The 57,671-nt window shown below is 42.0% G+C and carries 45 protein-coding genes and 1 other annotated feature (1 of these 46 running past the window's edge); of the genes, 39 read left to right on the plus strand and 6 right to left on the minus strand.

What is annotated here, in order from left to right:
- Positions 1–117 precede the first annotated feature (117 nt).
- The 7 genes from BLS20_RS04360 to BLS20_RS04390 all read left to right on the plus strand — a co-directional run bounded on the left by BLS20_RS04360 (position 118) and on the right by BLS20_RS04390 (position 5,908).
- On the plus strand, positions 118–687 hold the full coding sequence (locus tag BLS20_RS04360; protein ID WP_090172630.1) for a DJ-1/PfpI family protein: 570 nt from the start codon (positions 118–120) through the stop codon (positions 685–687).
- 131 nt (positions 688–818) lie between these two features.
- Complete coding sequence (gene rbr, locus BLS20_RS04365) at positions 819–1,475, plus strand: rubrerythrin (RefSeq protein ID WP_090172632.1); 657 nt, start codon at positions 819–821, stop codon at positions 1,473–1,475.
- An 18-nt stretch (positions 1,476–1,493) separates the two neighbouring features.
- A complete protein-coding gene (locus BLS20_RS04370) occupies positions 1,494–1,865 on the plus strand; it encodes a desulfoferrodoxin family protein (RefSeq protein ID WP_090172634.1) in 372 nt (123 codons plus the stop codon).
- A gap of 79 nt (positions 1,866–1,944) precedes the next feature.
- Positions 1,945–2,592, plus strand: a complete 648-nt coding sequence (locus BLS20_RS04375) for a YczE/YyaS/YitT family protein (protein ID WP_143010222.1) — start codon at positions 1,945–1,947, stop codon at positions 2,590–2,592.
- 285 nt (positions 2,593–2,877) lie between these two features.
- Positions 2,878–4,053 carry a 2-deoxy-scyllo-inosose synthase gene (locus BLS20_RS04380; RefSeq protein WP_176762283.1) on the plus strand — a complete coding sequence of 392 codons (1,176 nt, stop codon included), beginning with the start codon at positions 2,878–2,880 and terminating at the stop codon, positions 4,051–4,053.
- Positions 4,047–4,886 (plus strand): sugar phosphate isomerase/epimerase family protein, encoded by an 840-nt coding sequence (locus BLS20_RS04385; RefSeq protein ID WP_090172640.1) that lies wholly within the window; start codon positions 4,047–4,049, stop codon positions 4,884–4,886. Before BLS20_RS04380 ends, BLS20_RS04385 begins: the two co-directional genes overlap by 7 nt.
- The gene (locus BLS20_RS04390) at positions 4,886–5,908 is read left to right on the plus strand and encodes a zinc-dependent alcohol dehydrogenase (protein ID WP_176762284.1); all 1,023 of its coding nucleotides are present in this window, start codon (positions 4,886–4,888) and stop codon (positions 5,906–5,908) included. The genes BLS20_RS04385 and BLS20_RS04390 overlap by 1 nt, the downstream gene beginning before the upstream one ends.
- Positions 5,909–6,010: 102 nt before the next feature.
- On the opposite strand, the gene BLS20_RS04395 is transcribed toward BLS20_RS04390, so the two are convergent.
- Positions 6,011–7,381: a TrpB-like pyridoxal phosphate-dependent enzyme gene (locus BLS20_RS04395; protein ID WP_090172644.1), complete on the minus strand. Its 1,371-nt coding sequence runs from the start codon at positions 7,379–7,381 to the stop codon at positions 6,011–6,013.
- A gap of 551 nt (positions 7,382–7,932) precedes the next feature.
- Between BLS20_RS04395 and BLS20_RS04400 the strand changes: the two genes are divergently transcribed.
- The 6 genes from BLS20_RS04400 to BLS20_RS04425 all read left to right on the plus strand — a co-directional run bounded on the left by BLS20_RS04400 (position 7,933) and on the right by BLS20_RS04425 (position 13,229).
- Positions 7,933–9,639 carry a GH3 auxin-responsive promoter family protein gene (locus tag BLS20_RS04400; protein ID WP_090172646.1) on the plus strand — a complete coding sequence of 569 codons (1,707 nt, stop codon included), beginning with the start codon at positions 7,933–7,935 and terminating at the stop codon, positions 9,637–9,639.
- A gap of 27 nt (positions 9,640–9,666) precedes the next feature.
- Positions 9,667–10,812, plus strand: coding sequence for a carcinine hydrolase/isopenicillin-N N-acyltransferase family protein (locus tag BLS20_RS04405; protein WP_090172648.1), 1,146 nt, complete (start codon positions 9,667–9,669; stop codon positions 10,810–10,812).
- An 84-nt stretch (positions 10,813–10,896) separates the two neighbouring features.
- On the plus strand, positions 10,897–11,151 hold the full coding sequence (locus BLS20_RS04410; RefSeq protein WP_090172650.1) for a hypothetical protein: 255 nt from the start codon (positions 10,897–10,899) through the stop codon (positions 11,149–11,151).
- A 12-nt stretch (positions 11,152–11,163) separates the two neighbouring features.
- Complete coding sequence (locus BLS20_RS04415; RefSeq protein ID WP_090172652.1) at positions 11,164–11,973, plus strand: DUF6734 family protein; 810 nt, start codon at positions 11,164–11,166, stop codon at positions 11,971–11,973.
- A gap of 20 nt (positions 11,974–11,993) precedes the next feature.
- Positions 11,994–12,416, plus strand: coding sequence for a hypothetical protein (locus tag BLS20_RS04420; RefSeq protein ID WP_090172654.1), 423 nt, complete (start codon positions 11,994–11,996; stop codon positions 12,414–12,416).
- A gap of 93 nt (positions 12,417–12,509) precedes the next feature.
- Complete coding sequence (locus BLS20_RS04425) at positions 12,510–13,229, plus strand: tRNA threonylcarbamoyladenosine dehydratase (protein ID WP_090172656.1); 720 nt, start codon at positions 12,510–12,512, stop codon at positions 13,227–13,229.
- Between the two features lie 4 nt (positions 13,230–13,233).
- On the opposite strand, the gene BLS20_RS04430 is transcribed toward BLS20_RS04425, so the two are convergent.
- Positions 13,234–15,459 carry a fructose-specific PTS transporter subunit EIIC gene (locus tag BLS20_RS04430; RefSeq protein WP_176762285.1) on the minus strand — a complete coding sequence of 742 codons (2,226 nt, stop codon included), beginning with the start codon at positions 15,457–15,459 and terminating at the stop codon, positions 13,234–13,236.
- Between the two features lie 64 nt (positions 15,460–15,523).
- On the opposite strand from BLS20_RS04430, the gene BLS20_RS13675 reads away from it, so the two are divergent.
- From BLS20_RS13675 to aat, 10 genes are all read left to right on the plus strand, one after another.
- On the plus strand, positions 15,524–15,664 hold the full coding sequence (locus tag BLS20_RS13675; RefSeq protein ID WP_176762286.1) for a hypothetical protein: 141 nt from the start codon (positions 15,524–15,526) through the stop codon (positions 15,662–15,664).
- Between the two features lie 69 nt (positions 15,665–15,733).
- Positions 15,734–16,462, plus strand: coding sequence for an ABC transporter ATP-binding protein (locus BLS20_RS04435; protein WP_090172660.1), 729 nt, complete (start codon positions 15,734–15,736; stop codon positions 16,460–16,462).
- A gap of 11 nt (positions 16,463–16,473) precedes the next feature.
- A complete protein-coding gene (locus tag BLS20_RS04440; RefSeq protein ID WP_090172662.1) occupies positions 16,474–17,391 on the plus strand; it encodes a SufB/SufD family protein in 918 nt (305 codons plus the stop codon).
- A gap of 179 nt (positions 17,392–17,570) precedes the next feature.
- On the plus strand, positions 17,571–21,395 hold the full coding sequence (locus BLS20_RS04445; protein ID WP_176762288.1) for a two-component regulator propeller domain-containing protein: 3,825 nt from the start codon (positions 17,571–17,573) through the stop codon (positions 21,393–21,395).
- Positions 21,370–23,478, plus strand: coding sequence for an HD-GYP domain-containing protein (locus BLS20_RS04450; protein ID WP_090172666.1), 2,109 nt, complete (start codon positions 21,370–21,372; stop codon positions 23,476–23,478). Before BLS20_RS04445 ends, BLS20_RS04450 begins: the two co-directional genes overlap by 26 nt.
- A gap of 204 nt (positions 23,479–23,682) precedes the next feature.
- Entirely contained in the window at positions 23,683–25,056 is a 1,374-nt protein-coding gene (locus BLS20_RS04455) for an NAD(P)/FAD-dependent oxidoreductase (RefSeq protein WP_090172668.1), read from the plus strand.
- Positions 25,057–25,141: 85 nt separating this feature from the next.
- Positions 25,142–26,575, plus strand: a complete 1,434-nt coding sequence (locus tag BLS20_RS04460; RefSeq protein ID WP_090172670.1) for an amidophosphoribosyltransferase — start codon at positions 25,142–25,144, stop codon at positions 26,573–26,575.
- 141 nt (positions 26,576–26,716) lie between these two features.
- Positions 26,717–27,016, plus strand: coding sequence for an ATP-dependent Clp protease adaptor ClpS (locus BLS20_RS04465; RefSeq protein ID WP_090172673.1), 300 nt, complete (start codon positions 26,717–26,719; stop codon positions 27,014–27,016).
- Positions 27,017–29,254, plus strand: a complete 2,238-nt coding sequence (locus BLS20_RS04470; RefSeq protein WP_090172675.1) for an AAA family ATPase — start codon at positions 27,017–27,019, stop codon at positions 29,252–29,254. It abuts the gene before it with no gap.
- Positions 29,255–29,911, plus strand: a complete 657-nt coding sequence (aat, locus tag BLS20_RS04475) for a leucyl/phenylalanyl-tRNA--protein transferase (RefSeq protein ID WP_090172677.1) — start codon at positions 29,255–29,257, stop codon at positions 29,909–29,911.
- A gap of 974 nt (positions 29,912–30,885) precedes the next feature.
- Here aat and BLS20_RS04480 read toward each other — a convergent pair.
- Positions 30,886–32,373 carry a radical SAM/SPASM domain-containing protein gene (locus tag BLS20_RS04480; protein WP_090172679.1) on the minus strand — a complete coding sequence of 496 codons (1,488 nt, stop codon included), beginning with the start codon at positions 32,371–32,373 and terminating at the stop codon, positions 30,886–30,888.
- A gap of 239 nt (positions 32,374–32,612) precedes the next feature.
- On the opposite strand from BLS20_RS04480, the gene BLS20_RS04485 reads away from it, so the two are divergent.
- The 4 genes from BLS20_RS04485 (at position 32,613) to BLS20_RS04500 (ending at position 37,057) form a co-directional block, all read left to right on the plus strand.
- Complete coding sequence (locus BLS20_RS04485; RefSeq protein WP_090172681.1) at positions 32,613–33,197, plus strand: TetR/AcrR family transcriptional regulator; 585 nt, start codon at positions 32,613–32,615, stop codon at positions 33,195–33,197.
- Between the two features lie 158 nt (positions 33,198–33,355).
- Positions 33,356–34,225, plus strand: a complete 870-nt coding sequence (locus BLS20_RS04490) for a PAS domain-containing protein (protein WP_090172683.1) — start codon at positions 33,356–33,358, stop codon at positions 34,223–34,225.
- Between the two features lie 213 nt (positions 34,226–34,438).
- On the plus strand, positions 34,439–35,281 hold the full coding sequence (locus BLS20_RS04495) for a DUF6033 family protein (protein ID WP_090172685.1): 843 nt from the start codon (positions 34,439–34,441) through the stop codon (positions 35,279–35,281).
- A gap of 444 nt (positions 35,282–35,725) precedes the next feature.
- Positions 35,726–37,057, plus strand: a complete 1,332-nt coding sequence (locus BLS20_RS04500; protein WP_090172687.1) for a GntP family permease — start codon at positions 35,726–35,728, stop codon at positions 37,055–37,057.
- Positions 37,058–37,124: 67 nt separating this feature from the next.
- Here BLS20_RS04500 and BLS20_RS04505 read toward each other — a convergent pair whose 3' ends face one another.
- Together BLS20_RS04505 and BLS20_RS04510 are read right to left on the minus strand one after the other, a co-directional pair.
- The gene (locus BLS20_RS04505) at positions 37,125–39,017 is read right to left on the minus strand and encodes a threonine--tRNA ligase (protein ID WP_090172689.1); all 1,893 of its coding nucleotides are present in this window, start codon (positions 39,015–39,017) and stop codon (positions 37,125–37,127) included.
- Positions 39,018–39,069: 52 nt separating this feature from the next.
- Positions 39,070–39,263 (minus strand) — a binding site (T-box leader).
- A gap of 98 nt (positions 39,264–39,361) precedes the next feature.
- Entirely contained in the window at positions 39,362–39,991 is a 630-nt protein-coding gene (locus BLS20_RS04510) for a chemotaxis protein CheC (protein ID WP_090172691.1), read from the minus strand.
- Between the two features lie 223 nt (positions 39,992–40,214).
- Between BLS20_RS04510 and BLS20_RS04515 the strand changes: the two genes are divergently transcribed.
- The 7 genes from BLS20_RS04515 to clpX all read left to right on the plus strand — a co-directional run bounded on the left by BLS20_RS04515 (position 40,215) and on the right by clpX (position 50,270).
- Positions 40,215–42,866, plus strand: coding sequence for a valine--tRNA ligase (locus tag BLS20_RS04515; RefSeq protein ID WP_090172693.1), 2,652 nt, complete (start codon positions 40,215–40,217; stop codon positions 42,864–42,866).
- Between the two features lie 334 nt (positions 42,867–43,200).
- Positions 43,201–44,532 carry an aspartate--tRNA(Asn) ligase gene (gene aspS, locus BLS20_RS04520; RefSeq protein WP_090172695.1) on the plus strand — a complete coding sequence of 444 codons (1,332 nt, stop codon included), beginning with the start codon at positions 43,201–43,203 and terminating at the stop codon, positions 44,530–44,532.
- Positions 44,533–44,566: 34 nt separating this feature from the next.
- Positions 44,567–45,517, plus strand: a complete 951-nt coding sequence (locus BLS20_RS04525) for a hypothetical protein (protein ID WP_090172698.1) — start codon at positions 44,567–44,569, stop codon at positions 45,515–45,517.
- 12 nt (positions 45,518–45,529) lie between these two features.
- Positions 45,530–45,823: an Asp-tRNA(Asn)/Glu-tRNA(Gln) amidotransferase subunit GatC gene (gene gatC, locus BLS20_RS04530; protein ID WP_090172700.1), complete on the plus strand. Its 294-nt coding sequence runs from the start codon at positions 45,530–45,532 to the stop codon at positions 45,821–45,823.
- 12 nt (positions 45,824–45,835) lie between these two features.
- Positions 45,836–47,311: an Asp-tRNA(Asn)/Glu-tRNA(Gln) amidotransferase subunit GatA gene (gene gatA / locus BLS20_RS04535; protein ID WP_090172703.1), complete on the plus strand. Its 1,476-nt coding sequence runs from the start codon at positions 45,836–45,838 to the stop codon at positions 47,309–47,311.
- A gap of 2 nt (positions 47,312–47,313) precedes the next feature.
- The gene (gatB, locus tag BLS20_RS04540) at positions 47,314–48,744 is read left to right on the plus strand and encodes an Asp-tRNA(Asn)/Glu-tRNA(Gln) amidotransferase subunit GatB (protein WP_090172705.1); all 1,431 of its coding nucleotides are present in this window, start codon (positions 47,314–47,316) and stop codon (positions 48,742–48,744) included.
- A 35-nt stretch (positions 48,745–48,779) separates the two neighbouring features.
- Positions 48,780–50,270 carry an ATP-dependent Clp protease ATP-binding subunit ClpX gene (gene clpX, locus BLS20_RS04545; RefSeq protein ID WP_090172707.1) on the plus strand — a complete coding sequence of 497 codons (1,491 nt, stop codon included), beginning with the start codon at positions 48,780–48,782 and terminating at the stop codon, positions 50,268–50,270.
- Between the two features lie 84 nt (positions 50,271–50,354).
- Here clpX and BLS20_RS04550 read toward each other — a convergent pair whose 3' ends face one another.
- The gene (locus BLS20_RS04550) at positions 50,355–51,278 is read right to left on the minus strand and encodes an AEC family transporter (RefSeq protein WP_090172709.1); all 924 of its coding nucleotides are present in this window, start codon (positions 51,276–51,278) and stop codon (positions 50,355–50,357) included.
- Positions 51,279–51,753: 475 nt separating this feature from the next.
- Between BLS20_RS04550 and BLS20_RS04555 the strand changes: the two genes are divergently transcribed.
- The 5 genes from BLS20_RS04555 to BLS20_RS04575 all read left to right on the plus strand — a co-directional run.
- Complete coding sequence (locus tag BLS20_RS04555; protein WP_090172711.1) at positions 51,754–53,982, plus strand: alpha/beta hydrolase fold domain-containing protein; 2,229 nt, start codon at positions 51,754–51,756, stop codon at positions 53,980–53,982.
- A 240-nt stretch (positions 53,983–54,222) separates the two neighbouring features.
- A complete protein-coding gene (locus tag BLS20_RS04560) occupies positions 54,223–54,699 on the plus strand; it encodes a hypothetical protein (RefSeq protein WP_090172713.1) in 477 nt (158 codons plus the stop codon).
- Between the two features lie 89 nt (positions 54,700–54,788).
- Positions 54,789–55,904: a radical SAM protein gene (locus BLS20_RS04565; protein WP_090172715.1), complete on the plus strand. Its 1,116-nt coding sequence runs from the start codon at positions 54,789–54,791 to the stop codon at positions 55,902–55,904.
- Positions 55,901–56,758 carry a hypothetical protein gene (locus BLS20_RS04570; protein ID WP_090172716.1) on the plus strand — a complete coding sequence of 286 codons (858 nt, stop codon included), beginning with the start codon at positions 55,901–55,903 and terminating at the stop codon, positions 56,756–56,758. The genes BLS20_RS04565 and BLS20_RS04570 overlap by 4 nt, the downstream gene beginning before the upstream one ends.
- Positions 56,759–56,769: 11 nt before the next feature.
- Positions 56,770–57,671 carry the 5' portion of a hypothetical protein gene (locus tag BLS20_RS04575; protein WP_090172718.1) on the plus strand. Its footprint extends 514 nt past the window's final position, so 902 of the gene's 1,416 nt are visible here — the first part of the coding sequence; its start codon is at positions 56,770–56,772; its stop codon lies off the right edge, out of view.

A 57,671-nucleotide genomic window follows, 5' to 3' on the forward strand; every position in this document is an offset into this window, starting at 1 on the left:
AAACGCTCCGCGAGGATGCGCACGGATTCGGACAGGAATTTGTCTGCTGAAGCAGACCCGAATCCGGCGCGCAAGACTCGCGAGCGAGTCTTGACTAAAGAGTAGAGAGGTAATGCCATGAAAAGAATATTAATGCTTTTGGGAGACTATGCAGAAGATTATGAGGTGATGGTGCCCTATCAAATATTAAGATTTGCTTGTTTTGAAGTGGATTGCGTTGCTCCGGATAAAAGAACAGGAGATAAAATAAAAACAGCGATTCATGACTTTGTTGGAGATGCAACCTATAAGGAAACGGAGGGACATCAATTCGAACTCAATAAAGATTTTGATGATGTAAAACCGGATGAGTATGATGGCCTATATATTACAGGTGGCAGGGCTCCGGAATATCTTCGTACAGATGAGCGGGTAATGAATCTTGTAAAGCAATTTGCGGCAAGCAACAAGCCGATGGCGGTGATCTGCCATGGAGTTCAGATTCTTACTGCGGCAGATCTGGTAAGAGGGCGTAAACTTACCTGTTATCCGGCAGTTGGCCCGGAGGTAAATATGGCTGGTGGAGAGTATGTTGAGATAGCATTTGATGAGGCAGTGAAAGATGGAAATCTTGTTACAGCGCCGGCTTGGCCGGGAATTTATGCGCTTATGCAACAGTTTGCTTCTCTTCTGTTGTCTGACAGTTAGCCGCATGAAACGGTTGGTTCAGAATATAAAAAAAAGTATGAAAAATATAAAGACAAAAGCAAAGAAAACATGGTACAATGACGTTAACTCACAAACGAGTTTAGACATCAAAAGGGGAAAGGAGAAGAACTATGTCGAAATGGAAATGTACCATCTGTGGATATGAACATGAGGGGGAACAGCCACCGCAGGAGTGCCCTTTGTGTAAACAGCCGGCAGAAAAGTTTGAAAAAGTGGAGGAAGTAAAGAACCGTAATCCGTATGCAGGAACAAAGACAGAGAAGAATCTGTGGGAGGCATTTGCAGGAGAATCGCAGGCGAGAAATAAATATACATATTTTGCTTCAGTAGCAAAGAAAGCCGGTTATGAGCAGATTGCTGCATTGTTTTTACAGACAGCGGAAAATGAAAAGGAACATGCAAAGCTTTGGTTTAAGGCGCTTGGTGAACTAGGTGATACGAAAGAGAATCTGCTTCATGCAGCAGAAGGTGAGAATTTTGAATGGACCGATATGTATGAACGAATGGCAAAAGAAGCGGAAGAAGAAGGCTTTACGGAATTAGCAGAGCAGTTTAGAGGTGTTGGCGCTATTGAGAAGATGCATGAAGAAAGATATCGTGCACTTTTGCATAATGTTGAGACGATGGAAGTGTTTAAAAAGAGTGGTGTAACCATGTGGGAATGCCGAAACTGTGGTCATGTGGTTGTAGGAACCGAGGCGCCGCAAGTCTGTCCGGTTTGTAATCATCCGCAGGCCTACTTTGAAGTTCGAAACGAAAATTATTAATCACATGGAGGGATTGCTATGAAATTTTATGTATGTGGGAAATGTGGTAATCTTGTAGGAATGGTTAAGGAATCGGGAGTTGCGATGATGTGCTGTGGAGAGAAGATGACGGAGCTGATTCCGGGAACATCTGATGGTGCAGCTGAAAAGCATGTACCGGAATTTAAGGTGGACGGAAATAAGGTTACGGTAAATGTGGGCTCTGTAGATCATCCGATGGTCGAAGAACATTTTATCGAGTGGATTGCTATTGAGACAAAGAAGGGCGCCCAAAGAAAGGTACTAAGTGCCGGCGACAAACCATGTGTGGAATTTGCTTTGACGCAGGACGATGCAGTCGTTGCAGTTTATGCATATTGCAATCTTCATGGACTTTGGAAAGCACAGTAAACAGGTGATTGGATAACGCAGTGTCCGAAAGGAGACTGCGTTCTTTGTTGATGAAATGTTTTCTGCTATAATAGGTTTCATGAAAAAAGAAATAATGATAGAATGGGTAAAAATTGTAATAGGTCTTTTTATATTTGCTTTTGGTGTGCACCTCACTATTTTTGCAAATATCGGACTGTCACCGTGGGATTGTTTGGGAATGGGAATTTCCATGCATACGCCTTTGAATTACGGTGTTTCCGTAACGATGGTCTCGCTTGTGGTGTTGGTGATTGATATTTTGTTAAAGGAAAAGATTGGGTTTGGAACAGTTATTGATGCGCTTATTACCGGTAATTTTGTGCAGTTGTTTAATAGCTTTAACCCATTTGAACTCAACACACACCTGTGGTCGGGAATTGGAATCATGGTTGTAGGATTTGTATTTATGGCATTGGGAATGGCTCTATACATGAAAAGCGAGCAGGGGTGTGGACCGAGAGATTCTTTGCTGGTTGGGTTAGGGAGACGATTGCCCCGCGTACCGATTGGCATTGTAGAAGTGTTGCTGTGGGCAGTTGTGCTTTTTTTAGGCTGGCTTCTGGGAGGACCTGTTGGAATCGGGACACTGATTGGCACCGTGGGAACCGGAATTGTGATGCAGATTGTATATGCTTTGATTCGCTTTGAACCAAGAAAACTGCATCAGCGAGGAATCGCTGAGATGGTGCGGTATATGAGAGAATAAAAAGAACGTTACAGAGGTTATTTTCTTGAACAACAAGGAAATAACCTCTTTTTTTGTCCGCGAATATGCAATGTGCACGAAAAAATAGGAGACAAGGTGCAAATGGTATACAATGTGCATGTGGTTTGTGCATTGTGTATATTCAGGGTGGGTACTTTTATACATAATATGCAATAATGATATGGGTTTATGGATAATGATTACCAATAGACGTGTGTTACGATGAATTCGAAAAAGATTTGGGGCGTAACTATTTTAAATTTTTTATCCAGGAGGAGGAACAACATGGAACAGGTAACATTTACAGAAGGAAAGATGATTCATTTCAACACATATTTAAAGCCGGACCCAACATACTACTTTGGGTATAACATTATCGGTGAGCTGGGGAAACTGATTAATGAATACTCCTATGATAAGGTGTTTTTGGTAACAAATGAGGTACTGCACAACCTGTATGGGGATAAGGTAGAGCAGTCTTTAAAGGATGAGAATATTAACTATGAAGTTATAGTGATAGCGGATACAGAGCATGATAAGACATTTACAAGATTGGAAGAACTTTGCGAGTTGCTCGTGAAAAAGGGGATTACAAAAGGTTCGATCATAGTTGGAGTAGGCGGAGGATGTCTGACCAATATTGTAGGTCTTGCATCGGCAATGATTTACAGAGGAATTCGATATATCGAAATGCCGACGACATTTATGGGTGTGACAGACAGCTGCCTGAGCAATAAGCAGGCTGTTAATGGAAAGCAGGGAAAGAATCAGTATGGCGTATATTATGCACCAATATTTATATTTTCGGATACACAGTTTTTGGCAACGGAAAGTATGACAGGAAGAAAGTCTGCTTTTGCGGAAGGAATCAAAAATGCATTTATTAATGATGAGAGTCTTTTGAATTATTATGAAGGCGTACTTGCGACAGAAATCTTTGAGGATATGGATATATTGCGAGTAACACAGACAGCATATTGCGTCATCCAATCCAAGCTTGAGATTTTAAAACAAGATCCATCAGAAAAATTATTTGCAATGGCACTGGAATATGGACATACATTCGGTCATGCAATGGAATTTTATTCAGGTGGAAAGATTCCGCATGGTATCGCGGTTGCAAAAGGAATGGCGATTGCAGCAGAACTGTCACACGAGCTGGGATATTTGACACAAGAAGAGGTGGATAAGCATTATCGTCTGTTTGGAGAATGCTTAGGACTTGATCTTCGTATCCCGCAGGGAATCAGTGTTGAAAATATTATGCACACAATTCTTGCCGATAACAAAAAGACAGTCAAGGGTGTTAAGTATGTATTGTTAAAGAAAATCGGGGAATGCCTGAATCCGGATGGAGACTTCCAGGTAAAAGTAGATGAAGCAACTGTGAAAAAGATTTTGGTAAAGCACAATTCCGTAATTGACCAGAAATTAGGGAAGGGAAGTGAGATTGCATGCTAAAGCTATGTTTCAATGCGACAACGTTGCGTTATATGGACATCTATAAAGCCTTAAAAGAAATAAAGGATGCAGGTTATGAAGCAGTGGAGATTGCGCTGAACGATACACATTTACATCCTTATTTAAGTAGCGATGAGAAGATACAAAGTGTTCGCAGATACTGTGATGAATTAGGACTTGTGCTTGCAAGTGTGGCAGCCGGTGGTCCAACCTATTTGACGCAAGAGGCTTATGAACCATCTATGATTTGCGAGAGTGAAAAAGGACGACGTCTTCGTCTTGACGCTTACAAAGCTGCGATTGAATTAGGAGAAAAGATAGGTTCGCCGCTTGTTAATGTCAATTCCGGAATTTTAAAAGAACAAAGCGCCGAAAAGGCGGATGAGTATTTTCGAAAAGGGATGGAAGAACTCATTAAGGAATGCGACCGGACGACGCTTGTGTTAGAGCAAGAACCTGGATTTTATGTAGGAACTACGGATATGGCAATCAAATACATTCAAGAAATAAATAGTCCTAAACTGAAATTCAATCTGGACATCGGACATGTGTTTTGCTGTGAGCCGGAAGAAGAATGTTATGATAATGTGCGAAAATCACTTCCGTATGCAGCGCATATTCATATTGAAGATATTAAAAACCGGATTCATTTTCATGAAATTCCGGGAGAAGGAGATATTGATTTTGAGCGAATTGTGGGCATGATTGAGGAGTCTGTTTTTGATGGCTATGTATGTGTGGAACTTCACAATCATGATCAGCAATGGGAAAGAGCATTAAGTCAGAGCCGGGACTATCTTCTTTCTTTGATGCAGGGAAAGGGAGTGGCGTAATGATGAAGAATCAGGCACTTGTGATTACAAAGCCAAAAGATATTGCAATAAGAGAGTGTGAGATGCCAAATGCAGACGGAAAGGTTTTGATAGAAGTTATGTACGTGGCGGTGTGTGGTTCCGATGTGAAATTATATGCCGGAACTTATACGGCGCCGCATAGCTATCCGATTGTGATTGGACATGAATGGCTAGGAAAGGTTATAGAGGCACCGCAGGGGGCGAAGGTAAAAGCCGGAGATTACTGCGTTGGAGATTGTTCGGTTTACTGCGGGGAGTGCTATTACTGCGGTTTCAATAAAAATCACTGTGAACACATCGAAAAGCGGGGGATTACTATAGATGGCGGTGCAGAAAAATATATTGCGGTAGATGCAATGCATGTGAACAAATGCATCGCAATGGACAATAAAAAGCTGCTGACCTTAACAGAACCAATCTCAGTGGCGGTAAATGGTATTGTCAATCGTGTTCCGAAGGAAGTATATGGACGTTGTCGCCGCGCTCTTGTTCTTGGGTGTGGTGGTATCGGTCTGGCATCGATATTTACCTTAAGGAAGATGGGCGTAAAAGATATTACAGCTATTGATATTGCAAAAGGAAAAGTAGATCGGGTAAATGAATTTGGACTAGATGGTTTAAGAGCGGTGTGCACAGACGCACAGGCGCTTTCCAAAGAAGCATCGAATCAATATGACTTGATTGTGGAGGCAACCGGAAATGCACAGTCCTTAGTGCAGACGACGAATCTTGCAGCACCATGTGCACATATTGTTTGTCTGGGACATCAAAAAGAAATCAGTTATGATTTTGGAACGGTGGTAAAAAAATCACTGACCATACATGCAAGTAATGGAAGTACGGGTGGTTTTATGGAAGCGATGGAGATTATAAAGGAGAATGAAGAATATATCTCCAAGATGATTACCGAGATTGTGCCGTTTGAAGAAGCGCCGAGGTATTTTGAAGAAAGTATTCTTACGAAAGATAACATTAAGGTGTTAATTGATCTGACGAAGTAGTTGTCATAAATATGCTGGGCTGGGGATGATGCATAAATGCTCCCTGTTCTTCCTCTTGTTTGAGAGGAAGGACCGGGAGCATTTTTTGTGGTCTGAATGTAATTATATCTGAGGTAAGGTTGCAATAGATGCTGCGATTTCTTCATCGGTAGGAATGTAATCGGTCATCTTACCATCATTAAATCTTTCGTAAGCAAACATATCAAAGTAACCGGTACCTGTAAGACCAAATACGATGGTTTTTTCTTCGCCGGTTTCTTTGCATTTCATTGCTTCATCGATAGCGACTTTGATAGCGTGTGAGCTTTCCGGTGCAGGAAGGATACCTTCAACTCGAGCGAACTGCTCAGCAGCTTCAAATACTTCAGTCTGCTCAACGCTGACCGCTTCCATAAGCTTGTCGTCATACAGCTGAGAAAGCGTAGAACTCATACCATGGAAACGAAGTCCTCCGGCGTGATTTGGAGAAGGAATAAATCCGCTGCCTAAGGTATACATTTTAGCGAGAGGGCAAATCATACCGGTGTCACAGAAGTCGTAAGCATACGTACCACGAGTGAAACTTGGGCAAGAAGCAGGCTCTACGGCAATGATGCGATAGTCTGCATTACCTTTGATTTTTTCTCCCATAAATGGTGCAATCAATCCGCCAAGGTTAGAACCGCCTCCGGCGCAACCAATGATGATATCCGGTTTGATACCGTATTTATCAAGTGCTGTTTTGGTTTCGAGACCGATTACAGACTGGTGAAGCATAACCTGGTTTAATACGCTTCCAAGTACATATCGATATCCCGGATTTTTCGTAGCAACTTCAACAGCTTCCGAGATTGCACAGCCAAGGCTTCCTGTGGTGCCGGGATGATCGGCAAGAATTTTCTTTCCGATTTCGGTTGTTTCAGAAGGAGAAGGAACGACAGAAGCGCCATAAGTTCTCATAACTTCTCTTCGAAACGGCTTTTGTTCATAAGATACTTTAACCATGTAAACTTTACAGTCGAGATCAAAGTAAGAGCAAGCCATAGAAAGTGCTGTTCCCCATTGTCCGGCTCCGGTTTCTGTGGTAACACCTTTTAGACCCTGCTTTTTGGCGTAATAAGCCTGCGCAATTGCAGAGTTTAATTTGTGGCTTCCACTTGTATTGTTTCCCTCGAATTTGTAATAAATCTTGGCCGGAGTTTGCAGTTTCTTCTCTAGGCAGTAAGCTCTGACAAGTGGAGAAGGACGATACATCTTGTAGAATTCTCGAATCTCATCAGGAATCGGAATAAATGGTGTTGTCTCGTCGAGCTCTTGCGCAATTAGTTCATCGCAAAAGACAGGAGCGAGATCTTCCGCTGTCATAGGCTGTTTGGTAGCCGGATTAAGTAATGGAGCCGGCTTGTTAATCATATCAGCTCTTAAGTTGTACCATGCTTTAGGCATTTCTTCTTCTTCTAAATAAATTTTGTAAGGGATTGTCTTTTCTTGCATTTTGAATTCTCCTTTTGTGTGTAATCCCGGGACAGGAATATATCGTTTTTATACATAAAAAAACCTGTCCCTACAGTAGTTACTGCTGGGACAGGTATAAAAATCAACCTGCGGTGCCACCCGGCTTGGTGAAATGATCACCCTCTTAGCGCATACCTATCATATGCCGGAATTTGGTAACGAAGTTCCTATACTACGTCTCGTCTACTCTGCATAAAGCATTTCAAGTCGCCCTCTGGAGTCCATTCGGAAAAACACTTATCGCTACAATCTCACCATCTGCAACTCTCTCATGATAAGGAGGATTCTCTTACTTACTCTCCGTCATTGGTTATGCAATATGCTATCATGAAAAATCAGCTTTTGTCAAGTAAGCGATTCTCTTTGAAAAGAGTAAAATGATTAAACATAGTACTAATGTAATAGACTTGGAGAGAAAAATAGCATATAATGACTATATGTTTAGCGCTAAGAGGATAGATTTTATGAAAACCGGATTTGCATAAAATCAAAAAGAGTCTCGTAACAGAAGGTGAAAGGAGTCCAAAGAAATGATAGTAGATAAGATTACCAACCATGTTTTTTGTTCGACATTAAAGAAAAGAGGAGCAAATTCAATCAAACATCTTGATGCGGCAAGTCGTGATGCAATTGCAATCAGTGAAAAGCTTATTTTGGATATTGTTCAGGATAATAAAGACACGGAATATGGAAAAAAGTACGGATTTGCGGATATTAAAAGTATCGAAGATTACAAGAAAAAGGTTCCATTTTCCACCTATGATGATTACTATCCGTATATCAAGAGAATGATTGAAAATGATGAAGAGGATTTGATTACGGTTTATCCGATCAGACATTATGCTCTTTCCTCAGGAAGCGTGGGAGTGCCAAAACACATACCGGTATCGCAAAAGACGCTGGATTCGTATAGCATCTATGCAGCGAATATGGCATTTGGTGTGCTCGATGAATTCTACAAAACCACAACCGGAAAGACGTTTGAAGATGGAATGTGTTTAAATACATTAGAAGCACCGCCTATGTGGACGGAAAATGGTGTGACAAAGGGCGCAATCTCCGGAACAATGTTGCGACCATTGGCAGATCGACTGAAATACTTTATGACTTCGCCTTCAGAATTGATTTTCCCGGAAGGTGTGATGGATTTAAAATATCTAAAGATTCGATTTGCTTTGGAAGAGAGAAATGTTATGTGCATGGTATCCGCATTTATGACAGGTCTTGTGGATCTTATGACATATATGGAAAATAATTGGGAATCCTTATGCGATGATATTGAGCAAGGTTGTATCAGTAAGGAGATTAACATTTCAGATGAATTAAGAGATAAGTTTAACAGTATGCTCAAGCCGAACAAGGAGCGTGCACAGGAACTTCGAGCAGAATTCGAGAAGGGATTTGATACGCCGATTGTTCCAAGAATCTGGAAAAATATGCGCTGGGTAGCGGCAATTGGAACCGGCGGATTTGCGCAGTATACACAAAAGATGCGTCAATATACCGGAAAGAATATTCCATATTCTATGGCCAATTATGCAGCGAGTGAGTCTATGATGGCAGTAGCAAGACGCGCGGGAGATGAGAGCTTTGTGCTCTTGCCGGATGGTGGATTTTATGAATTCATTCCGATGGATTCCGATGATGAAGAAACGACGCTTACGATAGACCAGCTTGAAAAGGGAAAGGATTATGAAATTGTCGTAACGAATCTGTCTGGTTTTTATCGCTATAAAATCAAAGATGTTATTCGTGTAACGGGATTTTATAATGAAGCTCCTATGATTCAATTTATTTATCGAAAGAATCAGATGATTTCGATTGCAGGTGAAAAGACGAACGAAGAGGCACTTCGCTGGGCGATGCAAAAGTTCCAGGATGATACCAACATTCTTCTTCGTGATTATAGTATCTTTGCAGATACAGAGACCAAGCCGGGACGTTATATAATTTTGATTGAGCCGGATAAGGAACTGGATAAATCGCGTTATGAAGAGTGCCGTGATATTATTGAAAAACGTTTAGGAGAGGCCAATCCTTCATTTGGAAGTAAGATTGCGACAAATGTATTAGGAAGAACCAAGCTATGCGTTACCCAGTCAGAAACGTATATGCTTTATCGTGATATGATGCTGATGAAGGGCGTTTCGCAAAATCAGTTAAAGCCGGTACGTGTGATTGATACACCGATGAAGGAGAAATTCTTCTTCAATCTGTTAGAAGGTGAAGTGGAATAAACAGATTACGGGGGATAACGATTGCCTATGGATAATAAAAAGTTGATAAAGACAATCGCGACCATTGGAGCAGGAGCTGCTGCCACAGCTATGGCAGTAGCTGCAACCATATACCGTCATGAAATACGTTCGATGCTTTCTATGAGAAAAATGCAGCCTGCGAATCCGCAGCATCGGGATGGAGTAGTCTATTCGATTCGAATTAGCGGGGATTATGGATTTGACGAGTATCTTGCACAAGGTGGTGCGGATAGTGATGAGAAGCTTAATGCCTATGTGGAAAAACAGCTGACAAAAGGACTGTTTAAGTTGAAAATCAACACGAAATCCGTGGCGGGATGCTCGTCTTTTACTGCGCGTAATCTGAAAGGGGAACGGCTCTATGCGAGAAACTATGACCTTCGGGAAAGTGCGATCTGTATCGTGCATACCAATCCGGGCAACGCAAGGCATAAAGCGGTATCTACAGCGGATTTGAAATTCCTGGGAATTGAGCCTTGCGGCGTACAGTCGATTCCGGAACGTTTGAAATGTGTGGCGGCTCCTTATGCAGCACTTGATGGAATGAATGATGCGGGAGTGGCATGTGCAATTCATATGTCTCATCAAAATGGTTATACGCATCAAAGGACTGGAAAGCCGGGATTGAATGCAAGCACAATGATTCGTATGATTTTGGATTATGCGGATGACGTAGAACATGCAATTGAACTTATACGGCAATATGACTATCATGATTCGAATCAGGTTCCGTTTCATCTGATTATCGCGGATAAAAGCGGGAAAAGTGCGGTTTTGGAATGGGTTAACGGAAAGAATGCTACGGATATCGACGGTCACGGCCGGAAACTTGTGGTCACGTATAATGAAAAACCATACCAGTGTTTGACGAATTTTATTATTGTGCCGGACTATTATGAGCAAGGGGCGCGAAAGGAAGGCCTGGATAGATACGAAATCATAGAACGCAAATTAAAGGAGTGTAAAGGGACGCTTGTCGATGAAAAGGAAGCAATGGAGCTTTTAAAAGCGACAGCTAAGCGGCATTTGTATGGAGATGACGTAAAGATTACACTCTATAGCATTGTATATAATCTTACGAATCTTACTGCGACATGGGTTGGAAATGAACATTTTGAGGAAGAAGCATATAGGGTAAAACTTTCTTTATGATAAGTGGTAAGTCATGACTTGTTTATGAGCTCTAAGATATGTTACACTTTTAGATAGTGATTGCATATAGGAGAGGAGCTTAACGTGCAAAAGACAATGGCAGATCGTAAGAACGGGGGATGGAGATTAGAAAATCAGCCATGGTGGCAAGAATATAGTAAGACAGTGCATCATGAGGAAGATACACAGGGGCTGAAAGAAGCGTTATGGCAGATGCCGACCTGCGGATCATTTAGCAGCTCGCAGATGTCTTTGATGAGAAGCGGACTGAGCTATCTTAGCGTAGGAAGCTGTGATGGCGGTGTGTTTTTGTTAGGATACGGATTGCATCTGATATAGGGGGTGAAAGTTATGGAGGCATTTCACTCCTTTTGGTCGAAACCGAACAAGAATCGTAATGACGGTAAAATCGTGATGGAGGATTATGAAATTCTAGTCATGGTTTTATCCGCTTTAGAGTGGAAAAAGCATAATGGAAGGATTCGTATGGTGACGGATAGTGACGGTGCAAAATACTTCCGAGAAAAGGGCTTGTACGATGTATGGGATGAAGTGGATACAACGCTTGATCGTATGGACGCATCCACAGACCCTTTTTTGTTTTGGGCAGCGGGAAAACTGATGGCATTGAAATACAGTCGGTTGCCGCTTGTTATGCTGGATACGGATTTGATTATCTGGAAGAATTTGGATTTGTTGCTGGAAGGAAAGACTCTTATGACGGCGCATGCAGAACCGCTGCATTCGGACGTATATCCCGCACGAACGCATTTTAAATTAAAGGACGGGTATACATTTGACGAGAATTGGGACTGGGCGACACCGGCTTCAAATACAGCATTTTTGTATATCGCCTCGGAAGAACTTCGAGATTCCTATGTAAGTCAGGCGGAACGCTTCTTTGCAAATGTATGTTTAGACGGACTGAATCCTGTTACAGCGATGTGTTTTGCGGAACAGAGAATCTTGCCGATGGAAGCAAAAGCATTAGGTTACAGGATGGCTTATTTGTTAGAATTTGATAAGATGAATGAGCAGTCATTGGCGACACATTTGTGGGGAGCAAAGCAATATCTAAAAGAACATCCTGCGCAGCAGAGCGCGTTTTGTGAGAGATGTTTAAAAAGAATAAAAGAAGATTTTGGTGATGAGATTTGGTAGAGAAAAAGGAGGCCAAAGGAATGGCGTTAGACTTTAAGTACGTACGTATACAGGGGAAAGAACTTGCGAGAAATACAATGCATGCCAAGGGCGTCTTTAGTATGTGTTGGCAGTTAATTCAAAATGATGTGATGGACGAAGAAGATAGTGACTTATACAAGGAAATTGACTCCTGGTTTGCGGAGGTGCTTCCGTTTCCGCCGCAGTGTAAGAGACAAGAATCTGTAGTATGTTGGTTTAAAACTGAAAATTCGGATGAGATGATGAAGATGATTCGTCCGGCACTTTGGCTGTTAGAGCGATACAATCATCCGTACTATGTGGTTTATACCAATACGCCGGGAGAGATTGTATATGAAGATCAATACCAGATTGTGGCGAAGGCAGATGGGTATTTGCAGATTGATGATTTGCAGGAATCCTGGTCTCCAGAGGATGAGTAACAAGGGGACTTTTGTAACTTAGTCGGAGAAATCCCCCACCTCTAAGCGTTAGCGTAGTTGGGGGTTATGACAAAAATAAAAAGGAAGAACGAGATGGTAGAGCAGTTTTCAAGAACCGCATTGCTGCTTGGAGAAGAAGCGATAAAGAGGCTTGGACAAAAGAAGGTTGCAATATTTGGAGTCGGCGGTGTTGGTGGATATGTATGTGAAGCTTTAGTAAGAAGCGGAGTAGGACAATTTGAGTTGATTGATAAGGATACGGTATCTCTTACGAATCTGAACCGGCAGATTATCGCACTTCATAGCACAATTGGAAAAGACAAAGTTGAAGTGATGAAAGAAAGGATGCTAGATATCAATCCGGATGCAGAAATTGTTTTGCATAAATGTTTTTTTGTGCCGGAAAACGCACAGGATTTTCCGTTTGAAGAGTATGATTATGTGGTTGATGCGGTTGATACCGTAACGGCAAAGATAGAAATTATAATGAGATGTCAAAGCCTTGGCGTTCCCGTAATCAGTTGTATGGGAGCAGGAAATAAGTTAGATCCGAGCCGATTTCAGGTGGCGGATATTTATGATACAAGTATGTGTCCGCTGGCTAAAGTGATGAGACGGGAATTGAAAAAACGAGGTGTAAAGAAATTAAAAGTAGTCTATTCGGATGAAAAGCCAATTGCACCGGCTGCATCAAAAGAGAAACCAGAAGAAGGAAGAAGAGCGCTGCCGGGTTCGACAGCGTATACACCGGCTGTTGCCGGTCTTATAATAGCAAGTGAAGTGATTAAAGATTTGAAAAACCTGCCGTGCTAAATAGTTAGCGTGGCAGGTTTTCTTTTACCTGCTTTTTCCATCGACCTAGTATCAAAGCGGTAACAAATGATCCAATCGTAAGAGCGAGGATATAAAGTAGCGGATGATTGGATAAAATAAATACAAAGATGCCTCCATGCGGAGCCGGAATCGTGCATCCAAATAGGGAAGAACAAAATCCGGCGGTGGCGGCACCGGCCATGCAGGATAAGATAACTTTGCGGATGTCGGTGAGAACAAATGGAAGAACACTTTCTGTAATAAAGGAAAGCCCCATAAAAAAGACTCCGGAAAGTTGTCCTTTTTGGTCGTTGGTATATTTGTTTTTGAATAGTAGCATCGAAATTGAAATTCCAATCGGAGGCACCATACCGCCGAGCATCACAGCTGCCATAATTCCCGAAGTGCCACTTGAAAGGGAAGCGGTTGCGTAATTATAGGCTGCTTTATTTAATAGACCACCCATATCAATTGCCATTAAAGTAGAGGCAAAAGTACCGGAAATAACCTCATTGTAAGATGCAAGATAGTCTAGCAAAGAGGTCAGATAGCTATGAATTGCCGATGTAGCCGGGGTGAGTAAAAATCGTGAGAATAAAAACATAAGCAATAGTGTCATAATCGGATAAATAATAATCATGGCGGCGGAACGCATATAATTTGGCAGATGACCGGTAAATTGCTTTAGATGGTGAGTGATGTAGCATGCAACTAAGGCTGCGCACATTGCACCGATAAAACCGGAATTGGTATCAATTGCCATACATCCTCCGACGAATCCGGCCATGAAAGCTTCGCGTCCTAGCAGTTTAAAGGACATAAATGCTGCAAAAATCGGAAGCATGAAATTAAAGCAAGTCTCTCCAAGCGTATTAAGACCGGAAGCGACAGGCGTAATAGTTCCAAGTTCGCTGCGAGCATCTATCGTTAAGGAGGAAAGATCGACGCTTGCGGAATCAAATAGATAAGCCAGTCCGATTAAGATACCACCTGCAGCAATAAAAGGAATCATCCATGTGATGGCATAGATGATGCTTTCGCAGATGGATTTATAGGTAAAGATTTTTTCGTTTTGTGTAAGCTGTTTCGGAGCCTCTAAAGATTTTGTTTCCTGAAGACGAACAAAGTCTGTTTCGAAGGCAGATTTTTTGTCAGGACCATCGATTACTTTGTCTGCTAAATCTTCTGTAAACATCGTAACGCGGTTTCGGCCAAGCTGTTTGGATCGATACAGCGCAAAATCGGCCATTTCACTAATGGTTTTAAGTGGCTGTGCGTAATCAAGCGGAGTAAGGCCGATGCTGACGGTAATATGATATCCTTCCGGAGTATCCGTATGGTGAATATCCTGACATAATTGTTCTAAAAGTGGATAGGCTTTATCCGCTGGCAACTTTAAGATACCGATAAATTCGTCGCCGCCCCAACGAGCTGCAGAATAACCATGTTTGGAAATGAGTTCTTTTATGTGTTCGGATACAATCTGCAATGCTTCGTCGCCCACCGTGTGACTATATTTATCGTTGATTTGTTTAAAGTAATCAACGTCAAGTAAGAACAGGCATACGTCGGTTGGGCAAAGTAAAGCCAAACGCTTAAAATCCTCAGTAAAAGATCTTCGGTTAGAAAGACCGGTCAGCTCGTCGAATGTTGCCATTTTGAGCAGTATGCCCCTATAACTAAAGAAATTATTTGTGATAAGGATGATAACAATAAATAATAAAATAAGCTCCACAGAAATAATCAGTGTGAGCTGACGATACTCATAGGAACGCATATTGGCTCCATCCGTTTCCAACAAAAGAATGGTGCCATCATCCAGATAAGAGGAAATGCATGCGCGTCCATCCGTGTAAAAGGGATTGTTTTGTGTATATAATTCTTTATAACAAACACTGTTAGTTGGCGGAGTGAGAAGATCTTCGCAATCTGAAAATCTTGAATAAGACTGTATGGTTTTATAATCATCATCGGAGTTGGTAGATAAGATATTTCCGTCCGAGTCACACTGCCAATAGGCTAGGTCACTGTCGATGGTGAAATTTTCGGAAGTGATATCGGCATTTAATCGTGTAGAGAAAGCATGGACGGCATAGTTAAGGTTATCATATTCATACGAACGCAGAGTTGTGACATTGATGGCAGCAAAAAATAAAGAGCTGACAACGAAACTACAAATGATAATGCATATAATAATGATAAACTTGGAATTGAATTTATAGTCTTTCATGAAAATCATCCACCTAAGATTATGAGTATTGCATAGTCCGTACGCTACCGGAAGGCAAAATCCGATGGAATCGCTGACTATGGGTCATTATTACTATATCATTGAAAGACATAGAGCACAACAATGCAAAATAAGAAAAGCCGAAGAACTTGCATTGGCAAGTCATGGCGATAAGGAAAAGATTGCTATTCTTCGTTATTTGTGAGATACTAAATACTATGCAAATATGAAAAGTTGTAAGCATAGTGGTGTGCTAAGAATAGGTAGGTGCATGATGTTAGAGATTAAAGATTTAGTCTATGAAGTGGAAGAAAATGATAAGAAGATTAATATTATTGACCACCTGAATCTTTCGATTGACGATGGAAAGTTTGTGGTTGTGACAGGACCTAATGGTGGAGGTAAGTCTACACTTGCGAAGCTGATTATGGGCGTAAATGATACGACATCCGGAAACATCATTTTTGATGGAGAGGATGTTACGGATAAGAATATAACACAAAGAGCGAATCTCGGAATCAGTTTTGCATTTCAGCAGCCGGTTCGGTTTAAGGGCATTAAGGTCATTGATTTGCTAAGGCTGGCAGCAGGAGAGAAGATTACAGTGACAGAGGCTTGTGAATATCTTTCCAAGGTAGGCTTGTGTGCGAAGGATTATATTAACAGAGAAGTGAATGCTTCGTTATCCGGAGGAGAACTTAAGCGAATTGAAATAGCAACCGTCATAGCCAGAGGAACAAAATTTGCAATTTTTGATGAACCGGAAGCAGGAATTGATTTATGGAGCTTTCAGAATCTGATTAAGGTATTTGAAAATATTCGTAGTTCCATTCAAGGTACGGTGCTGATCATTTCGCATCAGGAGCGTATTTTGAATATTGCGGATGAAATCGTTGTTATTGAAAATGGAAAAGTGAAAAAGCAAGGACCAAAGGATGAGATTCTTCCGGAGATTCTTGGAACGGAAAGCGCAATGAACAGTGCTTGTAGTAAATTAGTATAGGAGGTGCCATGATGGATGAAATACAAAGACAGTTATTAGAAGAAGTGGCAGACCTTCACGAAGTGCCGGAGGGTGCTTATAATATTCGGGCAAATGGACAGTCTACGGCTCGCAATACAACTGCCAATATCGATATTGTATCAAAGGAAGATAACAGCGGTATTGATATTAAGATTAAGGATGGAACGGTTAAGGAGAGTGTACATATTCCGGTAGTTCTGTCGCAAAGTGGTCTGTCTGAGGTTGTCTACAATGATTTTTATGTAGGTGATGATTGTGATGTGACGATTGTAGCCGGCTGCGGTATTCATAATAGTGGCGATGCGGATTCACAGCATGATGGCGTACATCGTTTTTATATCGGTAAGAACTCGCGGGTTCGCTATGTGGAAAAACACTACGGCGGCGGAGAAGGAACCGGTAAACGCATTTTGAATCCGGTAACGGAAGTATATCAAAAAGAAAACAGCTATTGCGAGATGGAGATGGTACAGATTAAAGGCGTTGACTCCACGATCCGCACGACGAAAGCAGAGCTTGAGAAAGGGGCTACGTTTTTGGTCAGAGAGCGTCTTATGACGCACGGAAGTCAGACCGCCTCTAGTATTTACGAGGTGACGCTAAGCGGAGAAGATTCCAGCACGGATGTTATCTCACGTTCTGTTGCAAAAGATAATTCGGAACAGATCTTTGAAGCAAGCATTGTTGGAAATACAGCTTGCCAAGGTCATGCAGAGTGTGATGCGATTATCATGGATAAGGCTCATGTTGTCGCAGTTCCGAAACTGGATGCCAATCATGTAGATGCAGCATTGATTCATGAGGCTGCCATTGGCAAGATAGCAGGAGATCAGCTGATTAAGCTTATGAGTCTGGGACTTACCAGAGAAGAAGCAGAAGAACAGATTATCAACGGCTTCCTGCGATAAATAGATATAACGTCAAAAGAGGGATACACCGAAAGTAACAAATAGGTTGCTTTCGGTGTTTTTTTGATTGAAATTCGAAAAGTGAAGTGTGCGAAAATGGTACGAAATGTTGAAAGGTGTCGGACAACATAGTATAATACAAATGGATGTTGATTATAAATAGAAATATGGTGAATGCTATGAGAAAATTTATTTTGCCACTTGGGAAAAAGGGGGGCGCACTAATCTGCGTCGGAGTGGTATTGAATTTGATGGGGCGAAGCATTTCAACCGCATATTCATTACCGTTATTTTTGGATAATATTGGTACTTTTTTTATTTCAATTGTATTAGGTCCGATTGCAGGAATTGTAACGGGAATCCTATGCAATTTCCTAACGGCAATTGTGATACCGGGGGATTGGCGCTATGCGCTTGTCAGTGCCGGAGGAGCTTTGGTTGTAGGAAAACTATTATATAATCGAAAACGTATCTCGTCATTTCGGGTTGTGGCAACCAGCGTTCTGACTGGTCTTGTTGCAGTGCTTCTTGCGACACCGATTAATATGGTGTTCAGATCCGGGTATACAGGAAATGAGTGGGGGGATGCTCTGGTAGAGATGACATTGGAACATCTTCCAAGAGTATTGCCATGCTGTATAGCAGGAGAAATTATTGTAAATATTCCGGATAAAATCTTGTCGGTCTTATTGGTGATGGGCGCCATTGTTCTCTTTCGAAAGACCGGTTATTTCCTTGCAGATGAAATTGAAAAAGAAGAACAAAGTGATTATAAGAAGGCAAAAGGAATCAAACCTCTTTTGTCTGTTTTTGTTGTCATAGGTGTGATTGCAGCTTCGCTGCTTGGTGCGGTGGCAAGTAATGCAGCCACCGGCGATACTTTGGTGCAAAACGATATTAAGGTGGAAGATTTTAAGGCAAATTATGCATTTACCACTTATGATACAGAGGATGGTTTAAAGTCTGCAGAAATCAATACGATAACGCAGACAAGTGACGGCTATATCTGGGCGGGAACATACTCCGGTTTGTATCGTTATGACGGAACGGAATTTAAAAAAGTAGAATTGGATAAACGAATTACGAGTGTTATCAGATTGTGCTGCGATCGTCAAGGTCGTATGTGGATTGGTACCAATGAAAGTGGCGTGGCTTGTTACGACCCATATTCACAAGATATTCGCTTTTATACGACGGATGATGGGCTGAGTTCAAACTCGATCAAGGATATCTGTGAGGATGAACAAGGATATATGTATGTGAGCACGTCGTCCTATCTATGCCGCATAGAACTTGAGAATGCAAAAGACGATACGAATGCGCTTGAACCTGCGGAAATTAAAGTGTATAGCGATTTGCCGGAGATTACATACGTTAGTAGTTTGACCACTTTGGGAAATGGTGAAATCTGCGGGATTAGCGGCGATGGTATGCTGTTTGTTATGAAAAACGAGCAGCTTGCATATACAAAAGAGTGTACGCAAAAGGAATGTGATTACAGCGCAGTTGCATTTAATGAAGATGACGTTTTACTGGTCGGGACAACGGCAAGTCAGATGGAGAAAGTAGCGATAAGTGCGAGTGGCTTGAAGACACAAAGCACGGTGGATTTGCAGGGATTATCCTGTGTGAATGCAATCTGTTACGAAAGTGATTTTGCCGGATATTTTATAGCCTGCGAGAATGGATTTGGTTACGTGGGAGAAGATGGAAGCTATCAAGAACTGACAATCGATGGCTTTGACACGGCGATTTCCGACATCATTATTGACAGACAAAATGATATTTGGTTTAGCTCATCTAAGCAGGGAATTATGAAAGTTTCCTATAATCCATTTACAGATTTGTTTGCAAAAGAACAGATAGATCGCGAAGCGGTAAATGCTGTTTTGAATGATGATGGAATCTTATACATCGGTACAGATGATGGCGTTGTAAAGATGAATGCAGATTCGGATGAAGGGATTTCCTCGGAACTTTTGGAGCAATTAGATGGTATGCGGGTGCGTCATATCCTAAAGGACAGCAAAGGAAATTATTGGTTTTCTACCTATGGGGAGGATGGTCTTGTCCGCATTTCTAAGAGTGGAAAGATAAAGAAATTTACGGAAGCTAAGACCGGTATTTTGGGAGGACGTTTTCGATTCTCTATGGAATTAAGTGATGGTCGGATTTTGGCAGCTTCTTCAGACGGAATCAGTTTTCTTAAGGGAAATCAAGTGGTGAAGACAATTGGAGAAGAGGAAATGAGCGTTCCTAAAGTGCTTTTTGCGCTAGAGCAGGAAGATGGAAGCATTTTGGCTGCGACAGATGGCGGCGGAGTCTATCTAATCGAAGATGATGAGGTTGTGGATCATATTGGAGAAGAACAAGGATTGTATTCCCAGGTAGTAATGAAGATTGTCCCTTGTACAGGTGGATATATATTTGTGGCAAGCAATGGTTTGTACTACTACAAGGAAGATAAAAGTGTGATACAACTTGAAAATTTTCCATATTCCAACAATTATGATATCTATATTGCGCAAGATGGAAAAGCATTTATCAGTTCAAGTGCGGGAATATATGTAACGACTGAAAAAGAACTGTTGCAGGATGAGGAAGCATATAATTATACGCTCTTAGATGCCAATCGCGGATTTGATACGACACTTACGGCAAATGCTTGGGATGCCGTGCAGGATGAGACGCTTTATTTGTGTTGTACCGATGGACTTCGAAGCCTGAATATGGAGCAGTATGAGGATTTTAATAATCATTATCAGATTGTAATTGTGTACGTGGAAAAGGAAGGCAAGGCCGTGGAAGCGAAGAACGGAATCTATAATATTCCGGCGGGAAGCGGAGAGGTGACGGTGACGGCTGCAGTGCTCAATTATGCAATTTCTGATCCACTCGTGTATCTGGAATTAGAGGGCGTTGACGAGAGTGGGCGTTATGTACGTCAATCTGAACTGAGCACGATTTATTATTCGAATCTACCATTTGGTAATTATAGTTTTGATGTTAAAGTTTATAACGATTCAGGAACAAAAGTTTTGAAGGAGATGAGCTTTGTCTTCCGAAAAGAAGCGAAGTTATATGAAAGAACGTATTTTAAAGTCTATTTGATTTGTGCGCTTGCTGTTATGTTAATGTTTGTGGTATGGCTAGGAGCTAAGATGAGCAATCTTGCTGTGATTAATAAGCAATATGAGCAGATCCAAAGGGCAGAAGATGAAGTGCAGGAGGCAAATGAGGAAAAAGCACGATTTATGGATCATATGACGCAGGAAATTAAAAGTCCGATTTTGGACGTGCTTGTGAAAAATGAGCAGATTTTGCGTTTGACGAAAAGTCCGGATGTGTTGACAAATGCAAACAGTATTCAAAAATCGGCAACCAGTCTTTTGAATATGATAAATGACTTTTTTGCGATGGCAGAATTAGAGACCGGTCGTATGGAATCCCTTCAGGAAGAATATGACCTGGCGCTGGTATTGGAAGAAGCAATTGGTCACGTAAAGCAAGATGGTCTGAAAAAAGGAATTAGAATTGAAATTGAAGTTGGCTCTTATCTTCCGCGAAGATTATATGGAGACGGCATACATCTGACACAGGTTATCAAGAAACTGCTTGAGAATGCCATAAAATATACCAAAGAGGGAAGTATTGGGATAAAGGTGGAAGGTGAGCGAGAGGAAGAACAGCTGCATCTTCATGTGGTAGTGGAAGATACCGGTGTCGGTATTCGGGAAGAAGAGCTGGAAAAGATTTTAAATGAAAATATCAAAAGTACGAATTATGAAAAATCAAGTATAGATATTCGCCTTGCAACGCATCTTCTTGAACTTATGGGATCGAAACTGGAGATACAAAGTATTTATGGAGAAGGTTCACGGTTTTGTTTTGATTTGATGCAAAAGATTGTAGACGTAAGACCAATGGGGGACTTTGAAGAGGCTGCTAAAACGTCGGAGCAAAAAGGAGCAATAACATATGAAGGAGAAGACGAAGGGGAATAGGCGTAAACAAAAAAGCAGATTCAGTCAGATTGATAAAAAGCAATTCACATTACCGCTGCTTATGTGTCTGATTGGTTTGGGGTTTAATATAGGTGGGACAACTGCGGTTCGGACATTTGATCTTCCGTTTTATTTTGATTGCGCAGGTACGATTTTGATTGCCTATATGGGCGGTTATGTCCCGGGAATTGTTGTGGGATTGACGACAAATATTTTAAAGTGTGTGGAAGATCCGGCATCTATATACTATGCGCCAATCAGCATCTGTATTGCTCTTGTGACTGCATATTTGTATCGAAAAGGGAAGCTAAAAACCATACGCCATTTTATATTGTATACCTGTCTGATTACCGTAATTGCAATTGTTGTTGGAGGAGGGCTCTCCTGGATGGTTGAAGAAAATGCCGGTGAGATATTTGCAGGGGGAATGGTTCGTTATTGCTTGCTTGAACTTGGAGATAAGGCGATAAGCGTGGCATTTGTTTGCGTGATGTTGTCATTGATTCCGGAGAAAGTAAGAAAGCGTTTTGAACTTACATTATGGATGCAGGACAGCTCCATAGAGCAAAAGGAACTGGAACGCGTCGGGCAAAAGAACCGGTATCGTCATCCACTTGGGCGAAAAATTGTGGTGTCCCTAGGCGTTATTTCGATTTCAATTGCTTTTATCTGTGCAATAGCATGCGTGGAATTATATCGACAGTTTATGATTGATCAGCAAAGCAAAATTGGAAAAGCGGTGGCGAGTATTGCGGCATCCTTTGTCGAGGCAGATGATGTGGAGAAGTATCTTGATGAAGGGGATTCTTTTCAAAGTTATAAAGAGACAAAAGAGGAGCTTACCAAACTGCTTAAAAACAGTAATCAGGTATCCTATATATATGTCTATAAGATCATGTCGGATGGCTGTCATGTTGTATTTGATATTGATACGGAATCTGTGGATGCGGCGAACCTTGGAGATGTGATTTCCTTTGATGAAGCATTTATGGAATATCTTCCGGATTTGCTGGAGGGAAAGGAAATTGATGCGGTCATTTCAGAGGATAAATATGGTGCTTTATTATCGTACTATGTTCCGGTCTATGCATCTGACGGTGAGTGTGTATGCTATGCGGCGGCAGATATTTCGATGGATAATTTAAAGGACTATAGGCGATTGTTTTTTGTGCGTTTGATTGCCATCTTTATCAGTTTTTGGATTCTGGTTTTGGCAATCGGGCTTTGGCTGGCGAAATACCATCTTATTTTACCGATTAATGCAATGGCGAAGGTGACGGATGAATTTGAATACACGGATGAATATGCGCGCAGACGGAATCTGCACAATATCAAACAGCTTCAGATTAAGACAGGCGATGAAATAGAACGCATGTATTGGGCGCTTACTGCAACAATTGAAGAAAGTACCTGTTATTTTGAGGAAAGTAAACATCAAAATGAAAAAATCAGCAAGATGCAGGAAGGTCTTTTGATGGTTCTTGCGGACGTAGTGGAAAACCGTGATGAGTCAACCGGAAGCCATGTAAGGAAGACAGCAGCTTATGTGGAAATAACAATTAATAAGATGAGATCACTTGGTTATTACAAGGAGGAGTTGACGGAAGAATTGGCGCATAACACCATTCGTTCAGCACCACTTCATGATATTGGTAAGATTGCCATTCCGGATGCAATCTTAAATAAACCGGATCGACTGACCGATGAGGAATTTGGCATTATGAAATCGCACGCAGCGGAAGGCCGTACCATTATAGAGCGTGCAATCGAAACGATGCCGGATGTTGGATATCTGGTAGAGGCTAGAAATCTTGCCGGCTATCATCATGAAAAATGGAATGGCACCGGTTATCCGGAGGGACTTGCCGGCGAAGAGATTCCGTTGTCAGCGAGAATTATGGCCGTTGCAGATGTATTTGACGCATTGGTTTCAAGACGAGCCTATAAGGAACCATTTTCTTATGAGAAGGCGTTTTCGATTATTAAAGAGGATGCGGGAACGCACTTTGATCCCTATGTTGCGGATGCTTTTTTGAAGGCTGCAGACGATGTAGTGATCGTGGCTGATCGATTTGCAGAATAATCAGAGAAGGGGAGTTTGGTGTGCTCTTAGCCCGCCTTTAGAAAACTTGACAATAAACCCTGTTTTATGGTAAAAAAGATATGGTTTTACAAGAGACGAACATGCTGCCGTGAATAGTTGTTTATAGTCCGATGAAGGATTGTAGCTTTCTATTTGCGGCATTTTTTTTTGGAAATCAAGATATATTCAGTAAGGGAGAAAAAGATGAGTAAGCAGTATGATGTTATTATTATTGGCGCAGGTCCAGGGGGCATTTTTGCGTCATATGAATTAAAGAAAAATAATCAGAATCTAAAAGTGGCTGTATTTGAAAGCGGTCATAGTCTTGAGAAGAGAAAATGCCCAATCGACGGGGTGAAGATTAAGTCTTGTATTAATTGTCCATCTTGTTCGATCATGAGCGGATTTGGCGGAGCAGGCGCGTTTTCAGATGGAAAATACAATATTACCAATGATTTTGGAGGTACACTTCATGAATATATCGGTAAGAAACAGGCGATTGAATTGATGGAGTATATTGATGAAATCAATCTTGCATATGGCGGCGAGGGCACGAAACTGTACTCGACAACCGGTTCTGATATTAAAAAGACTTGTATGCAAAACAAGTTAAAGCTTTTAGATGCCTCAGTCAGACATTTGGGAACGGATGTTAACTATATTGTTCTAGAGAACCTTTATAATCATCTGAAAGAACAGGTGGATTTTTATTTTGATAATAGTGTGGAAAGCGTAAGAAAGCTTGAGAATGGATATGTTGTAGTAGCGAAAGACGGAGAGTATAGATGCGACAAGTGTATCATTTCTGTTGGACGAAGCGGCAGCAAATGGATGGAAAAAGTCTGTAATGAGCTCGATATTGAGACTAGTTCTAATCGTGTGGACATTGGCGTACGTGTGGAACTTGCAGCGGAGATTTTTTCGCATCTGACAGACGAACTGTATGAAAGTAAGATTGTGTATCGTACAGACAAGTTTGAAGATAAGGTAAGAACGTTTTGTATGAATCCGCGCGGAAGTGTCGTAAATGAAAATACGAACGGTATCATTACGGTAAATGGCCATAGCTACGAAGATCCGAAGCTGCAGACGGAAAACACGAACTTCGCGCTTCTTGTTGCAAAACATTTTTCAGAGCCGTTTAAAGACAGCAACGGATATGGTGAAAGTATTGCGAGATTATCCAATATGCTTGGCGGAGGCGTTATCGTACAGCGTTTTGGTGATTTGACAAGAGGTAGAAGAAGTACGAAAAAAAGAATAGAAGAAAACTTCGTTGTTCCGACGCTGGCAGCAGAGCCGGGAGATTTAAGTCTCGTACTGCCAAAGCGTATTTTGGATGGAATTATAGAGATGATTTACGCACTTGATAAGATTGCACCGGGAACTGCGAATGATGATACACTGTTGTATGGTGTGGAAGTTAAGTTCTACAACATGGAAGTGAAAGTAGATGAGAACTTAGAGTGTAAGCACAAGGGGCTATACATCATTGGAGATGGAAGTGGCGTTACGCATTCTTTGTCGCATGCATCTGCAAGTGGAGTGCATGTTGCGAGAAAGATTACCGGTGTATAAATACGTGACAGATATGGTGGCTGCATGGTAAGATAAGAACGCTTAATAACTAATTGGAAGATTAATCGAAACGGAGGCTATTTTAATGGGCGGATTTTTTGGAGTAGCATCACAGGATGATTGCGTTTTTGATCTGTTCTATGGAACGGATTATCACTCACATCTTGGGACCAGAAGAGCAGGACTTGCAGTATATGGCACGGAGAATGGGTTTGATCGTGCGATTCATAGTATTGAAACCACGAACTTTCGACCAAAATTTGATAAAGATATTTTGAAGATGAAAGGGCATCTTGGAATTGGTTGTATTTCAGATTATGAGCCGCAACCACTGATTATTCGTTCGCATCACGGAACATATGCCATTACAACGGTTGGTAAGATTAATAATGCATCGCAGCTTGCGGATGATTTATTTGCGAAGGGGCACTCACATTTTCTGGAGATGAGCGGAGGCGATATCAATCCTACAGAGCTTGTTGCAACGTTGATTAATCAACAAGATACGATTGTTGACGGGATTCGTTATGTGCAAGATGTTGTGGATGGCTCAATGACTTTGATGCTGATGACAAAAGACGGGATTTATGCTGCGCGTGATAAGTATGGAAGAACACCGGTTGAGATTGGATATAAAAAGACGGAAGAAGGAGCGGCGCATTGTATTTGCTTTGAGAGCTTTTCTTTCTTGAATCTGGGATACCGGATGAAGAAGGAATTAGGACCGGGAGAGATTGTCTTTGTGGATCCGGAGGAAATTAAGACAGTTGCACCGGCGCTTGATGAGATGAAGGTGTGTTCTTTTCTGTGGATTTACTATGGATTTCCGGCATCTACTTATGAAGGGCTCAATGTCGAAGATGTTCGATGCAAATGTGGTAGTAAACTTGCCAAACGGGATATGACAAGAGGAATTAAACCGAATATGGTTGCAGGCGTTCCGGACTCGGGTATTGCACATGCCGTTGGCTACGCCAATGAATCAGGCGTGCCGTATTCGCGACCATTTGTCAAGTATACGCCAACCTGGCCGCGCTCGTTTATGCCTACAATTCAAAGCCGGCGTGATTTGATTGCCAAGATGAAACTTGTACCGATTCGTGAATTGTTAGAGGGAAATAAGCTGTTGCTGATTGATGATTCCATTGTTCGTGGTACGCAGCTTCGAGAGACAACGCAGTATCTATACAAGAGCGGCGTTGAGGAGGTTCACATCCGGCCGGCATGTCCGCCGTTGGTCTTTGGATGCAAATATTTGAATTTTTCCAGATCGAATTCCGAAGCGGAGCTGATTACTCGCAGGATGATTGAGAAGCTGGAAGGAACAATGAATCCGTCGGATTCTATTTTGGCCAAGTATACAGATCCGGATTCTGATCAGTATGCGAATATGTTAGAAGAGATTCGCAGGCAATTAGATTTTACATCCCTTCATTATCACAGATTGGATGATATGGTAGAGGCAATTGGATTAGGAAAGTGTAAGCTTTGCACCTATTGCTGGGATGGAGCTGAATAAAGAAATTACAGGACATCGAAAGCAGGGGCTTATCGTCTCATGCCTTCGATGTCTTTTGGTTTTGAAGAAGATTATTTTAGGAAGTGAGACTTTAACTTGCCGGTTAAAACGATTAAAATATAGGAAAAGAAAGGAGCGGCTATGGCAACACAAGGAGCGGCAAAGGAACAGACAAAAAGCAGAATCAGAGAGCCAAAGAGATATCGCGTTATCATGCATAACGATGACTTTACGACGATGGAATTCGTGGTGGATATTCTGGTTCGGATATTCCATAAAAATGAGATCGAAGCGGAGCAGATTATGATGAGTGTTCATCAAAAAGGGAGCGCAGTGGTTGGAGTATATCCTTATGATATTGCCAAGACCAGAATATTAGAATCGATGAACCGTGCCAAGGCAGAAGGTTTTCCGTTTCGTATGACCATGGAGGAAGCATAGATGAATTTATCAAAACTGGTGTCCGTGATTATGGAACGGGCAATTAAATGTGCACATGATGCGCACTATGAATATGTGACACCGGAAGTAATTTTACTTGCGCTGTGTGAAACGGCATCATTCTATGAGCCGTATGTGGAGTGTGGCGGAGATGTGGCAGCTTTAGAAGAGGATTTGAAGGAGTACTTAAAAGAATATGTAACCGATGCCAAGGCGACAACGGCGCAATTCTCCGCAGAGGCCGGGGAGATGCTTGTGGCGGCGCAGCGTTCGGCGCAGTACAGTGGGCGTAACGTGATTGAGCTCGAGCATATTGTCAGGGGAATGTGGCAACTCCAGGATTGTTATGCCGTTTATTATATGAGTCTGCAAGGCGTGGAAGAAGTGGAACTGCTTCAGGCACTTCTTGAAGAAAAAGGTGAAGACTGGGGAGCCGGTGAGCAACAAATTCCGGATCAAGAAAAGAAGGAATCAACCTATGAGCAATATGCTCCTTGCATGAACGATATGCTAGAAGGCGTGAATCCTTTGATTGGTCGTGAAGCTGAGCTTGAACGAACTATTCAGATTCTGTGCCGGAAAGAGAAGAATAATGTGATTCACATTGGAGAGCCGGGCGTAGGGAAAACGGCGCTGATGTATGGTCTGGTGCAGCGCATTGAGAAGGGCTTAGTGCCGGAGCAACTTAAGGGCGCACGTGTCTTTATGTTGGATCTTGGAAGTTTGCTTGCAGGTACGCAGTACCGGGGCGACTTAGAAAAGCGTCTAAAGAAGCTTCTTAAGGAAATCAGCCGAGAAGAAAAGGCTATCATCTACATCGATGAGATCCACAACCTGACAGGTGCCGGAGCTGTTGGAGAGGGTTCCTTTGATACTTCTAATATGTTAAAACCGTATCTTGCACAGGGCTCGATTCGTTTTGTCGGCGCGACGACATTTGAAGAATACAAGCGTTACTTTGAGAAGAACAAAAGCCTTGTAAGAAGATTTCAAAATGTGGAGATTGCGGAGCCTTCGGAGGAAGAGACTGTGAAGATCTTAGAGGGCTTAAAACCAAATTACGAAAAGTATCACGGTGTCAAGTATCAAAAGGGTGTGCTTGAATATGCCGTCTCCATGAGTAAAAAGTATATCAACGAGCGGTTTTTGCCGGATAAGGCAATTGATCTGATTGACGAAGCGGGTGCTTATCGCAAGATTCATCCGCTCGATCAAAAGCGCCAGTCTGTCGGCAAAGACCTGATCAATGAAGTGCTGACGAGTATCTGTCGGGTACCGGTTCAGGTGACGGCCGACGAGCTTGAGCAGGACGGTTTAAAGTCCTTAGAAGAGCGTATGCTCTCTCAGATCTTCGGACAGGATGAGGCGGTCTCGCAGGTTGTAAACGCCATCAAATTCTCAAAAGCCGGTCTTTTAGAGGAAAACAAACCGCTCTCGAGCTTTCTATTTGCCGGTCCGACCGGTGTTGGTAAGACAGAAATTGCAAAATGTCTTGCAAAAGAACTTGGCATTTCTCTGGTGCGTTTTGATATGAGTGAGTATGGAGAAAAACACGCGGTTGCGAAGCTGATTGGTTCACCGGCCGGCTATGTCGGCTACGAAGATGGTGGCCTTTTAACCGAGGCCATCCGCAAGATGCCTTCTTGCGTGTTGCTTCTTGATGAAATGGAAAAGGCGCATGAAGATATTTTTAACGTACTCCTTCAGGTTATGGACTATGCAACATTGACAGACAACCAGGGCCGAAAGGCGGATTTTCGTAATGTCATTATTATTATGACGTCCAATGCAGGCGCCAGCCGTCTTGACAAGATGGGCATCGGATTTGAAAGTGGCGATACAACGCCGGATGTGATTACGGATGAGGTGAAGCGTCTATTTGCTCCGGAATTTCGGAATCGTTTGAATAAGATTGTGGTCTTTTCTTCCATGACGCAGGAGATGGGAAGCAGAATCGCCGAGAAAAAACTTGGTGAACTTAAAGCGCTCTTGCTGCAAAAGAAGGTAGAAATGACTTACACTAAGCGTGCAACGCAGCTGCTTCTTAAAAAGGGAATCAGCAAGGAGTACGGCGCCAGAAATATGGACCGCATCATCCAAAATGAAGTTAAAACGCTTCTGGTTGACGAGTTGCTCTATGGGAAACTGAAAAAAGGTGGCGCCTGCCAGATTGATGCGAAGCAGGATTCTTTCACCTTTCATCTTAAAAAGAAGTCAAAGAAAGCAGGGGAGAAATAAGTGAGACCTATCTATCAGCTGACGGAGGAAATTTCATTTCCAAAATCCGAGCTTGCAAGAGAGGATGGTCTGCTCGCCTTTGGCGGCGACCTGAAATTAGAGAGGCTGCTGCTCGCCTATTCCAACGGAATCTTCCCCTGGTACAATCCGGGTGAGGAGATCTTGTGGTGGTGTCCTAGGCAGCGTTTCATCATTAGGCCAAGCAAAATTCATATCTCAAAATCCATGAAGAAATTCATGAAGCATCACAAGGTGCAAGTGCAGATAAATCGGGATTTCGCTGACACGATGCACAGATGCCGGCTTAAGCGTGAACATGAAAAGGACGGCACATGGATTGGGGATGATATGGAGGCGGCGTATGGCCTGCTTCATAAGATCGGATATGCGATGAGTATCGATGCTTTTGTAGATGATGAACTGGCCGGAGGATTATATGGCGTTGTCATTGGCAAATGTTTTTTCGGTGAGAGCATGTTCTCTGAAAGCGTAAATGGCTCTAAGTTGGCGCTGATTTATCTCGCGCAGATTTTAGAGGATAATGATTTTTTGATGATTGACTGTCAATTTCACACCGACCATCTTGAGAGTATGGGCGGAGAGTATGTGGAGTGGGAGGAATATAAGGGGATGCTGCGTGAGGGAATCAAGTGGTAGCTCTGCGGGGGGAGGTTGCTTTCTCCTGTGGATACGATTTCTCCCCGCACCGACCCGCCGCTAATCAAATTTTTACTGCGTATCCTTTGATTTACTCGCCACCGCCCGTGTTCTGCTAGGGGGGTGATGATAATCTTATAAGAAATGGCCCGTTGTGCCTTCGGCACACCTTGCGGTCTAAAAAAGGCTAAGGTACTGCAAGCAAGCTTGCATCCTTAGCCTTTTCCATACCTATGTCTGCTGCGCAGACGGGCCATTTCCTTACGCAATCGGAGGCAGCCTCGGTTCGGTTTGGCGAGTATCAGATACTCGTAAAAATCTGGCGGCTCTCGACGTGCTTGTCGAAATGTATCCACCAGTCGAAAGCGAGGGTGCCCGCGCCGCAGAACTATCCACTTGGGAGGGGGCGGGGCTGCGCCGGGAGATATCTTTTGTAACTTTGCCGGCGTATTAGAGCCCAAAAGACACAAATCTCCCCATTCTCAGGAATATCGTTTCGGCTGCAACCACCTTGGTAGCAGTTTCGGCTGGGAATTCACCAGCGACCGGAAAGGATACATTTTCGAATGCACATCGAGAGCCGCCGGTTCTTGACGAGCATCGATAGCGAGCTGCGGGCGAACCGTGGCTGCTTCGGATAACATAAAGAAATGACTTGTCTGCGAAGCAGACATAGGGATAAGGAAACCGGCGTGTCTGCAAGCTGGCTTGCATAAGCGACGGTTTGATTATCCCGTAAGGTGTGCCGAAGGCACAGCAGGTCATTTCTTTTAAACCTACCACAACCAATCCTAGCAGAACACGGGCGACGGCGAGCGAAACAAAGATGCGCAGGAAAGAACCGAACAGCGGCGGGTCGGTGCAGGCGAAAATAGTATGCCTTGAAGGGAGCGCCCCCCTCTTCACAACCGAAACAAAACGACGACAAAAAAAGAAAGAACTGCACTCAGCAGTTCTTCCTTCCGTGTTTTGATTTATCGATTAGAAGCAACTTTTTCCTTGTTGTCAATCGTTTCATTTTCACTTTCGATGACTTCTTTGTTTCTCTCTAAGAATCCATCAAGATTTTCTTTCTTGTAGTTGATGTAACCTCTCTTAACGTGAGGATTCTCAGCCCAAAGTCTGTCAGCTTCTTCATTCCAAGAATCCGCATAAGGCTGACATTTTTCTGTTAAATGTTCCACGCTTTCAGGAGACTGTAAGTCGGTAGAAACAGCACCTGATTTGTGAACCATCTCGCGAAGTTTTTCCGGATTCTCAAGCATCGGGCAAGGTTTAAGCATATTATCGTTAAATGGCTGACCATCACGATAAGCCATAAATAATGGCTGCTTTAAGCACTCAAGAAGTGTGTTCTTGCGGATGTTTGCTCCGGAATAGTGGATGAATACGCAAGGTTCCGCATCGCCATTTGCATTGATGTGGAAGTAGTTACGACCACCGGCAATACAACCGCCTACGAACTCGCCATCGTTTTGGAAGTCCATAAGCATGATTGGTTTGCCGCCCTCAAATGCACGAATTTCGCGCAAACGATTATAGATGTATACACGCTGTTCAGGTGTTAATAATAATTCCGTATCAGCCTCGTTACCAACCGGCATGTAGTGGAAATACCATGCATAGCGGCATCCATGATCAATCATAAGATCGATAAATTCATCAGAAGTAACCGCATCTAAATTCTTTCTTGTATAACAAACTGAACAACCGTAGAATAAGCCATATTCTCTCATAAGATCCATAGCATTAAGAACCTTCTTGAAGATTCCGTCGCCGCGTCGACCGTCATTGGCTTCTTCAAAGCCTTCTAAGCTCAAAGAGAAGGACAGGTTACCAACTTTTTGAACTTCTTTACAGAATTCTTCGTCAATTAAGGTACCATTTGTGTAGCTGTGGAAAGCAACGTCACGATGTTTTTTACATAATTTTAAGATGTCGTCCTTACGAACGAGTGGTTCACCACCGGTGAACATATAAAGATATACACCAAGTTCCTTACCCTGTGTAACGATAGAGTCCATTTCTTCAAAAGTAAGATTTAATTTATATCCGTATTCTGCTGCCCAGCATCCTGTACAGCGAAGATTGCAGGCACTTGTTGGATCCATCAAGATGAGCCATGGTATATTGCAGTTATGTACTTCTCTCATATGACGAATGGTTTTGGTTCCATGGAAGGCAGCTTCAAAACCAAGGTTTAATGCTGTCATCTTAGCAACATTTGGATCAAGTTCGTCTAACATCTTGTTTACAAATTTATTCCATTTGTGATTTTTGTCAGTAGCAAGTTTTTTGGCTCCCTCAAAAGCTTCATCAGTAAAATTGTCACCCATAAATTTTTTGGCCAATTCAATAATCTGAAGAAGACCTTTTTCTCTGTCTTTGTTCAAACGCTTTAAAGCAACATCAATTGCAGCACTAAATGCTTTTCTTTGCATAGTGTGTGTTATATTTGCCATAAAAATGTTTCCCCTTTCAAATCTGTAACGATGGTTACAAAAACAATAGTTGTTTGATGAAAATCACGTGTCGGATAAACAACACCTGTTGATTTTCTAACTACTGTATATTATAATGCGTTTGTTGTGTTAGACAACCATCAATTATTAATTTTTTGTGTGTTTTCCAACAAATTGTGCTTTGAGTGTTGGAAATAGGGAAAAATATACTACTTATAGATAGGAGAAAAGAACTGCATATGACCAAGGATAGAAGAACAAAATACACAAAGACGGTTATTCGGGATGCTTTTTACGAATTATTGCTTGAAAAACCGATAAAAAAGATAACCGTAACGGATATCTGTAAATTAGCGGATATCAATAGAAGTACTTTTTATACTTATTATGATGATGTTATGGCTCTTTCGGAGTCGATTCAAAATGAGCTGTTTGAAAATGTTCTAATATCCATTACAACAGATCATTGGTATGAGGATTTATTAAAACTCATAGACGAAAATAAAGATGTGTGTTCGGCATTGATCGGGCCATATGGAGATGCTTCCTTTTTAAAGCATTTAATTTATCTTGGTTATAGTAACAGTATGAGAGTTTGGGATAAGTTGTATCCAAAGGCAGATGAGAAAGTAAAAGATTATGCGTATTCTTTTATTTCCGGAGGAATTATTGCAATTTTGGAAAATTGGGTAGCAGATGGCTGCAAGGATGACATTGAATATGTAGGAAAGCTTCTATACGGATTGTCCATGAAAGGAATTTCTGTTATGGAGGAAGGTGCAGAGCAGACGGAACTTCCGACGGGAAAGCTTCCGGTTGATTAAGAAAGAGAATGGCTTTTGTCTTCAAAATATGAGGACGAAAGCTTTTTTGTTGTGAAAAAATAAAATGCAAATATCGCGAATTGTATATACAAAAGAAGGGAGCTGATGTATAATTATATTGGGCTATTTGTACTAATGAAGTGTGCGAGGTTAGTTATATGAGTATTGTGTATAAAGACTATTACGAGACGATGTTAGAGCGTATGCCGGGGGCATTTTTGATTTACGAGGCGCACGATAAAGGACATATAATATATGCGAATCAGAATCTGATTAAGATGTTTGAATGTGATGATTTTGGGGATTTTTTGAAATTGACAAATGGAGGTTTCAAGGGGATGGTCTATGCAGAAGATTACAGTCGCGTCCAAAAAGAAATCTGGAGTCAGATTGATTCAAAGGAGACGGACAATTGTGACTATGTGGACTATCGTATTATTACAAAGTATGGGAGGATAGTTTATGTACTGGATAATGGAAGGCTTGTGAATGATCCTGTCTTTGGAGATGTCTTTTATGTAACGCTGTTAAGTCATGATGAGCGCGGACCTTATGTTATGAAGGATTACAGCGAAAAGAAGATTATAGATAAGCGACTGATTGAGACAGAAAAAGAACTCAACCAATATCGCTTGAAGGTAGAGTCGATGGAATTACTTCATGAAGTGTTGCATTCAGGCCCGTGGAATATAGAATTTGGAGAAGATGGTGAGGCGCAAAAGGTTAGTTGGAGTCAAGTCTTTCGACAGATGATTGGATATAAGGATGAGAAGGATTTTCCAAATAAGCTGTCGGCATTGCTGAATATTGTTCATGATGAGGATCGGGAGCGGATTGAGGATAAACTCCGGGAAGTGCTTGATGATAAGACAGGGGAACTGGCCTTTGATGAGGAATTTCGTATTCGAACCAGACAGAAAGGATTGTGCTGGTTTCGGGCAGCAGGAAAGCCTGCGAGACGAGAGGATGGAACACCGAAGGGGTTCGTTGGCATGTTCATTGATATTGATGAGCATTATCACGTATAAAGATATAGTAAAGAATATCGCTTAAGACGTCGATATACATAATAGAGACATGGATGTTTCAACTCAGTCGGGGTACAAGCTCCGACTGAGTTAAACGCTCCGCGAGGATGCGCACGGATTCGGACAGGAATTTGTCTGCTAAAGCAGACCCGAATCCGGCGCGCAAGACTCGCGAGCGAGTCTTAACAATGGCTTTACAAGGAGGTAGAGATGATGTCTAATATTAGCGGAATATCTGCTTATCAGCAGATGAATCAGAATTGGAAAACAAATAAAACCAGTCAAAAAGATGCAACGAAGCAATCGTCTAAGACTGCGCCGGTAGCAGATGAGAAGATACAAACACAATCATGGAAACCAATTGATACATCAAGTTCACTTGTGCCGGTCGCAAAAGAAGGATATGGACTTAGTATCGGGGAGGTTCAGTTGTCGGATGAGGCAAAAAGCTATTATGAGGAGCTGAAAAACAAGTTCTCCGGCGCACAGTTTATTCTGGTGAGCAAAGATATGAAGTCTCAGGTTCAGGCTAATGCAGCAGCATATGGCAATGCGAATAAGATGGTTGTCTTGATAGATGAAGAAAAACTAGAGATGATGGCAAATGATGAATCGTTTCGAAAGAAATACGAAGGCATTATTTCTATGGCGCAAAGTCAGATGGCGGCAGCTAAGGATTCACTTGCAAGCACAGGTGCGAATGTGAAAAACTATGGTATTTCCGTTGGCGCAGATGGCTCTATGAAGTATTTTGCAACGCTTGAGAAGGCTACGCAGGCACAGTCTAAACGCATCGAAAAGAAACGAGAGGAAAGACGAAAAGACCGCGTAGAGGAGAATAAGAAAGCGAATAAAGAGCAGCAGCGAAAGCGAACCACGGATGCAAAGACGCAGGATGTTGAGCCAAAAGAAGAACAAGAATATGTGCTTTTTACAGCGAAAAGTCCGGAGCGATTGTATGACAAGGTTGCGGCATATGCTTATGATAATCTGACGAATAGTGTTCGGACACAAGAAGAAAGAAACCGCGGACAAAATATTGATTTTGCAGGATAAAATAAAGGGTCGTTGTTTTTAACTCAGTCGGAGAAATCCCCCACCTCTAAGCGTTAGCGTAGGTGGGGGTTATGACAAACTATACTCAGTCGGGGTACAAGCTCCGACTGAGTTAAATGCTCCGCGAGGATGCGCACGGATTCGGACAGGAATTTGTCTGCTGAAGCAGACCCGAATCCGGCGCGCAAGACTCGCGAGCGAGTCTTGACAAAAGGATGAAGTAACAACCGATATGTTCGACTTTTTTAGCGTAGCAGTCATGTGGCTGCTGCGTTTTTTGTTTTCGAAATTCCCTTGATTAGGGAGAGAGAATCAAAAAATGCGGCGATTACCAAAGGAAGAGTAGCAGGCATATGCTGGCCGTTAGCTGGGGGCTGGTTTTGTAGCGGTAAAATGCTATAATATAGGAACGAGAATTGAAAGATATGAGAGGTTTATTAGGATATGGATATGTTATCGCTTGTAGGAATATTTGTCGGACTGGCACTGATGATTTTCCTGGCTTATAAAGGACATTCTATTATATGGGTAGCTCCTTTATGCGCCTTTGTCGTGGTGCTGTTTTCGTGCGCGGCCGGTCTTGGAGAAGATAGGACGCTTCTTTCTTCTTATACGGTAGATTACATGCAGGGCGTTGGAGAATATTTTATTTCCTGGTTCCCGACGTTTTTGCTTGGTGCAATCTACGGAAAAGTTATGGATATAACCGGAGCCGCAAGCTCGCTTGCTAAAGTAATTGTACGATTGGTTGGGACTCGGATGGCAGTGCTTGCAGTGCTGATACCATGTATGCTACTAACGTATGGTGGAGTATCCTTATTTGTTGTTGTCTTTATCATGTATCCCATGGGATATGAGATTTACAAAGCAGCAGATATTCCAAGGCATATGTTGCCGGCGGTGATTGCATTTGGAGCGATGGGGATTACCATGACATGCATTCCGGGAACGCCTCAAATCCAGAATCTGATACCGATGGATTATTATGGAACAGATGCTACAGCAGCTCCGGTGCTGGGAATAGTCGCTGCTTTGTTAATCGGAATTCCGGGATACCTGTATTTGAACAGACGTGTAAAATCAGCAAAAAAGTCAGGAAAGCATTTTGAGCCGGATCCGCAGATGAGTATTGCAAATGAGGATGAGAAAAAGCCATCATGGCATTGGCTGTCTGGGCTTGTTCCGCTGATCGTTGTTTTTGTAACACTGAATATTTTGGACCTAAATATTGTAATTGCACTGATTTTAGGAATCATCTGTTGCTTTTTGTTTAATATGAATATGATGAAGGAAGTGCCGCATGCGTTGACGGAAGGGGCAAAAGGCTCTGTTACGGCGATGATGAACACGGCTTGTGCGGTTGGATTCGGGTCTGTTATTAAGATTGTACCGGGATTCGTACTCTTGACGGGATTGCTAATTGGAAGTACTTCGAATCCGGTATCCTTATTGCTATCGGAAGCTCTTGCTACAGGGGTCTTGTCCGGAGCAACCGGCTCAGCATCCGGCGGATTGTCAATCGCGCTGTCTGCATTTGCAGATAATTATTTAGCGATGGCGGATAATCTGGGAATCAGTCCGCAGTTGCTTCATAGAATTGGAGCGATTGCAGCCGGAGCACTGGATAAGTTACCGCATAACGGAGCAATCATTACCTTGTTGGCGGTGTCTCATTGTACGCATAAAGAATCATATAAGGATATTTTCGTGACCTCGGTTGTAATTCCGGTTTTGGCAACGATTATTTTGGTTGTTGTATGGGGAATTGCAATGTAATCAAAAGAAAGTTTGGATAAAGAAGCCCCGCTTATGCAGTGTGTATAAGCGGGGCTTTGTAGTTGGTTTATTGGAATTCTTCTTCTGTCTGTGGAAGATTAAGTGTATGTTCCTCGTTTAATTTTTTGCAAATTGCAACAAATGTGTCGAGAGGTACATTCTGAATCTGCTTATTTGAACCACGGACATTGATGGATACCGTCTTGTTAGCGGCTTCTTGATCGCCGAGAACCAGGATATAAGGATCTTTATAATTTTTGAATTTCTTGATTTTTGGACGCATGTTTTTGTCGGAATAATCAGCTTCTACACGGATGCCGGCATTTTCTAATGCCTGTTCCACTTCCTTGGCATAGTCATTGTGTGATTCCATAATTGGAACGATACCGACCTGGAAAGGATTTAACCAAAATGGCATTGCGCCTTTGAAGTTCTCGATGATAATACCGATGAAACGTTCAAGAGAACCATAGATGGCACGGTGGATGACAACCGGCATTTGAGGATTGCCTTCCTGGTTGGTATAGGTTAAGCCAAAGTTATGAGGAAGCTGGAAGTCAAGCTGAATCGTACCGCATTGCCACTCTCTTCCAAGAGCGTCCTTGATCTGAAGGTCGATTTTTGGGCCGTAGAAAGCACCGTCGCCTTCATTGATTTCATAACCGCCCTCGCCGTATTTTTCATCTAATATTTCCTTGAGGCCGGCTTCGGCACGATCCCATACTTCGATTTCGCCCATAAAGTCATCCGGTCTTGTGGATAATTCGGCGCGGTACGTAACACCAAAAGTGCTATAGATTTCATCTGCAATTGCGATGATATCCGCAATTTCGTCTTTGATTTGTGATTCCATAACGAAAGTGTGGTCATCATCTTGACGGAATTCCTGTACACGGAACAGACCGTTCATCTGACCTGATTTTTCTTTACGATGAAGCACGTCATATTCACTGTAACGAATTGGCAAATCTTTATAGGAATGTGTGGTTCTTTTAAATACCATCATGGCATTCGGGCAGTTCATTGGTTTTGCTGCCATGGTATCGATATTTTCTCTGTTGTAAAGAGGAGTGCCTTTCTCAAGGTGAGCCTGGGTAGAAGTACTCATCTCATCAGCCTGTTCGGCAATATCGTCAAAGTCGGCATCTGCTTTTACAAATCCGTCAATACCCGGAACAATAAACATATTGTTAAGATAATGAGCCCAGTGTCCGCTGACAAGCCACAGTTTTTTGTTGTTAATAAGCGGGCAGGAGATTTCGGTATATCCATGTTTCTTTTGCAACTGCCTAGAATAGCGCATAAGTGTTTTGTACATCTCCCAACCACGAGGAAGCCAATACGGCATGCCAGGTGCGGATTCGTTAAAGGTAAATAAGTCAAGCTGAGCGCCAATCTTCTTATGATCGCGCTCTCTTGCTTCTTGAATCAGTTTTACATGCTGTTTGAGTTCATCTTTGCTTGGAAATGCGTAGAAATAAACACGCTGCATCTGATCGCGTTTGGCATCGCCTCTCCAGTAAGCCATAGAACAGGCATGCACCTTATATGCGACGTTCATAAGATCTACGGAATTTTCAACGTGAGGTCCGCGACATAAATCGACATAATCCTCTCCGGTATAATAGATGCTGATGGTTTCGTCGTCCGGAAGATCTTTAATGAGTTCGATTTTGTATTTCTGATCCTTGAATAGTTCTAAGGCTTCTTCTTTGGAAACGACTTTTCGAGTCCAGTCTTCGCGGCGCTTGATGATTTCGCGCATCTTGTTTTCGATTGTTTTGAAATCGGACTCGGTAATGGTCTTGCCTTCCGGCAATACAAAATCATAGTATGCACCGTCATCAATCATCGGTCCGATGGCATACTGTACTTCTTTTCCATAAATCTCAATCACAGCCTTGGCAAGAATATGAGCCAGGGAATGGCGATATAAGCTTAAGAATTCTTCTTTTTCCATGTGTTTTTCTCCTTTTTCTTTTGCATAAAAAAACCCAATTCGTGTAGAAACGAATTGGGACGATTTCTCGCGGTTCCACCCAAATTGCTGCAATGCAGCCACTTAGTTAGGATCGTAACGTGATCAGACGTATCCGATTAAGGATCTCTCCGAGGTGGTATTCGCATCATATGATCGTAAAGTCTTGCAGCACCGACTTCTCTCTGGGACGCCCATATAAGCTACTGTCCTCATCAGCGATTTGTAATATTCCTTATTTACTTTATCGGTAGAGCCTGCATTTGTCAAGTGTTTCTGGGGAAAACAAAATAGCACTGCCCGCAGGCAGTGCCAATGAACATCATCTATGATTCGATTGCAATTCCAAGTTTTTCAAATAATAATTCCGTAGACTTCAGTTCTAGAATCATAACCATGGCACTCTTAATCGATGTTCCTTGAATAAACAGGGTTTCGTCAATGTATAAAACCTGTCGACCGGCAGATGACAAACTGTTATAAGCGTTATCGAGGAAATTACCTACGGTATCAATCCCGACTTTAGGTGGGGCAATATTGATATAGGTATTTGTCATTGTTGCAATGGAATTCACATAAGCAGCAGTCGTAATGTTGCCGGTTTCTTGCATAACAGAAAAATCCATGTCATTAAAATCGTCAAGAGATTCAAATTGCCTTTCGTAAAATGTATTAATTAAGGCACTTGCAAAATCCTGATGCGTGATTTGGAGCATCATTCCGTTCAAATCACCCTCAAAATCGATGGAAGTTCCAAGTACTTTCAGGTCTTTACCGCCAAGAATTTCGGTTGCTTTTTCATAATCCAACAGGAAAATCTGAGGGATTTCGATATCTACTACTTTATTTAGTAAAGTTGCAAGTGCAGTTGCTGCATTACCGGAACCGATATTTCCGATTTCTGTTAGCACGTCCAAATGCATCTCGTTTAATTGTTCTAAAGATGTGAATGCCATAATCTTCCTCCTATACACTATTTTAGATTAAGTATATCATAAGTCCTATTAAAAGAAAATGAGATATTTATAATTTCGTGGAAAAAAAGGTAAAAATTAGTTTGTGAATCTTGCACGGAAAGAAGAGTAAAATATGGGGAAATATGAAAACATAGGCAGCGCAAAAAATCTGTGCTATAATATAACGAGTTATGGGCAAAAGTCCGCAAAGGAGATAATAATCATGAGTAAAGAACTTGGAAAAACATATAATCCAAAAGATATTGAGGATCGACTTTATCAAAAATGGGAAGAAAAAAAATATTTTCATGCACAGGTAGATCGATCTAAGAAGCCATTTACCATTGTTATGCCGCCGCCAAATATTACGGGGCAGCTTCATATGGGACATGCGCTGGATAATACTTTGCAGGATATCTTGATTCGCTATAAAAGAATGCAGGGATATAATGCATTGTGGCAGCCGGGATGCGATCATGCTTCTATAGCTACAGAAGTAAAGATTATTGACAAGCTCAAAGAAGAAGGACTTACGAAAGAAGATCTTGGAAGAGAGAAGTTTTTAGAAAGAGCCTGGGACTGGAAAGAAGAATACGGTGGACGTATCGTAAGTCAGCTTAAGAAGATTGGCTCTTCTGCCGATTGGGATCGCGAGCGGTTCACGATGGACGAAGGCTGCTCAAAGGCAGTAGAAGAAGTTTTTGTAAAACTGTTTGACGAGGGCTACATTTATAAAGGAAACCGAATCATCAACTGGTGTCCGGTCTGCGAGACTTCTATTTCGGATGCAGAGGTAGAGCATGAGCTTCAGCATGGCAAGTTCTGGCATATTAACTATCCGATTGCCGGAGAAGAAGGACGCTTTGTGGAAATCGCAACGACAAGACCGGAGACGCTGCTTGGAGATACGGCAGTAGCTGTTAATCCGGAAGATGAGCGTTATAAGGATCTTATTGGTAAGAAGTTAATTCTGCCGTTGGTTGGAAGAGAAATTCCGGTAGTGGCAGATGAATATGTAGATAAAGAGTTTGGAACCGGTTGTGTTAAAATCACACCGGCACATGACCCGAATGACTTTGAGGTAGGACAGCGTCATGATCTGCCTTTAATTAATGTGTTAAATGATGATGCAACCATTAATGAAAATGGTGGAAAATACCAGGGAATGGATCGCTATGAAGCAAGAAAGCAGATGGTAGCCGATCTTGATGAGCAAGGACTTTTAGTGAAGATTGAAGATCATGATCACAATGTCGGAACACATGACAGATGTGGCACAACCATTGAGCCTATGGCAAAGCAGCAGTGGTTTGTAGCAATGGAAGAACTTGCAAAGCCTGCAAAGGAAGCGATAAAGAACGGAGAGCTTCAGTTCGTTCCGGAGCATTTTGATAAGACTTATATGCACTGGCTGGATGGCATTCGCGACTGGTGTATCTCAAGACAGCTGTGGTGGGGACATCAGATTCCGGCATATTATTGCCAGGATTGTGGCGAGATGGTAGTAGCCAAAAAAGAGAATGCACCATGTGAGTGTCCGAAGTGTAAGAGTAAGAAGATTGTGCAAGATCCGGACACGCTTGATACCTGGTTTTCATCCGCACTTTGGCCATTTTCTACACTTGGATGGCCGGATAAGACAGAAGATCTTGATTATTTTTACCCAACCAATGTATTGGTAACCGGTTATGATATCATTTTCTTTTGGGTAGTAAGAATGGTATTTTCGGGTTATGCACATACCGGAAAGTCACCGTTTAATACGGTATTGATTCATGGTCTTGTAAGAGATGACAAGGGCCGCAAGATGAGTAAGTCTTTGGGGAATGGAATCGATCCTCTGGAAGTGATTGATAAATACGGCGCAGATGCACTTCGTCTTACACTGGTTACGGGAAATGCACCGGGTAATGATATGAGATTCTATTGGGAGCGTGTTGAGACAAGCCGTAACTTTGCCAATAAAGTATGGAATGCATCCCGTTTTATTATGATGAATCTTGGAGATGAGGAAGTGACGGTTCCAAGTAAGGAAGATCTTACAACGGCAGATAAGTGGATCTTATCCGGAGTCAATAAACTGGCAAAAGAAATGACGGAAAACATGGATCGCTTTGAACTTGGAATTGCCGTTCAGAAAGTATATGACTTTATTTGGGATGAATTTTGTGATTGGTATATTGAGATTGTAAAACCTCGTTTATATAGGAAAGAAGAAGAGCCGGTACCGGCAAATGCAGCTTTGTGGGTGCTTAAGACGGTTCTGTCTAGAGCATTAAAACTCCTGCATCCGTTTATGCCGTTTATTACGGAAGAAATCTATTGCACACTTCTTCCGCAGGAAGAAAGCATTATGATTAGCGAATGGCCACAATACAAAGAAGAGTGGGAGTTCAAAAAAGAGGCTGCAACCATTGAGGAAATCAAAGAGATGGTTCGTTCGATACGTGCAAGAAGAACCGATATGAACGTTCCGCAGAACAAGAAGGCTAAGGTTATTATCGTTGCAAATGATGCGGATAAGGCCAAGACCTTTGAAGCACTTAAGTCTTCCTACCAGGCACTTGCAAGCGCCAGTGAGATCGTAGTGCAGACAGATAAGACGGGAATTGATGATAGTGCAGTTTCGATTGTTTGTTTAAATTGCGTGATCTATATTCCGCTTGAAGAACTGGTTGACTTTGAAAAAGAAAGAGAACGTCTTGAGAAGGAAAAGGCACGTCTTACAAAAGAGCTTGCGCGTTCTAAAGGAATGCTTTCGAATGAAAAGTTCTTATCAAAGGCACCGGAAGCAAAGGTGCAGGAAGAAAAGGATAAGCTTGCCAAATATGAACAGTTGATGCAGCAGGTAGAAGCACAGCTTGCACAGTTGTAGGAAAGAAATAGTCCTTGCAATTTGGACATCGCTATGCTAAGATTAGTGCGTTATATGTAAAAAGCGAAGAAGGAGACTTGGTTGCTTAGAGGCCGACAGGAATACAGCGTCACCGACTGAGAGCGCTGTTTGGAAGAGAGCGATGCAGGAACACTCCGGAGCCGGCTGGTTGAAGGAAGAGTAGGTCAGCACGTTAGGCGCGTTAAGTCTTCAAGAGAAGAGATGAGAGAATCTCTTAACGCGGGTGGTACCGCGGGAATGATTAAGTAATCCCGTCCCGGCAGATGGTTATAGTCTGCCGGGATTTTTTTTCTTATAAAAAAGGAGTATGAATATGGATTTTTTAACAGGAGTTAACAAAAAAGATGTTTTTGAAATTACTGATTTACTTGATGAAAAGTTAATTGGTAGTGAAGTTGCGGTAGAAGGATCGGTGCACAGCATTCGAGATATGGGTGAGGTGGCATTCGTGATTCTGCGTAAGAGAGAAGGACTTTTGCAGTGTGTTTATGAAGAAGGAAAGTCTGGATTCAAATTATCTGAGATTCATAATGGTTCAACGGTTTCTTTAAAGGGAACGCTGGCGGCTGAAGAACGTGCGCCAAGAGGAATCGAGGTTCGAATCTCTTCGCTTACAGTGCTGTCTTCGCCGGTAGAAGCGATGCCGCTTCCAATTGATAAATGGAAGATGAAGACATCCTTAGAAGCAAAGCTGAATTATCGTTCTATTTCGCTTAGAAATGTGAGAGAACGTGCAAAATTCAGAGTGCAGGAAGGAATTGTAAGAGCATTTCGTGATTTCCTTCATGAACAAGGATTTACAGAAATACATACTCCAAAGATTGGAGCAAAGGGAGCGGAAGGAGGAGCGAATATCTTTAAGCTTGATTACTTCCACAGACCTGCAGTGCTTGCGCAGTCGCCACAGTTTTATAAGCAGATGATGGTTGGCGTATTTGACCGGGTGTTTGAGGTTGGACCGGTCTTTCGTGCAGAAAAGCATAATACCAAAAGACATTTAAATGAATATACGGGGCTTGACTTCGAGATGGGATTCATAGATGGATTTGAAGATGTTATGGCTATGGAAACAGGATTTTTACAGAAAATGACGCAGATTCTGCAGACGGAATATGCTCAGGAAGTGAAAATGCTTGGGATAACGCTTCCAAATACAGATAAGATTCCATGCGTTCGCTTTGATGAAGCGAAGAAGGTTGTAGCGGAAACATACAATCGCGAGATTCGAAATCCATATGATCTTGAGCCGGAGGAAGAGCAGCTGATAGGAAAATATTTCAAGGATAAATACGATGCAGACTTTGTGTTTGTAACGCATTATCCATCAAAGAAAAGACCGTTTTATGCGATGGATGATCCGGCAGATTCTACCTATACATTGAGCTTTGATTTGCTATATAATGGAATGGAAGTGACAACCGGAGGTCAGCGTATTCATGACTATCAGATGCTTATGGATAAAATTGCAGACCGTGGTATGACAGATGAAGGCATGGATCAGTATCTGTCTACCTTCAAACATGGTATGCCACCTCATGGAGGATTGGGAATCGGATTAGAACGTCTGACAATGCAGATGCTTGGAGAGGAGAATGTAAGAGAAGTCAGCCTCTTCCCAAGAGATATGAGCCGATTAGAACCATAAGAAGTATTGCAGCTAAGGAAGCAGGGGTGTTCTTATGAAGCGTAAACTTGTATCAATTGTAGTAGTGGGTTGTATGGTGTGCATGTTAGGAGCGTGTTCAAACACAGAGGAAACGGATGAACTATCAATTCGAACCGAAGAATATGTATCTCCACTTGAAGATGTTGTGACAGCAGATACCACTACAGTGGCAGACGAGACGACGCAAGAGGAGCAGCTGCCGGTGGCAGAATCGCAAACGGAGGCAGAAGGCTCTACGTCGGAAACGGATTCGGTAGATACGTCTGTACAAGAAGAGCAGGAACAATCGGAAAGCAGTGAGGAAACGCAGGAAGAGCAATCGCTTGATGAGAGTTCACAAGAAGCGTCCTATGACGTAGAAATGGAGACGTATTATAAGGCAAATGGAACGACCATTACGTATCCGGTGATATCCGGCTGGGAAGATGAGTTCAGTCAGGATGAATGGAATATTTTGTTTAAGAAATTCGCTAAGCAAGAGAAAAAGATTGCAACGCGTAATAAGAATAATGATGTAACGGTGAACTGGGAAGTGAAGACGCAGACGGATGATCTGCTTTCTCTTGTCGTGATTTACGAGGAAGATCTTGATGGAACCGCAAGGCCGTATACATACTGCGATACTTATAATATTAATATGCAGACCGGCGAGAAGGTGAGACTCAAGGACATGGCAGACGTGTCTGAGGTTGCGACAACACTTCTTGATACAGAAAATTACACAATCTCAAACGAGGACCTTAAGATAAAAGATGTCTTTTCCTATTCGACAAAAGGCAGTGGAAGTATCAGTGAAAAACAGTTGGTACATGATCTTAAAGGTTTTGATAAATCAAAATCCAATCTGCTGAAAAAAGGCGGATATAAAGTCTATGGAAGTTCTTTTATGGAAGATGACAAGGTGGTGCTTGTTATGGATGTTAGCTATTCCATGGGCGAGTATGTATGGATTACCATTGATTAGAAAGGAATTGTTATGGCAAATATTATTTCGGATGAAACCATGGAATATGTTGGAATTCTTGCAAAACTTGAATTGACAGCAAAAGAGCAAGCACAGGCCAAGAAAGATATGGAAAGCATGCTGGACTATATTGATAAATTGAATGAGCTTGATACCACTGGGATTGAGCCAATGTCGCATGTGTTTCCGGTGAACAACGTCTTTCGTGAAGATGTTGTGGAAAATGAGGACGAACATGACAAAATCATGAAGAATGCACCGGCAGTTAAAGAAGGCAGCTTTAAAGTGCCTAGAACTGTTGAATAATGGAGGACAACAATGATTGAAATGACAGCCGTCCAACTTGGTAAACAGATTGGACAAAAACAGATATCCGTAGCAGAAGCTGTGGAAGCATCTTTTGCGCAGATTGAACGTGTGGAAAAGGATGTAAACAGTTTTGTTACTTTAGATAAAGAGGCAGCACTAAAAAGTGCGGCAGAGGTACAAAAGAAGATTGATGCAGGAGAACTTACAGGACCGCTTGCCGGTGTTCCGGTGGCAATTAAAGACAATATGTGTACGGAAGGAATGCTTACAACTTGCTCATCTAAGATTTTGAGCAATTTCCATCCGACGTTTTCCTCAGAAGCAGTGCTCAATCTTCAGCGTGAAGGCGCTGTTATCATTGGTAAGACCAATATGGATGAATTTGCAATGGGAAGCACAACGGAGACTTCTTATTATGGACCAACCAAGAATCCTTGGAATCTGAATCATGTACCGGGAGGTTCTTCGGGTGGATCTTGCTCGGCAGTAGCAGCAGGAGAAGCTTTTTACGCACTTGGTTCTGATACGGGTGGATCAATTCGACAGCCGAGTTCGTTTTGCGGTGTGGTAGGAATTAAGCCTACTTATGGAACGGTATCCCGTTATGGGCTTGTAGCATACGGTTCTTCATTGGATCAGATTGGACCGGTTGCGAAAGACGTGACGGATTGTGCAACAATTCTTGAAGCGATTGCTTCATATGACAGAAAAGATTCAACATCAATTAAGCGCGAGGATACTAATTTTACAGAAGCGTTAAAGGCGGATGTAAAAGGAATGAAGATTGGTATTCCAAGAGACTATTTTGGAGAAGGTTTGGATCCGCAGGTAAAAGAAGCTGTGTTAAAGGCAGCACAGGAGCTGAAAGCACAAGGTGCCGAGGTGGAAGAGTTTGATTTAAGTCTCGTAGAGTATGCAATTCCTGCTTATTATGTCATTGCAGCAGCGGAAGCAAGTTCGAACTTAGAGCGTTTTGATGGAGTAAAGTATGGCTATCGCTCGCAAGATTACGATGGTCTTCATAATATGTATAAGAAAACGAGAAGTGAAGGTTTTGGTGCAGAAGTAAAGCGTCGTATTATGCTTGGTTCTTTTGTGTTAAGTTCCGGTTATTATGATGCTTATTATTTGAAAGCACTTCGTGTAAAGGCGCTTATTAAGCAGGCGTTTGATCGCGCGTTTGAAAAATACGATGTGATTCTCGGACCGGCAGCACCGACAACAGCGCCGAAACTAGGAGAGTCTTTGGCAGATCCGATTAAGATGTATTTGGGTGATATCTATACAATTGCAGTGAATCTGACAGGCTTGCCGGGAATCAGCGTGCCTTGCGGTATGGATGATAAGGGACTTCCGATTGGTGTTCAACTTATTGGTAACCGTTTTGAGGAAAAGAAGATTATTCAGACTGCATTTACGTATGAACAGACAAGAACGCTTTTGTACAGCCCGCTTTACAAAGGCATAGAAAAGGAGGCACGTTAGGCATGAGTAAACAATACGAAACCGTCATTGGTCTAGAGGTTCACGTAGAGCTTGCAACCAAGACAAAGATTTTTTGTGCCTGCACAACACAGTTTGGAGGTGCGCCGAATACCCATACTTGTCCGGTCTGCACCGGTATGCCGGGATCTCTTCCGGTACTGAACAAAAAGGTCGTGGAGTATGCTATGGCGGTAGGTCTTGCAACGAATTGTGAGATTACCCGCATGAATAAATTTGACAGAAAGAATTATTTCTATCCGGATAATCCACAGAATTATCAGATCTCACAACTTTATCTGCCGATTTGCAGAAATGGACATGTAGATATTGAGACGCCTGCCGGAACAAAAGCAATCGGCATACATGAGATTCATATGGAAGAAGATGCCGGAAAACTCATTCATGATGAGTGGGAAGATGTTTCATTGGTTGACTATAACCGTTCCGGTGTGCCGCTGATTGAAATTGTATCTGAGCCGGATATGAGAAGTGCAGACGAGGTAATTGCTTATCTTGAAAAACTGCGTTTGATTATACAGTATTTAGGAGCGTCCGATTGTAAATTGCAGGAAGGTTCTATGCGTGCGGATGTGAATCTTTCGGTCAGAGAAGTTGGAGCAACAGAGTTTGGAACAAGAACTGAGATGAAGAACCTGAATTCTTTCAAGGCAATTGCAAGAGCAATTGAAGGCGAGCGTGCCCGCCAGATTGAGCTGATTGAGGAAGGAAAGCAGGTTATTCAGGAGACTAGAAGATGGGATGATAACAAAGAATATTCCTATGCAATGCGTTCGAAGGAAGATGCACAGGATTATCGTTACTTCCCGGATCCGGATCTGGTACCGGTTATGATTAGCCAGGAATGGATTGATGAAATCAAAGCGAAACAGCCGGAGCTTCGAAGCGAGAAGCTTGTTCGATATAAAGAGCAGTATAAAATACCGGATTATGATGCACAGATTATTACGGAATCTAAGCATATGGCCGATATATTTGAAGCAACATGTGAACTTGGTGCAGCACCAAAGAAAGTATCAAACTGGCTGATGGTAGAGACGATGCGACTTTTGAAGGAAAATGAAATGGAAGCAGACGATATTAAGTTCTCGCCTAAGAATCTTGCTGCCCTTATTAAGCTTACGGAGGATGGAACCGTCAACTCTTCGGTTGCAAAGGAAGTATTTGAAAAAATCTTTGCAGAGGATATCGACCCTGACAAATATGTAGAAGAGCATGGTCTTAAGACGGTTAACGACGAAGGCGCACTGCGTGAGACGATAGAAAAAGTTATTGCAGATAATCCACAGTCTGTTGAAGATTACCGAAACGGAAAAGAAAAAGCAATTGGATTCTTGGTTGGCCAGACCATGAAGGCAATGAAGGGAAAAGCAAATCCGGGTAAAGTAAACCAGATTCTAAAGGAATTGTTGTAATAAAAAAGGATCCTTACGCGTGAGGAGAGTTATATATGAGTAAAAATGATGATTATATGGAAGTTGATACGAAAGAGGAAGAAGCAGATGTCATTGATGAGAACGTGACAACGGATTTTACGTATGTTGCGGAGAATGCTCCGACGGATGAGCAGACAGATGACCGTTATGAGGATGTCTGTGTCATGTGTCAAAGACCGGAAAGCAAAGCCGGTAAGATGATTCATATGACAGCGGAAATCTGTATCTGTAATGATTGTATGCAAAAGACACTTGATACGATTAGTAATACGGAAAAGGATAATCCGAATCATCTAGGAAGTATTTTTGGACCAAATATGGGTGGACATTTTCCGAATATCAGCATGGTGAATTTGTCGGATTTGCAGGATATGTTCCCGCAAAGACAAAAAATTAAGAAAAAGTCCAAGGACAAGAATTCGCAGCCGTTAATTGACCTGAAAGATATTCCGGCACCGCATAAGATTAAAGCGCAGCTGGATGAATATGTAGTAGGTCAGGACTACGCGAAAAAAGTGATGTCTGTTGCGGTATACAATCACTACAAAAGGGTTGCAACCGGAACCATGGATGATATTGAAATTGAAAAGTCGAACATGCTAATGATTGGACCTACCGGTAGTGGTAAGACCTATCTTGTTAAAACGCTGGCAAGATTATTGGATGTTCCGTTGGCGATTACCGATGCGACCTCTCTTACAGAGGCTGGTTATATTGGTGATGACATCGAAAGTGTGGTTTCAAAACTTCTTGCTGCGGCAGATAATGATGTCGATAAAGCAGAGCATGGTATCATCTTCATTGATGAGATAGATAAGATTGCCAAAAAGAAGAATACGAACCAGCGCGATGTTAGCGGAGAGTCTGTACAGCAAGGGATGCTAAAGCTTCTTGAAGGTTCAGAAGTTGAAGTGCCGGTAGGAGCAACCAGTAAGAATGCGATGGTGCCGATGACAACTGTAGATACGAGAAATATTTTATTTATCTGTGGAGGTGCATTTCCGGACCTTGAAGATATTATCAAGGAACGCTTGAATAAGCAGTCATCTATGGGATTTAAGGCAGATCTTAAGGATAAATATGATAATGAGGAGAATCTATTACAGCAGGTAACGGTGGAAGATGTCAAGAATTTTGGAATGATTCCGGAATTTATCGGACGTTTGCCGATTATCTTTTCGTTGGAGGCGCTTACAGAGGAAATGCTTGTCAAGATTCTAAAAGAGCCTAAAAATGCCATCATCAAGCAATATCAAAAGCTACTTCAATTAGATGAAGTGGATCTTGTGTTTGAAGATGAAGCGCTGCATGCGATTGCAAAAAAGGCAAAGGAAAAGGAAGTGGGTGCGAGAGCGCTTCGTTCCATTATCGAGGAATTTATGCTTGATATCATGTATGAGATTCCAAAGGATGATAATATCGGTCGCGTGACAATTACCAAAGATTATATTGAAAAGAAGGGTGGCCCGAAGATTGAAATGCGGGTTGCTGGTCTTATAGAATAAGCAAAAAAGCTCACATCATTTCGGGATGTGAGCTTTTTTCGTTTTGCGGAGCGCTTGATTTAAGCGGAGGGTGTCAGGAGAGCGTTAAAACAAGAAGATGCTTCCGGCAACCATGATTATGATGGAGCACAGCACACTAATGGAATTGGCACAGCTTGCTTTGGCGCCGCTTCCGCCGCAACGCACTGTAAATACCGAACACATAGCGCCGATTGGTGCGAAGGAAAGAAGCACAAGAATCTTGCGATATTCAAGAGAAAATGGTAGGGCGTAGAACATAAAAAGGGCCAATAATACAGAAAAGCCAAGATGGGCCAAAATTAATTTCACAATATCAGATAGGAAATCCTTATTGGCATGAAATTCAAATAATATACCAACCATGAGCATTGCGATAAATGCATTTGCATTTGCAATAGGAGAAAGAAAGGTTCCAACTTGGGCGGGAATCTTGATATTGAAAAGCATTAATATCATCATGGTCAGATAGACATCGAGGCAGAAAGAAGAAAACATTCTTTGACATAATAACACGATGGGGTGGATGCGCTTTTTGGCACCGCCCGGATAAATATCGAGCATCGTTGTGGTCATCGCATAATTGCCTGCTACCATATTGATTGCGTTTCCGATATCGAACATACAGCATAGAACCGTGGCGGTAGGACCAAACAGTGTCTGCAGAACCGGAAGACCAAAGCATCCGATGTTGCGCCCGTCAAGGTTAAGCATGTAATAAGCTCTCGTTTCTTTTGGGAGTTTTTTTGTTGCAAAAAATGCAATGATAAGCGGAATGACACCGGCAAGGAGCCCGATCGGAATCAGCAAAAACAAAGAAGTGTCGCGCTCGAAATTGGAAAAACCAACTACGATAGAAGCCGGAAGTGTAAAGTTCATCATGATTTTTGCGAGCAGATTGGAATTTTCTGCTTTGAAAAAGCCGACCTTTTTTAGAACTGCGCCGGCGATAATTAATAAAATGTATAAAATTGGTTTTGATAAATCCATAATGGAATCCCTCTTTTCAACTAACACATTCTAACAAATGAAATTTGGAAAGTCAATTTTGCAAAAAAATTAAGTACAGTTAACAAAAGTTAAGCGCAGGTGTTTGCATAAAAAAGGCAGGTAGTACTAAAGTAACACAAAAAATAGACGCTGATTGAACAAGATTACCAAAACTATACCAAGTATACATTGTATAAATATACAGAATATACATAACGATATTGAAAAGGCTGCGCTCAAGGTGGTATAATTGCACAAAAGACAAATAAAAACATAACAGAATATAGCAAAAGAGCACATACGCAGAGACAATAGGGGTGTAGTTCTCTGCGATATGCATATAGAAAGCGTTTCCAAAAAAAGTGTTTTCGGCAGTTTTCTATAATCCGGAAAGGAGCTGATTAAAACGAAAAAAGGGTGTTGTTGATTATAGAAGGTGCTAAAACAATAAAAATGAGAGGAGTATTTTCACTATATGAAAAACACAAAATTATGGAAAAGCGTGTTACCGGCCGCACTATCGGTAGCGATGGTCTGCACAGGCGCAGCACCGGTTTTGGCGACGACAGGACAAGAAGATGATGCATTGTCTATTTCGGATGCAACAACTAATGATCTGACAGTATCCTTAGACTCTCAATCACTTAACGTGAAGGAGTATATCGATGCATATGTAGCAAATCCAACGGATGTATGCGGAACCGGAACGAATTGGGACGGTGTTGACCAGGCGGTTGATATCTATGTACCGGAGAATGCGACGGAGGACTCGGCAGTATTATTGTGCGTGAATAATGCGGGCTGGCAGGCAGATGCGTGGTCTGGCAGAACGGTCCAGATGACAAATAGTTCTGAATATGTAAGTACGAACGATTCGGATATTATTGGTGCTGCATTGAAAAGAGGGATGATAATCGTAAGTTATGGATGTAGAAGCCGTAACGATAATCCGGATTCTGATGGAAATTATATCAGTCATGCACCTGCAACAATGACCGATACGAAAGCGGTGATTCGATATCTTCGTGCGAATGCTGAAGAAATTGGAGCCGGCGATATGGACAAGATTGTTGTTACCGGAACATCGGGAGGAGGAGCCTTGACAACAATTATCGCTTCTTCCGGTAACAGTTCTGATTATTATGAATCGTTATATGAAATTGGAGCAGCCGGAATTGAAAAAACAAGCGATGGAGAGTATGTATCGACAATTGGGGATGACGTATTTGGAGCAATTGCATATTGTCCAATTAATGACTTGAGAGAAGCAGATGCGGCATATGAATGGACTTATGGAAGTACCAGACAGACAATGATTTCAGAAGGCACAGCGGAGTTTCAAAATGCCTTTACCGAGTCTTATACTGCAGAAGATATGATGAAGGCTTCTTCGGCATTGGCAGATCAGTACAGTGATTATGTGGATGGACTTGGACTTGCGCTTGATGATGGTACACCACTGACATCGGATAATCTCGAAGATGCAATCGTTGGACTTTTGGAAGATGAGATTACAGAATCTATTGAAGAAGTTGGAAGTGAACAGATGACAACAGATTCTACAGCTGCACCAACAAGAGCCAACACAACAAGTCAGTATACTTCAGGAAGCGATAATTGGACACCATGGCTGACGATTAATGAAGATGGAAGTTATGATTTTGACTATGATCAGTATCTGTATTGGATTGGAAGAAATGTAAAATTAAAAGTTGCCTGCGCATTCTCAAACAAGGGACTTGGAATTGCACAGCAAAATGAAGATTCTTTATATGGTTCTACATCAGTGGCATATAGCCCATATGAATTCTATTCATGGAATAATGATGCAACATTAGGAAATGGAGTTGGTCTTGATGATACCGGTCTAAGCTTTGATCGTTATCTGAAGACAAAAGCAGGTAAGACACTTGCAGCACAGCTTCGCATGACAACACCGATTTCTTATCTGACAGATGATTCCGGTTCAGATGCCGGAGAATCAGCGAAATACTGGTATGTAAGACATGGCATGGCAGATCGTGATACATCATTTGCATTGCAGACAATTCTTCGTTATGCACTTACCAATGACGATTCGATTGAGGATGTTAATTTCGAATTTGCATGGCTGAAACCACATTCAGGAAATTATGATGTGCAAGAAGCTATGACATGGCTGGATGCTTCTATTGCAGAGGCTGATGCGCCTACATCAATTGAGGGAGCTGAGGTTACACTTGCAAAGGATTCTTATACCTATGACGGAAAGAAAAAGACACCAAATGTTGTGGTAACACTTGCAGATGGAACCGTTCTCGATGAAGATGATTACGATGTGACTTATACGAAGAATACCAATGTTGGAACAGCAACCGTTACGATAACCGGTAAGGGGGATTATACCGGAACAGTTACTGCAACCTTCAAGATTACGAAGGCTAAGCAGACAATCAAGCATTCTTCAAAGACAAGCTATACGTATAGTCGTTCGAAAGTGAGTAAAGCAAAGCAGACGATTAAGATTGGTGCTTCGGCAAAAGGAAAAGTTACATATAGTGTTTCTTATCCAACCGGTAAGAAGGGTAATGTGACAGTGAAAAACGGCAAGATTGTAATTAAGAAAAATGCAGCAGCCGGAACTTATAAAGTTAAGGTAAAAGCAGCCGCAACCACAAATTACAAGGCAGCTACCGTGACTATTAAGATTAAAATTAAAAAATAAGTTTTCTAAAAAAACATGGAATATGCCATCCGATGGATTTCGGATGGCATATTTGCTAGAGTGAGAGAAAAGACATGGTAAAAGCACGATGAAAAGGGGCAATCGTCTCAAGATGATAATGTTTTTTTGTATGATATAGGATTGACGGCATATAAGAAAACATGATATATTATAGGTGGATAAAAGTGAGTTTTAAGGTAAATATTGTTTTGTTTTCAAAGAAAGAAGAGGATTGATTTTATGAAGAAAACATACATGACTCCTCAGATGGAGATTGAATTATTTGTGCCAAATCAAGCGGTATCCACTTGTACAGTTGATAAAAACACATCATGGGCTTTTGACTGTATGAAAGGACCGAATGTAGATTACGCAAGTAATATTATTAATTCTACAATTGCTAGCAACTGTGGAACACAGGTTGGATATGCCGGTGGTGTTTTGACTGCGAAATATAGAGGCGGAAGTTCGCATTCGAATCATAACTCCAGCATGGCAACTTGGACTTCAGAGCAATCAGGAAGTAAGAGATATTTAGTTGTAAATTACTCTTCCGGAGATGGTCTGTTATATGCAGAATCTGATAATAACGGACGTAATACCAGCAAGGGTAATTGGTCTGTGAAAAGCAATTATATTGTAAATGAGGGTGCAAGCCGAATGCATGCAATGGTAGCACCGGTAATTAGTACAACCAGCGTAAGCTCAAGCTGGTAGAATCATAATTTCATATTAAGAATCAGCGAAAGGAGGTCGGCGCGTTCGATCTCCTTTTTTGCGAACAGAATACAAGCAGGAGGGGTTGTATGGATGCACTTAGTATGTTTGGCGGGGCGGCTGAGAGATTAACGCAAAAAGCATTAGAGCAAAGAATTCCGATTTCGTCAACATTTGAGCTTCTTCCGACTTGTAATATGCGCTGTAAGATGTGCTATATTGTGCATCAGAATTTGTCGAAGGAACAAATCAAGAAAGTAGAGTTTTGGGACTCGCTCTGTGATGAGATGATAGCAGAGGGATTGCTGTTTTTACTTGTGACAGGAGGAGAACCGCTGACTTATCCATGGTTTCGGGAGCTGATGGAGCGACTTGCCAAGAAACCGGTGCATATTGCATTAAATACGAATGGAACTTTAATTGATGATAAGATGGCAGATTTTCTTATGACCATCTACCCCTATCAGGTAAATATCAGTTTGTATGGAGCAAGTGATGAGACTTATGAGAAACTATGCGGCATGCCGGGGGGATTTAGTAAAGTGTCGCAAGCGATTCAAAGGCTTCTTGATAGAGGGATGAAAGTAGAATTGCATACAACGATGGTACCGGATAATGTGCATGAAAAAGAGGCGATTGCACAGTTGGCCGAAGAATGGGAAGTGCCGCTTAAGATGACGCATTATATGTTCCCTCCTTATCGCAAGGAAGAACGTATGGGGACAGCGAGTTACCGCTTGACACCGCGAAAAGCCGCTGAAGTGGCTTTTTGGAATGTATGCAGACAGCTTCAAAACCCGGCCAATCGAAAGCAGGCATTTGAATTGCTTTGCAACACATTTGATAATCCGAAAATCTATGGAGCATATGGGCGAAAAGGCATATTGTGCCGTGGAGGATTGGCTAGTAGCTGGGTGGATTATCAAGGGAGAATATCCGGATGCGGCATTTCGAATTATGAACAGATTGATCTAAATAAGGTATCATTTAAAAGAGCATGGGACCAACTTGTTTCTCAAACAGAGCAGATAGAGGTTTCGATGGAATGCCGGATATGCCCGTATCGGTGTATTTGTTCCGTATGCGTGGCAGCGGCCTATTGTGAGACATCCGATGTAGGAGGAACGCCAAAATATTTGTGTGAAATGGCAAAAGAATATGCAAGATTGATAAAAAAAGAGTATGAGGAGTTAAAAGGACTATGAATTATGAAACCTATTATGAAATTGCGGACATAGTAATTAAGATTGACAGTCCATTTCCCTTTTTTGCGCATAATGGAGAAGATTTTAGATGTGAACAAAAGAAGGCGGATTTCGTATTTCATTTTCAACAGACTGACAACATACCGCAATTTTTGGATGGAAAGACCAAGATAGGACAAAGTCTGTGGTCTGATGAATATGTAGATGATAATGGTCAATATTGCCGAGCGTTTTTGTGGGAGGATCAATACTATACCGAGGTTTCGGTTGTGGGAGAAAAAGAAGGAACCTGTTATTTTAGCAGTTCGGATATCTTGGCGCAGCGAGCGGAAGAGGGATTTGAACTTCTTATGTATATGTGTCCGGAAATTGTATTGTTGCAATTTGACACAATCGTTCTGCATTCGAGTCATTTGAAAATAGGAGAAAGAGGACTGGTGTTTTCGGGTGTTTCTGGAGCGGGCAAGAGTACACAGGCGGAATTGTGGGAGAAAATGTGTGGCGCACAAGTGTTAAATGGAGACCGCTCAGCGCTAAGGAAGATAGACGGAGTATGGCAGGTATGCGGATGTCCGATGTGTGGAAGCAGTAACATTCATCGCAAAGGACGTGAATCGCTGTACGCAATTGTTATGCTTCATCAGGGAACGGATAATGCATTGAAACAACTTAAGGGAGCGCAGGCATTTCGAGAAGTAATGCCACAGATTACAACGCCGTTGTATCATAAGGAATATGCGAATCGGGTTATGAATAAAATTGAAGATTTAATAAGTAGTATACCGGTGTATCAATACACCTGTACGAAAGATGAAACTGCGGTGCAGGTACTAAAAGAGGCACTGCAGCTTTAGGAGGTCATAACTTGAAAGCGAATAAGATATGCTTACAAATAATAGAGATTGTAATCGCGGTAATACTGGTTCTTTTATTTTCGATGAGAACGAGTCCAATCTATTCTCTTTTGATGGGGAATTATACAGGAAATAATGCGGCAGCGGCAATGATGATTGGAAAAAGCTGGGCACAAGGAGCGGCGGTTCCGTATCGTGATCTGTTTATGGTTGGAGGACCGTTTTTCTTTGTGATTCAGGCAGCAGGATACTTGTCCGGAAGCCGGGTGGGCTTGTTTGTGATGGAAATCATTACGGTTTTTATTTATCTGGTATTTGTTCGACGGGCACTTGAGCAAATGACGACGAAGAAAAAAGCGCGTATCTTTACCTGGATATCGCTGATTCCGTATGTGGCATTAGTGAGTGGCGGAAATAGCATGAATGAGTATTTGCTTGCGATAGAGGCGGTTTTGCTATGGATGATTGTGCGCTTGCGCAAGACGCGAAATGTCAAAAAGTCTTTGGCTTTTGTAGGGGGACTATTGACGGGAGCCGCGGTTATGATAAATATAACGGAGGCTTCGCCGGTTTATATGCTGATGGTGGCGCTTCTAATCTGTATCGGGACATATGCAAACCAAAAAGGAAAAGCGATTCTTTGTAGTATTGCAGGGATTGCGGTTCCGATGATATTGCTTGTTCTTGTGTATGCGGCGAATGGTGCCACGGAAGATATGTTGCAAGGCTGGATCATTGTTCCAATCAAGATGCTTGGAGCGGATTTATCAGTGCTTGTTATTTTGCATAAATGTGTAAAATGTCTGCTGTTATTGCCGCTGTTTGTAGGTGGAATATTGCTGATAAAAAAGAAAAAGAAGATGGGATATGCGATATTGGTCGGCACGATTATTGTGGGACTTAATCTCCTCTT

This window comes from Eubacterium oxidoreducens (genome assembly GCF_900104415.1).
In the GTDB taxonomy this organism is placed as follows: Bacteria; Bacillota; Clostridia; order Lachnospirales; family Lachnospiraceae; genus Eubacterium_C; species Eubacterium_C oxidoreducens.

What these genes read in the sequence shown, in the direction of transcription:
- BLS20_RS04360 (WP_090172630.1), top strand. Translation starts at nt 118, where the DNA reads ATGAAAAGAATATTAATGCTTTTGGGAGACTATGCAGAAGATTATGAG.
- rbr (WP_090172632.1), top strand. Translation starts at nt 819, where the DNA reads ATGTCGAAATGGAAATGTACCATCTGTGGATATGAACATGAGGGGGAA.
- BLS20_RS04370 (WP_090172634.1), top strand. Translation starts at nt 1,494, where the DNA reads ATGAAATTTTATGTATGTGGGAAATGTGGTAATCTTGTAGGAATGGTT.
- BLS20_RS04375 (WP_143010222.1), top strand. Translation starts at nt 1,945, where the DNA reads ATGAAAAAAGAAATAATGATAGAATGGGTAAAAATTGTAATAGGTCTT.
- BLS20_RS04380 (WP_176762283.1), top strand. Translation starts at nt 2,878, where the DNA reads ATGGAACAGGTAACATTTACAGAAGGAAAGATGATTCATTTCAACACA.
- BLS20_RS04385 (WP_090172640.1), top strand. Translation starts at nt 4,047, where the DNA reads ATGCTAAAGCTATGTTTCAATGCGACAACGTTGCGTTATATGGACATC.
- BLS20_RS04390 (WP_176762284.1), top strand. Translation starts at nt 4,886, where the DNA reads ATGATGAAGAATCAGGCACTTGTGATTACAAAGCCAAAAGATATTGCA.
- BLS20_RS04395 (WP_090172644.1), bottom strand. Translation starts at nt 7,381, where the DNA reads ATGCAAGAAAAGACAATCCCTTACAAAATTTATTTAGAAGAAGAAGAA.
- BLS20_RS04400 (WP_090172646.1), top strand. Translation starts at nt 7,933, where the DNA reads ATGATAGTAGATAAGATTACCAACCATGTTTTTTGTTCGACATTAAAG.
- BLS20_RS04405 (WP_090172648.1), top strand. Translation starts at nt 9,667, where the DNA reads ATGGATAATAAAAAGTTGATAAAGACAATCGCGACCATTGGAGCAGGA.
- BLS20_RS04415 (WP_090172652.1), top strand. Translation starts at nt 11,164, where the DNA reads ATGGAGGCATTTCACTCCTTTTGGTCGAAACCGAACAAGAATCGTAAT.
- BLS20_RS04420 (WP_090172654.1), top strand. Translation starts at nt 11,994, where the DNA reads ATGGCGTTAGACTTTAAGTACGTACGTATACAGGGGAAAGAACTTGCG.
- BLS20_RS04425 (WP_090172656.1), top strand. Translation starts at nt 12,510, where the DNA reads ATGGTAGAGCAGTTTTCAAGAACCGCATTGCTGCTTGGAGAAGAAGCG.
- BLS20_RS04430 (WP_176762285.1), bottom strand. Translation starts at nt 15,459, where the DNA reads ATGAAAGACTATAAATTCAATTCCAAGTTTATCATTATTATATGCATT.
- BLS20_RS13675 (WP_176762286.1), top strand. Translation starts at nt 15,524, where the DNA reads ATGGAATCGCTGACTATGGGTCATTATTACTATATCATTGAAAGACAT.
- BLS20_RS04435 (WP_090172660.1), top strand. Translation starts at nt 15,734, where the DNA reads ATGTTAGAGATTAAAGATTTAGTCTATGAAGTGGAAGAAAATGATAAG.
- BLS20_RS04440 (WP_090172662.1), top strand. Translation starts at nt 16,474, where the DNA reads ATGGATGAAATACAAAGACAGTTATTAGAAGAAGTGGCAGACCTTCAC.
- BLS20_RS04445 (WP_176762288.1), top strand. Translation starts at nt 17,571, where the DNA reads ATGAGAAAATTTATTTTGCCACTTGGGAAAAAGGGGGGCGCACTAATC.
- BLS20_RS04450 (WP_090172666.1), top strand. Translation starts at nt 21,370, where the DNA reads ATGAAGGAGAAGACGAAGGGGAATAGGCGTAAACAAAAAAGCAGATTC.
- BLS20_RS04455 (WP_090172668.1), top strand. Translation starts at nt 23,683, where the DNA reads ATGAGTAAGCAGTATGATGTTATTATTATTGGCGCAGGTCCAGGGGGC.
- BLS20_RS04460 (WP_090172670.1), top strand. Translation starts at nt 25,142, where the DNA reads ATGGGCGGATTTTTTGGAGTAGCATCACAGGATGATTGCGTTTTTGAT.
- BLS20_RS04465 (WP_090172673.1), top strand. Translation starts at nt 26,717, where the DNA reads ATGGCAACACAAGGAGCGGCAAAGGAACAGACAAAAAGCAGAATCAGA.
- BLS20_RS04470 (WP_090172675.1), top strand. Translation starts at nt 27,017, where the DNA reads ATGAATTTATCAAAACTGGTGTCCGTGATTATGGAACGGGCAATTAAA.
- BLS20_RS04480 (WP_090172679.1), bottom strand. Translation starts at nt 32,373, where the DNA reads ATGGCAAATATAACACACACTATGCAAAGAAAAGCATTTAGTGCTGCA.
- BLS20_RS04485 (WP_090172681.1), top strand. Translation starts at nt 32,613, where the DNA reads ATGACCAAGGATAGAAGAACAAAATACACAAAGACGGTTATTCGGGAT.
- BLS20_RS04490 (WP_090172683.1), top strand. Translation starts at nt 33,356, where the DNA reads ATGAGTATTGTGTATAAAGACTATTACGAGACGATGTTAGAGCGTATG.
- BLS20_RS04495 (WP_090172685.1), top strand. Translation starts at nt 34,439, where the DNA reads ATGTCTAATATTAGCGGAATATCTGCTTATCAGCAGATGAATCAGAAT.
- BLS20_RS04500 (WP_090172687.1), top strand. Translation starts at nt 35,726, where the DNA reads ATGGATATGTTATCGCTTGTAGGAATATTTGTCGGACTGGCACTGATG.
- BLS20_RS04505 (WP_090172689.1), bottom strand. Translation starts at nt 39,017, where the DNA reads ATGGAAAAAGAAGAATTCTTAAGCTTATATCGCCATTCCCTGGCTCAT.
- BLS20_RS04510 (WP_090172691.1), bottom strand. Translation starts at nt 39,991, where the DNA reads ATGGCATTCACATCTTTAGAACAATTAAACGAGATGCATTTGGACGTG.
- BLS20_RS04515 (WP_090172693.1), top strand. Translation starts at nt 40,215, where the DNA reads ATGAGTAAAGAACTTGGAAAAACATATAATCCAAAAGATATTGAGGAT.
- aspS (WP_090172695.1), top strand. Translation starts at nt 43,201, where the DNA reads ATGGATTTTTTAACAGGAGTTAACAAAAAAGATGTTTTTGAAATTACT.
- BLS20_RS04525 (WP_090172698.1), top strand. Translation starts at nt 44,567, where the DNA reads ATGAAGCGTAAACTTGTATCAATTGTAGTAGTGGGTTGTATGGTGTGC.
- gatC (WP_090172700.1), top strand. Translation starts at nt 45,530, where the DNA reads ATGGCAAATATTATTTCGGATGAAACCATGGAATATGTTGGAATTCTT.
- gatA (WP_090172703.1), top strand. Translation starts at nt 45,836, where the DNA reads ATGATTGAAATGACAGCCGTCCAACTTGGTAAACAGATTGGACAAAAA.
- gatB (WP_090172705.1), top strand. Translation starts at nt 47,314, where the DNA reads ATGAGTAAACAATACGAAACCGTCATTGGTCTAGAGGTTCACGTAGAG.
- clpX (WP_090172707.1), top strand. Translation starts at nt 48,780, where the DNA reads ATGAGTAAAAATGATGATTATATGGAAGTTGATACGAAAGAGGAAGAA.
- BLS20_RS04550 (WP_090172709.1), bottom strand. Translation starts at nt 51,278, where the DNA reads ATGGATTTATCAAAACCAATTTTATACATTTTATTAATTATCGCCGGC.
- BLS20_RS04555 (WP_090172711.1), top strand. Translation starts at nt 51,754, where the DNA reads ATGAAAAACACAAAATTATGGAAAAGCGTGTTACCGGCCGCACTATCG.
- BLS20_RS04560 (WP_090172713.1), top strand. Translation starts at nt 54,223, where the DNA reads ATGAAGAAAACATACATGACTCCTCAGATGGAGATTGAATTATTTGTG.
- BLS20_RS04565 (WP_090172715.1), top strand. Translation starts at nt 54,789, where the DNA reads ATGGATGCACTTAGTATGTTTGGCGGGGCGGCTGAGAGATTAACGCAA.
- BLS20_RS04570 (WP_090172716.1), top strand. Translation starts at nt 55,901, where the DNA reads ATGAATTATGAAACCTATTATGAAATTGCGGACATAGTAATTAAGATT.